The following is a 56,923-nucleotide window of genomic DNA, read 5'->3' as shown; positions in this document are numbered from 1 at the left end:
CCCCGGTCGGCACCGACGAATTCCCGGACGAATGGGGTGGCCGGTGCGCCAAGCACGGCGGCCGGGGTGTCGAACTGCTCCAGGCGGCCGCCCTCGGAGAGCACCGCGATCCGGTCGCCCAGCCGAACCGCCTCGTCGAGGTCGTGCGTCACCAGCACGATGGTCTTGCGAACCTCGGCCTGCAACCGCAGGAACTCCTCCTGGAGCCGGGTCCGGACGATCGGGTCGACCGCGGAGAAGGGCTCGTCCATCAGCAGGACCACCGGGTCCGCGGCGAGTGCCCTCGCCACGCCCACCCGCTGCCGCTGACCGCCGGAGAGCTCGTGCGGGTAGCGGGCGCCGAACTGGGTCGGGTCCAGGCCGACCAACTCCAACAGCTCGGTGACCCGTTGCCGGCGACGCTCCCGGGGCCAGCCGAGCAGCTGCGGCACGGTGGCGACGTTCGCGCTGATGGTCTGGTGCGGGAAGAGGCCGACGTTCTGGATCACGTAGCCGATGCGGCGGCGCAGCTGTACCGGGTCCACCCGGGTGACATCTGCCCCGTCGAGCAGGATCCGGCCGCCGGTCGGCTCGATCAGGCGGTTCACCATTCGGAGCACGGTCGATTTGCCGCAGCCGGAGGGGCCGATCAGCACCACCAGTTCGCCGGCGGCGATCTCCAGGGTCAGTTCGCGGACCGCCTCGGTGCCGTCCGGGTAGCGTTTGCCGATCTCGTCAAGGAAGATCGAGGCCGCACGCGCCCCGTTGGCAGCGGATCCCCGCGGGGTAACGTCCACACATGTCCTTCCGCTTGAGCTACCGGGCCGACCCGGGTAACCCGTGGTTCTCCTGGCAGTACGTGCGGGATAACTCTGACACGATCCTCGGCGCGCTGCGCGAGCACACCTCGCTCACCCTGCGGGCGGTGCTCATTGCGGTGCTGATCGCGGTGCCGCTTGCCGTGGCCGCGTACTGGTTCCGCGCGCTGGCCGGGCCCATCCTGGCGGTCACCGGTGTGCTCTACACCATCCCGTCGCTGGCGTTGTTCGCCTTCCTCGCGCCGTACCTGGGGATCGGGGTGGTGACCGTGCTCACCGTGGTGGTGCTCTACGCGCTGTTGGTGATTGTCCGCAACGCGCTGGCCGGTCTCACCCAGGTGCCGCCCGAGGTACGGGAGGCGGCGGAGGGCATGGGGTACGGCCGATGGGGGCGGTTGTTCCGGATCGATCTGCCGCTGGCCCTGCCGGGCATCCTCACCGGGCTGCGGTTGGCGACGGTCTCGACGGTGGCGCTGGTCACCGTGGGGGTGGTCGTGGGGCAGGGCGGACTCGGTCAGTTGATCTTTGCCGGCTTCCAGAACAACTTCTACAAAGCGCAGATCATGACCGGTACGCTGCTCTGCGTCCTGCTCGCCCTGGTGTTCGACCTCGCCCTGGCCGGTGCCGGGCGGCTGCTCACCCCGTGGCTGCGTCGCCGGAGCGCGGCATGACCGTGGCGGCGGGGCCGATCGTGGCGGCGGGGCCGATCGAGGCGGCGGTGGTCTGGCTCAACGACCCGCTGAACTGGACCAATCCGGGCGGCATCCTGGACCGGACCGGCGAACATCTCGCCATCTCCGCGGTGGCGGTGCTCCTGGGCTGCCTGGTCGCGTGGCCGATCGGGCTCTGGCTCGGGCACACCGGGCGCGGCGGCGGGTTGGTCGTGCTGGTGGCCAACCTGACGCTGGCCGTGCCGACGCTGGCCCTGCTCACCATCCTGCCGTTGACCTTCCTGGGTTTTGGTCGGCCCCCGGTGGTGGTGGCGCTGGCGGTCTTCGCGGTTCCGCCGTTGCTGGCCAACGCGTACACGGGGGTGCGTGCGGTGGATCCGGAGGCGCGGGACGCGGCCCGGGGGATGGGCTTCTCCAGTTGGCAGTTACTGCGTCGGGTCGAGCTGCCGCTCGCGGTGCCGTACCTGGCGGCGGGGTTTCGCACGGCGGCGGTGCAGGTCGTGGCCACCGCCGCGCTGGCCTCCTTCGTCAACGGCGGCGGCTTGGGGCAGATCATTCGGGCCGGGTTCGGCCTGGACATCGCCGCCGGCGGCGGGCAGATCCTCGCCGGCGGGCTGCTGGTGGCGGGGCTCGCGATGCTGGTGGAGCTGGTGTTGGCGCTGGTTGAGCGGCTGGTCACCCCGCGACCGCTGCGCAACCGCGGCCGGTGGGCGGGGCGGCGCGCGGCCGACGCGGTCAGCGGCGCCTAACCCTGGTGCCTACCCCCGCTGCCGGGCATCCGGCGCCCCGGGTCGAGCGTCGGGTGACGATCCGGTGACGAAGTTTGGCCGGAGTTTGTCGTATCCCGGCGCGAGGATGTTGGGTGGGAGCGCGGGCATCGATCGCCCGTCGGACACGCGGCCGGCGCAGGAGCCGTGCCGGGACACGGAAGGCGGGCAGAGATGCACGCACGCACACGTTTGGCGATCGGCGCTGTCGGCGTCCTGACCACGGCCGGGCTCTTGACCGGCTGCGGCGAGGCCGGTTCGTCGGGCACGGACGAGCCCGAGACGGCAGCGGCGGGGGAGGGATGCGCCCCGGTGGCCGGCGACGAGCTGGTCGTGCTGACCGACGACAAGTCGCTGCAGAACAGCGACAACATCATCCCCGTGGTCAACGCCGACGCCGCGACCCCGCCGCTCATCGCCGCCCTGGACCAGGTCTCCGCCGCGCTGGACACGCCGAAGCTGATCCAGCTCAACAAGGCCGTGAACGAGGACCGCAAGACGCCCGCGGTCGCGGCGGCCGAGTTTGCCACCGCCCACGACCTCACTACCGGCATCGCACCGGGCCCCGGCGGCACGATCAGGGTCGGAGCCGCCAACTTCAGCGAGAGCGAGACTCTCGCCGAGCTGTACAAGATCGTGCTGGTCGCCGCCGGCTACCAGGTCGAGGTGCAGCAGATCGGCAGCCGGGAACTCTACGAGCCCGCCCTGGAGAAGGGCGAGATCCAGGTCTTCCCCGAGTACGCGGCCACCCTGGCGGAGTTCCTCAACACCAAGGCTAACGGCGAGGGCGCCGAGCCGGTCTCCTCGCCGAACCTGGACGAGACGGTCTCCGCGCTGAAGGCGCTCGGCGCGGAGGCCAACCTGGCCCTCGGTGCGCCGGCCGCGGCCCAGACCCAGAACGCCTTCGCCGTCACGCGTGCCTTCGCCGACCAGCACGGTGTGCGGACGCTCTCCGAGCTGGCCGAGAAGTGCTCTGGCCAGGAGACCGTCCTGGCCGGTCCGCCGGAGTGCCCGCAGCGGCCGAAGTGCCAGGTCGGGCTGGTCGAGGTCTACGACTTCCGGGCCGGGTCGTTCAGCTCGCTCGATGCCGGCGGACCGCAGACGAAGAACGCGCTGCGGACCGGCGAGGTCAGCGTGGGTCTGGTGTTCTCCTCCGACGGAGCCCTCACCGCCGGCTGAGCCCCGAAGTAGGCAGAGCGAGCTGCGCTGCCGTTCCCACGCGGGACAACTCTCGGTAGGCTGCACAGCCATGCCAGTCCCGGCCGTGACCGATGACCCGCGTAACCCTCGGTTGTCAACGGCACTGTTCCGGGCCGGTGTGGCGTGCGCTCCGGTGGCGGCGCTGCTGGTGCTGGTCGCCGACAGCAACGGCCTGCTACGGATCGCCGCCGTACTGGCCCTCCTGGCGGTGGTGCTGATCGGCCTCTCGATCGCGCTGCGCCCCGACGGCGGTGCCCGGGTCGGGGAGCTGCGGGGCGAGATCGAACGGCTTCGCCATGAGCTGCACGGTGAGATCGTGGCTGCGGCTCAACGGGGCAATCAGGCACTCGACCAGACCCAGCGCACCCAGGAGGCGGTTGTGGCGCTGGGCCGCCGGCTTGACGCTGGTGCCGCCGCGCCGGCCGGGCCCGGCGGTGCGCAGCGGGTACGGGTCCCGGTTGACGCGCCGGCCGGGCGGGCAGCCGTTCCGGACGCCGATCGCTGGGATGAGCACGAGCGCGACCGGAACCGCGCCGGTGTCCCCCAGCCTCCGGGTCACTTTCCGGGCGGCCACTCCGCGGCCGGGGCGGCCGGGGCCTACGCTGCCTTCCGGCCGTTGACCGGAGAGCACGGGGCCGACGCCCGCTTCGCTGGTCAGCCCGGCACCGAGCGGGCTGCCGGTACCTATGGCGGCACCGACGGTGGCGCCGGGTCACCGGAGCCGGAGGGCCGGCACGCCGCCCCTCTGCGCGGCGTGGTGCGACATACCGAGACGGTGCACGTCACCCGGCACACCGTGGTTGATGGCGCCCGGAATCCCGCCGGCGACTACGACCGAGGATGGCCGTCCGGCCCGGACGCACCGTCGGGTGCCGAAGGCCGGGAGCGCCGCTCCTGGCCGGGGGGCGAGGCCGGGACCCCGGACCGGGAGCGCCGCTCTTGGCCGGCCGCCCGGGATGAGGTCCGGATGGCTGGCGTCGACGGCTCCGCTGACCGGTCGTGGTCGGAGCGGGGCGGGCGGGCGCGTGACACTCGGGGGCAGGGCGAGCCACCGGAGGCTGCCCGGGCTGGAGTGCAGTGGGATGACCAAGGCTGGGCCAACCAGCCCGACGGCCGGGGCTGGGACGGTGAGCGGTCTGACCACGGCGGCGTTGACCAGCATGGCGGGGAGCTTGTGGCGGGCGGCGACGTGGAGGGCGACTACTGGTCGCAGCTGCGGGCCGGAAACCGCTGGGCGGCCGTCCGCGAGGACGAGCGGGGGCGCGAGCTGCGGCTGGGCGAGCAGCGGGCGCAGGTGCGCATGGATCGGGGCGGTGCCGAATACCGGGTGGACCAGCGGTGGGCCGCGGTCCGCCGGGGCGAGCCCGGCCGCGACCGTGCCGATGCCGGGCGGGGCGGGTGGTCCGAACCGGCGGAACGATCCGCGTCGCCCCCGCCGTCCGCCGAGTGGGGGCCGCCCCGGCAACGTCAGCCGGAGCCCCGGTGGCAGCCGGAGCCGCAGCGTCAGCCGGAGCCCCGGTGGCAGCCCGGACCGCAGCGCCAGCCCGAGCCTGGCCAGTATGGCCACAGGGACAACCGGTGGCGTTGACAGCTGCGGCAACGCCGAACGAGCGCAGCCGGCCCACTCACTTGTCGATGTCGCCGACCACGAAGAACATCGAGCCGAGGATGGCGACCAGGTCCGGCACCAGGCAACCGGGCAGGAGGGTGGCCAGCGCCTGCACGTTGGCGTACGACGCGGTGCGCAGCTTGAGCCGCCACGGCGTCTTCTCACCCCGGGACACCAGGTAGTACCCGTTGATGCCGAGCGGGTTCTCGGTCCAGGCGTAGGTGTGCCCCTCGGGCGCCTTGAGCACCTTCGGTAGCCGGGTGTTGATCGGGCCGGTGAGCCGGTCCACCCGGTCCAGGCACTGCTCGGCGAGGTCGAGCGAGACGTACACCTGGTCGAGCAGCACCTCGAAGCGGGAGTGGCAGTCCCCGGCGGTGCGGGTCACCACCGGTACGTCGAGCTGGTCGTACGCCAGGTAGGGCTCGTCCCGGCGTAGGTCGAGGTCGAGGCCGGAGGCGCGGGCGACCGGTCCGGAGGCGCCGAACGCGGCGGCCTGGGCCGCCGAGAGCACCCCCACGCCGACGGTACGGGCCAGGAAGATCTCGTTGCGCCGGATCAGGTTGTCCAGGTCGGGCAGGCTCCGCCGGACCGCGTCGATGGCCGCCCGGGCCCGCCCGGTCCAGCCGGCCGGCACCTCCTCCTTGAGTCCACCGACCCGGTTGAACATGTAGTGGATCCGCCCGCCGGAGACCTCCTCGAGCACCGCCTGGAGCTTCTCCCGTTCCCGAAAGGCGTAGAACATCGGGGTGATGGCCCCGATCTCCAGCGGGTATGAGCCGAGGAACATCAGGTGGTTGAGGATCCGGTTCAGCTCGGCGAGTGCCATCCGGAGCCAGGTGGCCCGCTCCGGAACCTCCATCCCCAGCAACCGCTCCACGGCGAGCACCACGCCGAGTTCGTTGGCGAACGCGGAGAGCCAGTCGTGCCGGTTCGCCAACACGATGATCTGCCGGTAGTCGCGGACCTCGAACAGCTTCTCCGCGCCCCGGTGCATGTACCCGACGATCGGTTCGGCGCGCACCACCCGTTCGCCGTCGAGCACCAGCCGCAGCCGGAGTACGCCATGCGTCGAGGGGTGCTGTGGACCGATGTTGAGCACCATGTCGGTGCCGAGTTGTTCCCCACCGGCGCCGGTGCCGACGGTCAGTTCGCGGAGATCGGCGTCCGTGGTCATGCCTGTCATGGTGCCACGAGTGGGTCGAGGGCGACGCCGGCCGGCTGGAGGAGCCACCAGTGCCCGCCGAGGCCCGCCGGGTCGATCAGCTCGGCTACCGCCGACGCCGCGGAGAGGGCCCGGAGGTATCCCGCGGGGTCGGTGCCGGCCCGCGCCAGCGGTGGACGGCGGCCGTCGGCACCGAGCGCCCGCAGGGCCGTCCGCTGTGCCACCAGGGTGTACGGGAGCTGGGCCACCCGCGTGCCGGCGGCGGCGACCGAGTCCACGGCGAGGTGCGCGGTGACGTCGCACGATCCGTCGGGTGCCGGTGGGACCTGCCGCCCGTTCCGGTAGCCGGTCAGCGTCCCGGCGGCCGGTCGGGTTTGCCGTAGGTGCCCGTAGTCCACAGTAACCGCCAGCCCTCGGTCGAGCCGCCCGACGGCGTCCGCCCAGGCGTCGTCGCGGGTCCGGCCGATCTCGGCGCGGATGCCCGGCTCGTCGTCGGCGGGCGGCGACCACCACCGGGCCAACCAGTCGGCGTCTGCCGGGCTGACCGGGCTGCCGACCGTCTCCTCGCCGGTGGCGGGCTCCACCAGGAGGTACCGCCAGCCGGCCGGGGTGGCGACGGCCAGGTCCAGCGGGACGTTGTCGAGCCACTCGGTGGCCAGGAGGAGGCCGGTGATGCCGGCGGGGATCTCGTGGGTCCAGGTGATTTCCGTGGGTAGGTCCGTGGGGCGTGGGGCGCGTTCGACGGCGGTCAGGCGTAGCCGGTGCGCGAGGGGCGTGTCGGTGGCCCCGGCGATGCTGGTGTGGTGGAGAGTGCGCAGTAGCTCGCCCCGCCCCGCTCCGACATCGACTACCGCGAGTGGGTCTGGGTGGTCCAGGGCGGCGTCAACGGTGGTGATCAGCCGGTGCAGGGCCGCCGCGAACGCCGGGGAGGCGTGCACGCTGGTACGGAAGTGGTCGGCCGGGCCGGCACCGGAGACGAAGAAGCCGTCCGGCCCGTACAGCGCCTGCTCCATCGCGTCCCGCCAGCGGATCGACATCAGCTCCTCCTTCGGTCCGGCCGCCCCGGTTGTGGAGCGGCCCCGCTCGTCGCCTTCGGTGGTGAGCGGGTCTCCCCGGACCACCGATGGTGAACGTTTTCACACCTCCCTGTCTCGATTGCGGCGCCGCGGCGCATACTTGCCAGCGACCGGTACCCCTCCGAGGACTGGATCAGTGTTATGAGCGCTTCGCTGTCTCCGCGTCCCGTCGATCGGTCGGTTGACGCTCCCACCCCCCGTTCCCTGGCCGTCGGTGTGATCGGTGTTGGCCGGGTCGGTGCCGTCCTGGCCGCCGCTCTCGCCGCTGCCGGCCACCGAGTGGTGGCCGCGACCGGCGGCTCCGCCGCCTCGCGCGCCCGGACGGCGCTGCTCCTGTCCGACGTGCCGCAGCGGTCGGCCAGCTCGGTAGCCCGCGCCGCCACCGATCTCCTGCTGGTGGCGGTGCCGGATGACGCGCTCGCGGAGGTCGTCGCCGGTCTCGCCGAGGCCGGGGCGTTGCGTCCGGGGCAGGTGGTCGCGCACACCTCCGGCGCGCACGGCCTGGCGGTACTGGCGCCGGTCGTCGGGGCCGGGGCCAGCCCGCTGGCCTTGCACCCCGCGATGACCTTCACCGGTACGCCGGACGATCTCACCCGACTGCCCGGCATCTCGTACGGGTTGACCGCCCCGGCGCAGCTGCGTCCGTTCGCCACCCGGCTCGTCGCCGACCTCGACGGCGTACCGGAGTGGGTCGCCGAGTCGGACCGAGCGCTCTACCACGCTGCCCTCGTGCACGGCGCAAATCACCTGATCACCCTCGTCAACGAGGCGGCCGACCGGCTGCGGGACGGCGGGGTGACCGAGCCGGAGCGGGTGCTCGCCCCGCTGTTGCGGGCCGCCTTGGACAACGCGTTGCGGCTCGGGGACGATGCGCTGACCGGACCCGTCGCCCGGGGCGACGCCGGCACCGTCGAGCGGCACCTGACCCAGCTCGCGGCGACCGCGCCGGAATCGGTGGGCCCCTACCTGGCGTTGGCTCGACGGACGGCGGACCGCGTGATCGCGGCCGGCCGGCTGCAGCCGGTGGCGGCGCAGCCGGTGCTGGCGGTGTTGAGTGGGCGGGATCGGGAGGTGGTTGCGTGACCAAGCTGGTACACACTCGGGTCGACTTGGCGGCGGCGCGGGAGGCGCTGACCGGCACCGTGGGCGTCGTCATGACCATGGGCGCCTTGCACTCCGGGCACGAGACCCTGTTGCGGGCGGCCCGGGAGCAGGCCGACAACGTTGTGGTCACGATCTTTGTGAATCCGCTCCAGTTCGGGCCGGACGAGGACTTCGACCGGTATCCCCGCACGCTCGACGCGGATCTGGAGATCTGCGGCCGGGCCGGCGCCGCGGTGGTCTTCGCGCCGGCCGTGCCGGAGCTGTACCCGCAGGGCCAGCCCCGGGTCTGGGTCAACCCGGGCCAGCTCGGCGAGGAGTTGGAGGGGCAGAGCCGGCCGGGCTTCTTCCACGGGGTGTTGACCGTGGTGCTGAAGCTGCTTCAGCTCACCCGGCCGGACCGGGCGTTCTTCGGTGAGAAGGACTACCAACAGCTGACCCTGATCCGCCGGATGGTGCGCGACCTGGAGGTGCCGGTGGAGATCGTTGGCGTGCCGACGGTCCGGGAGCCGGACGGGTTGGCCCTGTCCAGCCGGAACCGCTATCTGTCGCCCGAGGGGCGGGCGGCTGCGCTGAGCCTGCCGGGGGCGTTGCGGGCGGGGGCGGCAGCCGCCGCCGGGGGCGCGGCCGCGGGCGGGGTGCTGGCCGCCGCGCACGCCGCGTTCGACTCCGGCCCGCCCGGTGTCGAACTGGATTACCTGGTGCTCACCGACCCGGAGCTGGAGCCGGGGCCGGTTGCGGGTCCGGCGCGGCTGCTCGTCGCCGCCTGGGTCGGCGCCACCCGCCTGATCGACAACGTGTCGGTCCAGCTCGACCCGCGTTTCTGACCCAACTCACGAGAGGCGCCCGATGTTGCGCACCATGCTCAAGTCGAAGATTCACCGGGCTACGGTCACCCAGGCCGATCTGCACTACGTCGGCTCGGTCACGGTGGACCAGGATCTGCTGGACGCCGCCGATCTGCTTCCGGGCGAGCAGGTGGCGATCGTGGACGTCACCAACGGCGCCCGGTTGGAGACCTATGTGATTCCGGGGCAGCGAGGCAGCGGTGTGATCGGCATCAACGGCGCCGCCGCCCACCTGGTCCACCCGGGTGACCTGGTGATCCTCATCGCCTACGGACAGCTGGAGGACGCGCAGGCGCGTACCTACCAGCCGCAGATCGTGCACGTCGATTCGGGCAACCGGATTGTGGACCTGACCGCGGACGCGGCCACGGCGGCGCCCGGGACGGCGGGGGCGCCGGTCCCCAACCCGTTGGCGGACTCGCTGGCCTGACCGGTCCCGCCGGCCCTCCGGCCGGACCGGGGTCGCCGGCCCTCCGGCCGGACCGGTCCCGCCCGCTCGCTGGTCGCCGCCGGTGGGTGGGCCCGGCACCGGTGTGGTGCCCGGCCCGCACTGCGCCGGCCCACCGGAGCCACGCCACGCGGCTCTGTTACTCGCCGGGTACTTTTGGTTACCCTGGGTGGACTCGTTGGCAGGTGGGGCGTCGACTCTGGGAGGCGGCGTGGGACATCGGGTCAGGAAGGGTGCGCGGGCGGTCGGCAGCATGCGGGCGTGGTGCGCAGCGACGGTGGTGGCGCTGCTGGCGGGTTGTGCCGGGCCGACCGACGGCGACCTGACCGACGACTGGGGGGCGCTGCCCACGGCCGGTCCGTTCACTCCCGAAGCGGGGGTGTGTCAGGTGGCCGACGCCACCACCCAGGTGACCCTGGCGGCGTACCAACCGGTGGAGTGCTCGGCCCCGCACCGGGTAGAGACCGTGCACGTGGGCACCTTCCCGACGGGGCAGTCCGGCCCGCCGGCCGCCGGCTCGGCTGACCTGCGGGTCGCGTTCGTCGACTGTGACACCCGCACCAGCACGTACGTGGGGGCCGATTGGCGGACCGGGCGGCTGCGGATCTGGGTGGCTGTCCCGTCCCCTTCGGGCTGGGCCGCTGGTTCCCGTTGGTACCGCTGCGACCTCACCGAGGTGACCACCGCTGAGGCGGACGCCGAGGTGGTGCTCCGCACCGGCAGCCTGCGCGGCGGACTCGCCGCCGGGTCACCGTTGCGGCTCGGCTGCCAGCAGAGCGGTGCGGATCGGGGTGGTGGGGTGGTGGCGCTGCGCCCCGTGGACTGCCGCACCCGACACGACGCGGAGTTCGTCGGGGTGTGGCGGGCACCGAAGCGCCCGTACCCCACCGCGGACGCGGACTGGGCGCCGCTCTACACCGGCTGCCGCACCGAGATCGCGCGTTTCACGGAGGTGCCCGACGACCCGACGCTACGGCTGCGGGTCGATGTGGTGGTCCGTCCACCCAGCGCCGGCCGGTGGGAGGCCGGCGATCGAGGAGTCCGCTGCTACCTGTGGCTCAGCGACCGCCAGGTGACCGGGTCGCTGCAGAACGCCGGTCCGGCCCGGTTGCCGGTCCGGAACCGGTGACGAGGAGCTTGCGGCGCTCTCCTTCGGCCTCGTCGGCGTGCGGATCGGCCCGGTCGGGTACGGCGTTGCCCAAACCACTCGTCTCGCCCCCGCCGCCTCCCACGTGCGTTGTTCGGGTTGACTGTGGGGATGGACCTACCGACCGGTGACTGGCCGGCCCTGCCCCGTTTACTGGCGGCGCCCGCGCCCGGCTGGGTGGAGACGACTGACGTGATCGTCGTCGGCTCTGGGGTCGCCGGGCTGACCGCCGCGCTCCACCTGCGGGAGGCGGGCCTGCACGTCACGGTGGTCTCCAAGGTTGACATCGAGGAGGGCTCGACGCGCTGGGCGCAGGGCGGCATCGCCGCGGTGCTCGATCCGCACGACACCCCCGCGGCCCACGCCTCGGACACCGAGATCGCCGGGGTTGGCCTCAGTGATCCGGCGGCGGTCCGGGTCCTCGTCGAGGAGGGGCCCGTCCGGCTGCGGGAGTTGATGCGGATCGGTGCGGAGTTCGATCGCCACCCGGATGGCTCGCTCATGCTCACCCGGGAGGGCGGGCACCGAGCGGACCGGGTCGTGCACGCGGGTGGCGACGCCACCGGTGCGGAGGTGCAGCGGGCACTACACGCCGCCGTTCGCCGGGATCCATGGATCCGGCTCGTCGAGCACGCCCTGGTGCTGGACCTGCTCCGGGCCGCCGGTGACGGTCCGGACGGGCTCGGCCCCGCCTGTGGGGTAACCCTGCATGTGTTGGGTGAGGGCAGTGAGGACGGCGTCGGGGCGATCCTGGGGCGCGCGGTGGTGCTCGCGACCGGGGGGATGGGGCAGGTCTTCGGGGCTACCACCAATCCCGCGGTCTCCACCGGCGACGGGGTGGCCCTCGCGCTGCGGGCCGGGGCCGCGGTGACCGATGTGGAGTTCGTCCAGTTCCATCCGACCGCGCTGACCGTCCCGCCGTCCGCCCGAGTGGGCGGGGCCCGGCACGCCCAGCAGCCGTTGGTCTCCGAGGCGCTGCGGGGCGAGGGCGCCCAACTGGTGGACTCCGATGGCAAGCGGTTCATGGTCGGGCAGCACGAGTTGGCGGAGCTGGCCCCCCGAGACGTGGTCGCGAAGGGCATCCACCGGGTGCTGCTGGCGACCGGCTCGGACCATGTCTTTCTCGACGCCCGGCACCTCGGCGGCGACTTCCTTGCCCGCCGTTTTCCCACCATTGTGGCGTCCTGCCTGGCCATCGGCGTCGATCCGGCGACCGACCTGATTCCGGTGACCCCGGCGGCACACTACGCCTCTGGCGGCGTCCGTACCGACCTGCATGGCCGTACCTCCATCCCCGGCCTGTACGCCTGCGGTGAGGTCGCCTGCACCGGTGTGCACGGCGCGAACCGGCTGGCCAGCAACTCGTTGCTGGAGGGGTTGGTCTTCTCCCGTCGGATCGCCGAGGAACTGGCGACCGGCCTGCCGGAGCAGTTGCGCCCGGCCTCGACCGGTGCCTGGGCGGGGGGTGCGGGTCGGGTGCTTCCCGTCGCCGGCGTTCCCGACCTGCAACGGGCGATGACGCGGGGCGCTGGCGTGCTGCGGTCGGCGGCGACCCTGGCCGACACGGCGGCTGCCCTGGTCACGCTCGGCGACGCCGCGGGAGTTCCCCGCACCGCGGACTGGGAGGCGACGAATCTGCTGACGGTGGCGACCGTGCTGGTGGCGGCCGCCACCGCGCGGCAGGAGACCCGGGGTTGCCACTGGCGGGAGGACTTTCCGATGGCCGACGAGCGGTGGCGGGGCCACCTGGTCGGCGCCATTGATCCACAGGGCCGGCTGCTGCGAAGGTGGCAGGGATTCGGGGTTGCTGAGCGGGGGGAGGACAGGTGACGGGAGAGACCGAGGGCTTGTTGCGGGCGGCGGGGCTGGACCCGGAGCGGGTACGACGGGTGATCACCGACGCGCTCCTGGAGGACCTGGGGTCGGAGTTTCTCGACGTGACCAGTGTCGCCACGATCCCGGACAGCCAGCTTGACACGGCGGACCTGGTCGCGCGTGCCGACGGGGTGGTCGCCGGGTTGCCGGTGGCCGCAGCGGTGTTCGAGCTGGTGGGCGAGGTGACCGGAGCTGGCCGTACGGTGGCGGTGTCGCTCGTCGCCCAGGACGGGCAGCGGGTGGTCCGCGGCGACGTGCTGGCCACGGTGACCGGACCGACCCGGCTGCTGCTCACCGCGGAGCGCACCGCGCTGAACCTGCTTTCCCGCATGTCCGGCGTCGCCACCCACACTCGGGCCTGGGCCGACGCGCTGGCCGGCACGAAGGCGATGGTGTTGGACACCCGGAAGACGACCCCGGGCCTGCGGGCACTGGAGAAGTACGCGGTCCGCGCCGGCGGCGGCACCAACAAGCGGATGGGCCTGCACGACGTGGCCATGGTCAAGGACAACCACAAGCTGGCGGCCGGCGGGGTGGCCGCGGCGTACCGGCGGGTCCGGGCGGCCTTCCCGGACGTGGGGGTGCAGGTGGAGGTGGACACCTTGGCCGAGGCGGTGGAGGCGGTGGAGGCGGGCGCCGATTTCCTGCTGGTCGACAACATGGGGGTGGAGTTGCTGCGCGAGGTGGTGCGGGCGGTCGGGGCGCGGGCCGAGTTGGAGGCGACCGGGGGGCTGACGCTGGCGGTGGCGGCCGAGGTGGCGGCGACCGGGGTGGATTTCCTGTCGGTCGGCGCGCTCACCCACTCGTCGTCGATTCTGGACGTCGCGCTGGACCTACGGACGGGGTGAGGCGGCCCGCGTTGGCTGTTGTCTAGGCTGTCGGTGTGCTGCTCTGCATCGACATCGGAAACACCAATACCGTGCTGGCGACCTTCGATGGCGACAAACTGGTGCACTCGTGGCGGATCAACACGGATCCGCGGTCTACCGCGGACGAGTTGGGGTTGATGTTCCGGGGGCTGCTCTCCGGCGCCGATGTGGAGATCAGCGGGGTGGCCGCCTGCTCGACGGTGCCCGCTGCGCTCCGGTCGGTGCGTACGATGCTGGACCGCTACTACGCCCACGTGCCGCACATGATCGTCGAGCCCGGGGTGCGGACCGGGGTGCAGCTCGCCATCGACAACCCCAAGGAGGTCGGTGCCGACCGGGTGGTTAACACGCTCGCGACGTACAACCTCTACGGCGGCCCGTCGATCGTCGTTGACTTCGGCACCACCACCAATTTCGACGTGATCAGCGGGCGGGGCGAGTTCCTGGGCGGGGCGTTCGCCCCCGGCATCGAGATATCCTTCGATGCGCTCGCGGCCCGCGCCGCCCAGCTGCGCAAGGTCGAGGCCGCCCGGCCGCGTTCGGTGATCGGCAAGAACACGGTCGAATGTCTGCAGGCCGGCCTCTACTTCGGCTTCGCCGGGCAGGTGGATCGGATCGTTGAGCGGATGGTGGAGGAGTTGGGTGCGGTCAAGGCGGTGATCGCCACCGGAGGGCTGGCCCCGTTGGTGATGCAGGAGTGTCGGACAATCACCCACCACGAGCCGATGATCACTCTGATCGGGCTCCGGATGGTCTACGACCGCAACGTTTGAGCCCCGGACGCCCGAGTGCGGCACGGCCGGTCGTCATCCCGGGTGATTCCGGGCACTGCGGTCATAATCGGTCGTCATCGCCCCCCTAGCGCGGGAGTGGGCGTGGGTTCGGTCATGGCGGCCGGCTATCCGATGTCCCGCACGAGAGCCCTTGAGTACGCTCGGGGGCTGACCCCGCCCGAATTCCCTGCCTGAGGAAGCGCGCCGTGATCGAGCAGAACGCCGTACCAGTTGACCCCGCCGACGATCTTCCGGAGCAGATGAAGGTCCGCCGGGAGAAGCGGGACCGGATGCTCGCCGAGGGAGTCGAACCGTATCCGCTCGGCTATCCGCGGACCAGCACGCTGGCCGAGATCCGCCAGGGCTACGCCGACCTGCCCACCGACACGGCCACCGGGGACCAGGTGTCGGTCACCGGCCGGGTGATCTTTGTGCGGAACACCGGCAAGCTCTGTTTCGCCACGCTTCGCGACGGCGACGGGACCGAGCTGCAGGCCATGCTCTCCCTGGACCGGGTCGGCGCGCAGCGGCTTGCGGACTGGAAGCAGCTGGTGGATCTCGGTGATCTCGTCGGGGTGACCGGTGAGGTGATCACCAGCCGGCGCGGTGAGTTGTCGGTGCTGGCGCAGGGGTGGGCGGTCACCGCGAAGGCCCTTCGCCCGCTACCGGTGGCGCACAAGCCGCTGAGTGAGGAGGCCCGGGTCCGGCAGCGCTACGTCGACCTCATCGTTCGCCCGCAGGCCCGGCAGATGGTTCGTACCCGGGCGACCGCGGTGCGAAGCCTGCGGGAGTCCCTGCACGAGCGGGGTTTCCTCGAGGTGGAGACCCCGATGCTCCAGCTGCTGCACGGCGGTGCGGCCGCTCGCCCATTCGTGACCCACAGCAATGCCCTCAACACTGACCTCTATCTGCGAATCGCTCCGGAACTATTTCTCAAGCGTGCGCTCGTTGGTGGCGTAGATCACGTCTTTGAGATCAATCGCAACTTCCGCAATGAGGGCGTCGACTCGTCGCACTCGCCGGAGTTCGCGATGCTCGAGGCTTACCAGGCGTATGGCGACTACGACACGATCGGCGAGTTGACCCGTCATCTGATCCAGCGGGCGGCGCTCGCGGTCGGCGGGTCGACGGTGGTGACCCACGCGGACGGTCGCGAGTTCGACCTCGGCGGTGAGTGGCGTTCCGTGACGTTGTTCGCTTCCCTTTCCGAAGCGCTCGGAGAGGAGGTCACGGTACGCACGGAGCGGGCCCGCCTGGTCGAGTACGCCGACAAGGTGGACTTGGCGGTCGACCCGAAGTGGGGTCCGGGCAAGCTGGCCGAGGAACTGTTCGAGGAGTTGGTGGTCCCGGGTCTGCTGGCGCCCACCTTCGTGCGGGACTATCCCGAGGAGACCAGCCCGTTGGTGCGGGCGCACCGGAGCGAGCCGGGCCTGACCGAGAAGTGGGACCTCTACGTGCTCGGCTTCGAACTGGGTACGGGCTACTCGGAGTTGGTGGATCCGGTGGTTCAGCGGGAACGTCTGGTGGCCCAGGCGCGGCTCGCGGCGCGGGGCGACGACGAGGCGATGCAGCTCGACGAGGACTTTCTCCGGGCCCTGGAGTACGGAATGCCACCGTCTGGTGGTATGGGAATGGGAATCGACCGGCTCCTCATGGCGCTGACCGGCCTGGGAATTCGGGAAACCATCCTCTTCCCGCTGGTCCGACCGGAGTGACGGTCGGGTCACCCGACTCGTAACCGGATCCTATTGACGCGCGGAGCGTCATCCGGGTTATTGTGCTCTTGCGGGATTCGCAGAACCGCTGCACCCTGCTGGAAAGGAATGTGGGACGTGGCCAAGCAGATCATTCATAAGCTGGTCGATGACCTGGATGGCGGGGACGCTGACGAGACCGTCAAGTTCGCCCTCGACGGCGTTCAGTACGAGATCGACCTGTCGAGCGTCAACGCCGAGAAATTGCGGGAGGTATTCGCCGCGTACGTCGCCAACGGCACGAAGGTGGGCCGGGGTGGCGTGGTCGTGGGTGGCCGGGCTGCCCGGGGCCGGGGCGGTGCCACCGCCGATCGTGAGCAGAACAAGGCGATTCGGGCCTGGGCCAAGAAGGCCGGCAAGGAGATTTCCGACCGGGGTCGCATCCCGCAGGAGATCGTGGACGAGTACCACGCTCGCGCCGGCCACTGACCGGTATCTGGCGGACGCCGGCCCGGAGCGCAGGCTCCGGGCCGGCGTTGCTGTGTCTCGGCCCGGTGGCGGCCGGGGTGGGGTGACGCTACCGCTGGTGGGGGCCGGCGGTGTCGTCGTGGTGGTTGAGCCGGGTGGGCTGTTATTGGGCTGGTGGCGGTTTCCGGGGTGTCGTGGGGTCGATCCGGCGGCGGTCGAATTTCGCTCTGCGCGTAGCAGCGCTGCTACCGGAACACCTGCTGAGCGCGGACGGTTGGGCAAAACAGCGCGTATCCGGCACCACCGGGGGAGACAGGACCCCAGCGGAGTCGGCGCGCGGCGATAGAGTTAAAAGGCACGGACGCCCGTCCCGGGCGTTCACGCAGCGGCCCCGCCACGATCTAGATCATCGAGGCGCACGGTATGTGAGGAGCACGAGGGCATGTTCGAGCGGTTCACCGACCGAGCGCGTCGGGTTGTTGTCCTGGCCCAGGAAGAGGCCCGGATGCTCAACCACAATTACATCGGTACTGAGCACATTCTGCTGGGCCTGATCCACGAGGGTGAGGGCGTGGCCGCCAAGGCGCTGGAGAGTCTGGGGATTTCTCTGGAGGGCGTGCGTCAGCAGGTTGAGGAGATCATCGGGCAGGGCCAGCAGGCGCCGAGTGGCCATATTCCGTTCACCCCGCGGGCCAAGAAGGTGCTGGAGCTCTCGCTGCGGGAGGCGCTGCAGCTCGGGCACAACTACATCGGCACCGAGCACATTCTGCTGGGCCTGATCCGTGAGGGTGAGGGTGTGGCGGCGCAGGTGCTGGTGAAGTTGGGGGCGGATCTGAATCGGGTCCGGCAGCAGGTGATCCAGCTGCTGTCGGGCTATCAGGGTAAGGAGCCGGCAGCGGCGGGGACGGCGCCGGGTGAGGCCGCTCCCTCGACGAGCTTGGTGTTGGACCAGTTTGGTCGCAATCTGACGCAGGCGGCCCGGGAGGGCAAGCTCGACCCGGTTATCGGTCGGGAAAAAGAGATCGAGCGGGTCATGCAGGTGCTGTCCCGGCGGACGAAGAACAATCCGGTGCTGATCGGTGAGCCGGGTGTGGGTAAGACCGCCGTGGTGGAGGGCCTGTCGCAGCGGATCGTCAAGGGCGAGGTGCCCGAGACGCTGAAGGACAAGCAGCTGTACACCCTTGACCTGGGTGCTCTGGTGGCGGGTTCACGGTACCGGGGTGACTTCGAGGAGCGGTTGAAGAAGGTCCTCAAGGAGATCCGCACCCGTGGTGACATCATCCTGTTCATCGACGAGATCCACACGTTGGTGGGTGCGGGTGCCGCCGAGGGCGCGATCGACGCGGCGAGCATTCTGAAGCCGATGCTGGCGCGGGGTGAGTTGCAGACCATCGGCGCGACGACGCTGGATGAGTACCGCAAACACCTGGAGAAGGACGCCGCGTTGGAGCGTCGGTTCCAGCCCATCCAGGTGGGTGAACCGTCGTTGCCGCACACCATTGAGATCCTGAAGGGGCTGCGGGACCGCTACGAGGCGCACCACCGGGTGTCGATCACGGATGCGGCCCTGGTGGCGGCGGCCACCCTCGCCGACCGGTACATCTCGGATCGATTCCTGCCGGACAAGGCGATCGATCTGATTGATGAGGCGGGCGCGCGGATGCGGATCCGGCGGATGACCGCGCCGCCAGACCTGCGGGACTTCGATGAGCGGATCGCGCAGGTGCGTCGGGACAAGGAGTCCGCGATCGACGCGCAGGACTTCGAACGGGCCGCGCAGCTGCGGGACACCGAGAAGCAGCTGCTGGGTCAGAAGGCACAGCGGGAGAAGGAGTGGAAGGCCGGCGACCTGGATGTCGTCACCGAGGTCGACGACGAGCAGATCGCCGAGGTGCTCGGTAACTGGACGGGTATCCCGGTCTACAAGCTGACCGAGGAGGAAACCTCCCGGCTGCTGCGGATGGAAGACGAGCTGCACAAGCGGGTCATCGGCCAGGAGGACGCGGTCAAGGCGGTGTCGAAGGCGATCCGCCGCACCCGGGCCGGTCTGAAGGACCCGAAGCGTCCGTCCGGCTCGTTCATCTTCGCCGGCCCGTCCGGTGTCGGTAAGACCGAGTTGTCCAAGGCCCTCGCGGAGTTCCTCTTCGGCAGCGAGGACGCGTTGATCCAGCTGGACATGTCCGAGTTCCACGACCGGTACACGGTGTCCCGGCTCGTCGGTGCGCCCCCCGGCTACGTCGGCTACGACGAGGGCGGGCAGCTGACCGAGAAGGTCCGTCGGCGGCCGTTCAGTGTGGTCCTCTTCGACGAGATCGAGAAGGCTCACCCGGATGTGTTCAACACGCTGCTGCAGATCCTCGAGGACGGGCGGCTCACCGACGGCCAGGGCCGGATCGTGGACTTCAAGAACACGGTCATCATCCTGACGACCAACCTCGGTACCCGCGATGTCGCCAAGGCGGTCTCGCTGGGCTTCCAGGCCTCTGATGACTCCGACTCGAACTACGACCGGATGAAGCAGAAGGTCAACGACGAGCTCAAGCAGCACTTCCGGCCGGAGTTCCTCAACCGGATCGACGACACCATCGTCTTCCACCAGCTACGCCATCGGGAGATCCTCTCGATCGTCGATATCATGATCGGTCGGATCGAGACCCAGTTGCGCAACAAGGACATGGGGCTGGAGCTCACCGACAACGCCAAGCAGTACCTCGCGACGAAGGGCTTCGACCCCGTTCTCGGTGCCCGGCCGCTACGCCGTACGATCCAGCGCGACATCGAGGACAACCTCTCCGAGCGGATCCTGTTCAACGAGCTCAACCCCGGCCAGATCGTCATCGTTGACTGCGACGGTGATCCGGCCGATATCGATTCCTCCACCCTCACCTTCCGCGGCACCGACAAACCGGCCGAACTGCCGGACGCGGTCCCCGCCGACCTCGGTGGTGCCGCCACGGGGGCGGACGACGCGGCGTAGGCCGGCAGGTCCAACCGACGAGCAACGGCCCGATGGCGATCGCCACCGGGCCGTTTCTCGTGCTCAGTGGACGAGGACCGGCGGTCCGTCCCCGGCCAGCCGGAAGGACGCCTCGCTGGCCTGCTCTACGAGGCCGTCGTTGACCAGGCCGGCCAACGCCCGAAAACGCTGGGCCTCGTCGGCCCACACCTGGTCCAGGCGTTGCCGGGGCACCGGAGCGGTTGCCTCCCGGAGCACGCCGAGCAGTAGCCCGCGGACCTGACGGTCGGTGCCCGCGTACCGTTGCGGACGTCGGGTGGGGCCGGTCGGCGCCGGCTCCCCGGAGGCCCGCCAGGCACAGGTCGAGGCGACCGGGCAACTCCCGCACCGCGGCGACCGGGCCGTGCAGACCACCGCCCCCAACTCCATGAAGGCCGCACTGGCCAGCGCGGCGGCGGCCGGTTCCGCCGGCAGCAGTTCCTCGGCGGCGACCAGGTCGGCCGGGCGGGTGGCGGGGCCGGCGTCCGGTTCACCCGCGACCGCCCGAGAGATCACCCGCCGGACGTTGGTGTCCACGACCGGGTGCCGTTGCCCGTACGCGAACGCGGCCACGGCCCGCGCCGTGTACGTGCCAACTCCCGGTAGGGCCAGCAGCTGTTCCAGCCGGTTCGGCACCTGTCCGTCGTGCCGCGCCACGATCGCCACCGCGGCCTCACGCAGCCGGACCGCCCGCCGTGGGTAGCCGAGCCGCCCCCACATCCGGATCGCCTCGGCGGGCGGCTCCGCCGCCAGGTCGGCCGGGGCAGGCCAGCGGGTCATCCAGTCCGTCCAGGCGGGCAGCACTCGGGCGACCGGGGTCTGCTGGAGCATCACCTCACTGACGAGGATGGCCCAGGCGCCAACCCCGGGGCGCCGCCACGGTAGGTCCCGGGCATGCTGCGTGTACCACCGGCTGACCCGGGCGGTGAAGGTCGGTTCAGTCATCGTCGGTCGATCATGTCACGCCGTGGGCCGCGCGCCCCCACGACGGCCAACCCGCTGACCAGTCCCGACGAGTGGTCGGGCGGGCCGTAATTGGCTGGGCGTTGTGGGCCTGATCGGGGAGAATCCGGGGATGAGTGAGCTCGCCATCACCGTCATCGGCCGGGACCGGCCCGGCATCGTGGCCGATGTCGCCGAGGCGCTCGCCCGCCTCGGCGCGAACCTTACCGACAGCACCATGACCCGGCTCCGGGGGCATTTCGCGATGACGTTGATCTGCGTAGGCCCGGCTGCCGCCGAGGCCGAGGCCGCGCTGGCGCCGCTCGCCGCCGACGGTCAGCTCCTGGCGACGGTACGCGCGGTAGTGCCCGACGCGGAGCAGACGTCGAGCGGCACACCGTACGTGTTGGCGGTGCATGGTGCTGATCGGATGGGCATCGTCGCCGCCATGACCCGGGTGCTCGCGGAGGCGGGCGGCAACGTCACGGACCTGAGGACCCGCCTCGCTGGCGCGCTCTACGTCGTCCTTGCTGAGGTCGAGCTGCCGCCGGACGGGGCCGAGCAGGTGACGGCCCGGTTGGCGGCGACCGCCGCCGACCTCGGGGTGGAGGTAACCCTCCGGCCGGCCGACCCGGACCTGTTGTGAACCGTGCGGAGTGCCCCGGCCTCGGCGACTGGACGCTGGACGTGCTGGGCCCGCCGGGTCAGGTGCGGCCGGTGGTGTCCGCCCCGGCCGCGGTGCTCACCCGGGCCGGCGGCGAGGTGGATCCGACGGCGGAGCAGACGGTACGCCTCGCCGCCGATCTGGTCGCCACGATGCGGGTCGCTCCGGGCTGCGTCGGTCTGGCCGCCCCGCAGGTCGGGGTCGGTGCCCGGGTCTTCGCGGTGGATGTCACCGGCCATCCGAAGGCCGGCATCGGGCACGGTGCGTTCGTGCTGTGCAACGCGGTCGTGGTGGAGGCCAGTCGGTGGAAGGCCGGCCGGGAGGGGTGCATGTCCGTGCCGGATCTGACCGGTGACGTCAAGCGCGCCGGTCGCCTGGTGGTGGAGGGGGCCCTGCCGGGGACCGGAGCGACGGTTCGGCTGGTCACCGACGCGTTCGAGGCGCGGGCCCTGCAACACGAGATCGACCACTGTGCGGGTCTGTTGTTCCTGGACCGGGTCGCCGGTGCCCATGCCGTGTACCAGCGCAAGGTGTACCTGTGATCACCTTCCGTTTTCCCACCCGTACCCTTGGTGGTTTGGACTGTGGTAAGTGGAGAAAAGCTTTCATTGCTGGACTGGCTCGGCGCGTCGCTGTCGATTGCCGCACGTGGCACCGCTACGGTAGAGCATCATGCGTCTGACGGTCGGCCCCTTGCCCCCCGCCGTTTACTGGCGGCGTCGCGCCGTTGTGCTCGGAGCGGTGTTTCTCTTTCTGGTTGTGGTTTTCTACTCCTCGTGGGGTAATTCGGACGAGCCCGCCAGCAAGAACGCCAGCGGGCAGGAGCAGCCCTCCGGCGACTCCCCAGCCGACTCCGAGCCCCCGGCCGGGCCGGCGGAGCCCCCAGCTGACTCGGGCGACGTCGGTGGGGAGGAGCCGCCCTCCGAGCCGTCCGAGGCGGATGACCCGCCCCCGGCGCCCCCGAGCACCGATGACGGTGCCTGCGCCGATGCCGATATCAGCGTGACCGCTGTCGCCCAGCCGGTGTCGGTGGGCCGGGGCGATGCCGTTGAACTGCAATTGAAGATAAAAAATATCTCGGATCGGACTTGTAGCCGGGATGTCGGCGCGGACCTACAGGAGCTGTTCCTCAAGTCGGGGGCGGCGATGATCTGGTCCTCCGACAGCTGTGGTACCGGCGAGGGCTCGGCGGTCAAGTCGTTCACGCCGAACTCTGAGCGGTCCTATGGGATCACCTGGAACGGCAACGACGACACCCGCTGTCAGGGTGGGGTCGCCATCGGCCCCGAAGCGCCGCCCGGCACCTACCAGGTGTTCGCCCGGGTCGGCACGAAGCACAGCGAGCCCGTGGAGCTCGAGGTCACCGGCTGACGGAGCCGTACCGCTGGCGCGGTCAGACGTAGCGTTCCAGGATCGAGGCCTCGGCGAGCCGGGAAAGTCCTTCTCGGACGCCCCTGGCCCGGGCGTCGCCGACGCCCTCGACGGCCTGCAGGTCCTCCACGGTCGCGCCGAGCAGCCGCTGAAGGCTGCCGAAGTGCCCCACCAGGCGGTCGACGATCGCCACCGGCAGCCGTGGCACCTTGGCCAGTAGCCGGAACCCGCGAGGGCTGAGCGCGGCGTCGAGTGCGTCGGCGGCGGCCGGGTAGCCGATCGCTCGGCTGACCGCGACCAGGTCGATCAGTTCGGTCGCGGTCAGCAGGTCCAGCTCGACCAGGGCCTCGTCGAGGGTGCGGGACTTGCGGCCGGTGGGGAGGTAGTCCCGGATGACCAGGGTGCGATCGGCGTCCACACCGGCCATCAGTTCGTCGAGTTGCAGCGCGAGGAGCCGGCCGTCGGTGCCCAGCTCCACCACGTATCCGGCGATCTCGTCGGCGATCCGACGGACCATCTCGAGTCGTTGGACGACGGCGACCGCGTCCCGGACGGTGACCAGGTCCTCTATCTCCAGGGCGGAGAGAGTGCCGGAGACCTCGTCCAGGCGTAGCTTGTACCGTTCGAGCGTGGCGAGTGCCTGGTTGGCCCGGGAGAGGATGGCGGCCGAGTCGTCCAGCACGTGCCGCTGGCCGTTGACGTAGAGGCTGATGATCCGCATGGACTGGCTCACCGAGATGACCGGGTAGCCGGTCTGACGGGCAACCCGCTCGGCGGTGCGGTGCCGGGTGCCGGACTCCTCGGTCGGGATCGTGGGATCGGGCATCAGATGCACTGCCGCCCGGACGATCCGGCTGCCGTCGCTGGAGAGCACCACGGCGCCATCCATTTTGCACAGCTCGCGGACGCGGGTGGCGGAGAACTCCACGTCGAGCGGGAAGCCGCCGGTGCAGAGGCTCTCGACGACCCGGTCACAGCCCAGGACGATCAGGGCGCCGGTGCGTCCGCGGAGGATTCGCTCCAGCCCGTCCCGGAGGGCGGTGCCGGGTGCCATCAGGGCCAGGTTGGCGCGCAGTGGGTCACTGGCCGTGTCTCCGGTCATGTGCACACTGATCGGACGCGCGGTCGAACCCACGGCACCGGTGCGGGCGTGCGGTGTCGCGCCGGCAGGCTTGGTGGTGTCGCGGTCGGTCGGCACGGGGACAGTCTACGGACTACTCTGCGGTGGGTGCTGTCGCGGTTACTGTGATGTGTCGTGCTGCCAAAATTAACCGATCCAACCGCTTAATAGCTGTTTATTGGGAAGCTTTCTGTATTAAATAGGCTGAGGGTTATTCGGCGGATGCCCGCGCGACGGCTTGGAGTGCGGCCCGGACATCGCTGACCTCGACCACTTTTAGCTGTTCGGCGCGGACGCCGCTGCTCTCCGGACCGCAGCCCGGTGGTACGAGCGCGAGCCGGAAGCCAAGCCGGGCCGCCTCGGCCAGCCGGCGCGGCACCGCCCCCACCCGGCGTACCTCACCGGTGAGCCCGACCTCCCCGATCGCCACCAGGTGCGGGGTGATCGCGAGGTTGAGCCCGCCGGAGGCGACCGCGAGGGCGACCGCCAGGTCGGCGGCGGGCTCGACGACCCGGATGCCGCCAACAGTGGCCGCGAAGACCTCCCGATCGTGCAGGGTCAGCCGCTCGGTGCGCCGTTGGAGCACCGCCAGGACCATCGCGAGTCGGGCTGAGTCGAGCCCGGAGACCGTTCGTCGGGGCGACCCGGCCACCGTCGCCCCGATCAGCGCCTGCACCTCGGTGACCAGAGCACGTCGCCCCTCCATCGCCACCGTGACACAGGTGCCGGGAACGGGCTCCGAGTAGCGGGTGAGAAAGAGCCCGGACGGGTCGGCCAAGCTGCTGATTCCGCCCTCGTGCATCTCGAAGCAGCCGACCTCGTCGGCCGCGCCGAACCGGTTTTTCACCCCCCGCACCAACCGCAGGGACGAGTGTTTGTCCCCCTCGAAGTGCAGCACCACGTCAACCAGGTGCTCCAGCACCCGTGGACCGGCCACCTGGCCGTCCTTGGTGACGTGCCCCACCAGCAGAGTCGCGATGCCCCGCTCCTTGGCGACCGCCACCAGGGCCGCGGTGACCGCGCGGACCTGGGTCACCCCGCCGGGCACCCCTTCGGTGCCGGTTGTCGAGATCGTCTGCACCGAATCCAGCACCAGCAGCCCCGGCTTGACCGCGTCCAGGTGCCCGAGCACCGCGGCGAGGTCGCTCTCGGCCGCCAGATAGAGCTGCTCGTGCAGGGTGCCCATCCGTTCGGCGCGCAACCGGACCTGGCTGACCGACTCCTCGCCACTGACCACGAGCGATGGGTTGGCGCCGCCGGCGGCCCAGTGCTGCGCCACGTCGAGGAGCAGGGTCGACTTGCCGACCCCCGGCTCGCCGGCGAGCAACACCACCGCGCCCGGAACCAGGCCGCCGCCGAGCACCCGGTCGAGTTCGCTGACCCCGGTCGGGCGGGCGCGCGCGGGCGCGGCGCTGATGGTGGCGATCGGCCGCGCCGGCTCGGCCGGCAGCCGGGAACTGACCACCCGGCCGGAGACGGTGGGCCCGGTCAGCGTGCACTCGACGACCGAGCCCCACTCGCCGCACTCCGGGCAGCGGCCGACCCACTTCGGTGGTTGGTGGCCGCAGGCGTCGCACTCGTAGGCGGGGCGGGGGGCGCGGCCGGATCGGGAGGTGGTCACCCCAGGACGTTAACCGTCGCGTCGACGATCAGTGCCCGGCGCCACCCGGACCGCCGTGCCCGTCCTCCAGCTCCTCGAAGCCGGTGTGGCGCTCGATGATCGGCTCCGGGGGCGCGGCCGGGGTGAGCGGCACGGCGACCGGCGCCGCAGCCCGGATCGTGGTGCCACCGAAGTCGAAGGTCACGAAGACGCTCTCGCCGACCCGCAGCGGTTGGTCCAGCTCGATCAGCCGCAGCACGGTTGCCGCCTCCGAGTTGAGCTGTGCAAAGCTCAGCGGCGGCACCACGATCTGGGCCGGCATGCCAGCGGAGGGCGCGGCCGTCGTTGCCGGGCTTTCGCCGAGCGGGGCGTTGGGGTCGCTGCGGACGACCTCCTGGGCGCCCTCGGTGGTGACGGTCACCGTGACCTGGTCCGGCGAGTCGTTGTAGAGGACCACGTCCAGGTTCGCGTTGTCACCGGCCTGGTAGCCGTCCACCCCCGGGTAGGCGATCAGCAGGCTACGAACAGCGAAGTCGCCGCTCTTGCTCGCGACGTTGACACCCTGAATCGACGGTACGGTTCCGGCGGTCTCGGCAACCTGACCGGCGCTGCATCCAGAGAGCAGTAGTCCGCTCGTCGCCAACCCGGCCAGTAGCAGGGCCGACCGGCGGGAACCCCTGATCGAGCGCGTCACGTCGGTCCTCCTCGTCATGATCGGGCCCGGTCGTACGCCGGACACGGTGGCCATGCCCGTGCAGACCGCGCTCCAGGGTAGTTGGGACTGATCCAGTTCCGCACGCCGACCCGGGTATGCCACCGCTGTGAGGGTGTTCAAACCAATGGCCCGCTGGTCAAAAGCAGAATCACATCGATGAGGGCGATTACCAAAACCGCCCGGAAGACGGCCGCCGACCGGGTCGTGACGCGGTTGGTGACGCGCTCGCCGTACCAGAGTAGCGGTGGTGTCAGGACGGCGGCGGCCACCGTGGCGAGCCCGACCGGCGACGGTGGTCCGGGCGGCCCGAAGACCAGGGTGGCGGTCGCGGCGAGCAGGAGCCCGATGGCGGCGGTCCGGCTGCCGCCCGCGCCGAGCCGGTGGGGCAGCCCGCGGACGCCGGTGCGGGCGTCGTCGTCGAGGTCGGGCAGTACGTTCGCGAAGTGCGCGCCGGCGCCGAGCAGGGCCGCGGCGCTGACCAGCCAGGCCGGTGGCGTTCCCGCGCCCGGCAGAGCCAGCACGACGAAGGCCGGCAACGACCCGAAGGAGACCGGGTAGGGCAGGACCGACAGCGGCGAGGACTTCAGCGGCCAGTTGTAGAGCAGCGCGGAGATCAGCCCGGCGGTGGCTACCGCCGCGGCGGCCCGGTTCGTCGTCAGCGCGAGCAGCGGGGTGGCGAGGCTGGCCGCGGCGGCGGCCAGCGCGGTCGTGCGACGGCTGACCAGACCGGCGGCGACCGGCTTGTCGGGCCGCCCGACCACCGTGTCCCGTTTCGCGTCGAGCGCGTCGTTGGTCCACCCGACGGCGAGTTGGCTGGCGGCCACGGTGAGCACCACGACGACCACCCCCGCCAACCGGTGCCCGACACCCCAGGCGAGCAGGCCGGCCACCGTGGTGACCGCGGCTGCTGGCTCGGGATGGCTCGCCCGGAGCAGGGCCACCACCGGCCGGGTGCGGGCCGCTCCCGAGCCGCCGGCGGCGGGCCCGGCTCGGTCCGGTCGGGTCAGCACCCGCGCGACCCGCCGTAGCACTGAGGAGGTCATGAGGGAAGTCTGGTCGTTACCGGGCAGTCGTGCCACGCTCGGTCCATGCCAGAGGCTGGCCGCACCCTGCCGCGCAATGATCCGCGCCAGTACGACGATCTGGCCGGGGAGTGGTGGCGGCCGGACGGCGCCTTCGCCATGTTGCACTGGCTGGCCGAGTCCCGGGCAGCGTTGGTGCCGGCGGCGTCGCGTCCCGGCGCCGTCCTGGTTGACCTCGGCTGTGGTGCCGGGCTCCTCGCCCCGCACCTCGCCGGCAAGGGCTATCGACACGTTGGGGTCGACCTCACCGCTTCGGCGCTGCGCCAGGCCGCCGGGCACGACGTGGTGGTGCTCAACGCCGATGCGACCGCCGTGCCGCTCGCCTCCGGCTGCGCCGACGTGGTGGCCGCGGGCGAGCTGCTGGAGCACGTTCCCGACTGGCGAACGGTGGTGGCCGAGGCCTGCCGGCTACTCCGCCCGGGCGGGCTGCTCGTCCTCGACACGCTCAACGACACCGCACTGAGCCGCCTGCTCGCCGTCCACATCGGCGAGCGGCTGCCCACGGTCCCGCGGGGGATCCACGACCCACGGTTGTTCGTGGACGCCTGCGCGCTGGTCGCCGAATGTGCCCGGTACGGGGTCAACCTGCGGCTGCGCGGGATTCGACCGCAGCTGATCCGGGTGCTCGGCTGGCTGGCCCGGCGGATAGGGGGCGCGGGCGGGGTGCCCCCACGCATCGTGCCGACCTGGTCAACGGCGGTGCTCTACCAGGGCTGGGGCCGGCGCGAGCGCGATCAGACGCGGACGAATGGATCTGAGGAGGGAACGGTCGCATGACGCAGGCTGTGCAGGTGGCCCGCCGGTTGGCGCCGCGATTCGCCGCCCGGGCGGCCGACCACGACCGGGACGGCACCTTCCCGGCCGACGATTTCCGGGACCTCCGGGAGGCGGGCCTGTTCGGCCTGATGGTGCCGCGGGAGCTCGGCGGCCTCGGTGCCACCTTCGGGGAGTACGCGGCGGTCGCGACCGAGTTGGCGCGGGGAAACGGCGCGACCGCGCTGGTGTTCAACATGCACGCCTCGGTCACGGGCGCGCTGTGCGCGGTGACCGAGGAGCTGGCCGAGACGCTCGGCCTGCCAGACGGGGCGTTGGCGGCGCGGGACCGGCTGCTGCGGGCGGCGGCGGATGGCTCCTGGTACGCGGTGGCGATGAGCGAACGCGGGGCGGGGGCCCGACTCTCGCAGCTCAGTACGGTGTACGAGCCGGTTGCCGGTGGCTGGCGGATCAAGGGGAGCAAGACCTTCTGCTCTGGTGCCGGCCACGCCGACGGCTATCTGGTGGCCGCCCGGAGCGCGGCTGATCCCTCGGTGGTCTCCCAGTTTCTCGTGCCGGCCGGGGACGGGCTGGCCGTCGAGGAGACCTGGGACTCGCTGGGCATGCGGTCCACCTCCTCGCACGACCTGCACCTGGAGGTGACGGTGCCGGCAGACCGGCTGCTCGGCGGGGTCGAGGGGCTGGCTCTGGTCGTGGCGCAGTTGATGCCGCACTGGCTGGTCGCGAGCTACGCCGCGGTGTACGTCGGGGTCGCGCGGGCCGCGATCGACGCCGCGGCCGAGCACCTGAACGCCCGTGAGCTCGGCGGTCTGCCGGCGGTCCGGGCCCGGCTCGGTCGCGCCGACGCGGCGGTGGCCGCGGCGGACCTGGTGGTGGTGGAGGCGGCCCGGCGGGTGGACGAGGCGCCGGGCGATGCCGAGACGAACCGTTGGGTCTGGCGAGCGAAGTTGCTGGCGGGCACCACCGCGGCCGACGTGGCGGCCTCGGTGCTGGAGGCGGCCGGCACCGGGGCCACTCGGCGGGGGCATCCGTTGGAGCGGCTCTACCGGGATGCGCGTTGCGGTTCGCTGCACCCGGCCACCTCCGACGTCTGCGCGGACTGGCTCGGCGTCGCCGTGCTCGGTGGCGACCCGGACCGTGACGGGTCGGCCCCTCGTTGGTGAACGTGCTGGGAGATCAGAACGAAGGGTGGGCGTCATGGCCGTGCCGGTGATCGCGGGGATCGGTACGGCGCATCCGCCGTCGGCCGACCAGGGCGAGTTGTGGGAGGGCTTCTTCGCCCGGCACTACTCCGGAACCACCCGGGCGCTGGCCCAACGGATCTTCGCCAACTCGGGGGTGCAGCGCCGGCAGGCCGCGGTCAATCCGGTGCTGGAGGATGTCTCTGACTGGTCGACCGAGCGGCGGATGCGGCGCTATCAGGTGGAGGCGCTGCCGCTGGGCAAGGAGGCGGTGGGGCGGGCGCTCACCGCCGCCGGTCTGGCCGCCGGTGACGTCGGGCTCTTCGTGGTCTGTTCCTGCACCGGATACGCGACCCCGGGGTTGGACATTCTCCTCGCCCGCGATCTCGGCCTGGCGCCGGGCGCGCAGCGGGTCTTCGTCGGCCACATGGGCTGCTATGCCGCGTTGCCGGGGCTGGGCGTGGCGAGCGACTTCGTGACCGCCCGAGGTCAACCCGCCCTGCTGCTCTGCGCCGAGCTGACCAGCCTGCACATTCAGCCCGCCACCGCCCGGGTGGACACCCAGCAGATCGTCTCGCACGCGCTCTTCTCCGACGCCGCGGTGGCCGCCGTGGTCGTGCCCGGTGGCCCCGGGTACGCGGTGCGGGCGGTCGCCTCGGTGACCGACACCTCCACCGCCGATCACATGACCTGGGATGTCACCGATACCGGGTTCCGGATGGGGTTGTCGCCGAAGGTGCCGCAGGTGCTCTCGACGCAGGTACGGGCGCTGGTGGACGGCCTACTCACCCAGCATGGCCTGCGGCGGCCGGAGGTGGACGGCTGGGCGGTGCACCCGGGCGGTCCCCGCATCCTCAACGTGGTGGAGCGGGAACTCGCCCTGCCGGCGGCCGCCCTGGCGGCGTCCCGGGAGACGCTGGCCGAGCGGGGCAACTGTTCGTCGCCGACGGTGCTGTTGGTGTTGGACCGACTGCACCGAGCGGTCGTGCCGGCACGACGGGTGGTGATGCTGGCCTTCGGCCCGGGCTTGACCCTCTATGCGGGCCTCCTCGAACGGTCAGCTGGCGAGGCGAGCTAGCTCGGGTTCGTAGTCGGCGGTGGAGCGGAGCTCGGGGAGCACCTTCCGTACGACCCCGGAGCGGTCGACGAGCAGCGCGCTGGCCACGCCGGCGCGGGGTGGCAGGCGGAGGAAGGCGCGTAGCCCGTCAGCCGGGTCGTCGAGCGCGTGCAGGGTCGTCTCCGGAGCGGGGGGCGACGCGCGTACGGCGGGGGCGGGGGCGGGGTTGACGATGACCACGGTGACCCGGGGTGGCGCGACGGCGACGGTGTTGGCCACCTCGGTCGGGCAGGCGCACGCGTCGGTGAGGAGGATCACGGCGGGCAGCAGGCCCCGCAGCGGCACCGGCTTACCGTTGTCCACCAGGTCGAACGCGGGCAGGGTCCGCCCGCTCAGGTCGGCGGGTGTGGCCGGGGTTGACGCCGGTGGGGTGGGGGGTGGTTGGGCCCAGATGGTCGCGTTCAGCCCGGCCAACACGGTGACCATGGCGATCAGGAGGGTCAGCAGCGCCGGCACGGTCGAAGCGGGCCGGGTCGGCCGGTTCAGTTCCCGGCGGAGCTGTTTGGCCTCGGCCGAGAGCTCTGCGGCGTTGTCCGGTACGACCACCCGGCCCCATTCGGGTGGCAGCTCCGGCAGTCCGGAGTCGTCGTCCGCGGCGGGCCTGCCCATTGAACCCCCTGGATTCCTGGCGAGCCTGAGGCGGGCTCTTGTCCAGCCTGCCGCACCGGGACCGCTCCCGCCAGGCGTGGGCGAGTGTCGGGGGCGCGGGCTACCATGAGTCGAGCGCATCGCCTTGGATCCCGGGTTTCGCCACTCAGCCGCGACGGCATACTGCCGTTACGGAGCGTGTTCAATACTTCGGTCTGGCTTCCTGTCAAGCTGAAGAAATCCCTCTCACAGGGCCCCTGAGCTGCGCCAACGGTCAGGGCAGCGGTGAGACACCGGTGTCTGAGCGTGTTACCCTAGACACAGCGAAAGGGGTTTCGAACCTATGGTTTTCAGTGTCGGCGAGACCGTTGTTTACCCCCACCACGGGGCCGCACTCATCGAGGCAATCGAGACTCGGGTCATTAAGGGCGAGGAGAAGCAGTACCTCGTTCTCAGGGTCGCGCAGGGTGACCTCACGGTCCGGGTTCCCGCGGAGAATGCCGAGATCGTGGGTGTGCGCGAGGTGGTCGGCGAAGAGGGCCTCGGCAAGGTCTTTGACGTGCTCCGGGCTCCGCACACCGAGGAGCCGACCAACTGGTCACGGCGTTACAAGGCGAATCTTGAGAAGTTGGCCTCCGGTAATCCGCTGAAGGTGGCCGAGGTCGTCCGCGACCTGTGGCGTCGGGAGCGGGAGCGGGGGCTGTCCGCAGGCGAGAAGCGCATGCTCGCCAAGGCCCGCGACATTCTCGTCGGTGAGGTCGCACTGGCCGAAAAGAGCACCAAGGACGAGGCGGAGACGCTGCTCGACAAGGTGCTGACCGAAGCCTGATCCGCACCTGATCGTCGTACCCGATCTGCCATGAGTAAATCACCGAGGACCGCGACGTGACCGCGCAGCTTGATCCGCGCGGTGACGTCGCGGTCCTCGTGCCTGCGGCCGGTGCCGGCGTACGGCTGGGCCCCGGCCGGCCGAAGGCCCTCCGGCTGCTGGACGGGGAGCCGCTCCTGGTGCATGCGGTCCGCCGGCTCGCCGCCGCCGCCTCGGTGCACACCGTGGTGGTGGCCGCTCCGGCGCCGGATCTCGTCGCGGTCCGCGAACTGTTGGCCCCGGTGGCGCCGGTCACCGTGGTGCCGGGCGGAGCGCAACGGCAGGCCTCGGTCGCCGCCGCGCTCGCCGCGGTCCCCGCCGGCCCGGAGATCGTGCTGGTGCACGACGCGGCCCGAGCGCTCACCCCGCCCGGGCTGGTCGAGTCGGTCGCCGCGGCGGTCCGCTCCGGTCACGACGCGGTGATCCCGGTGCTCCCGGTGGTCGACACCATCAAGGAGGTCGGCGTCAGTGAAGAGGTCCTCGGCACGGTCGATCGCTCCGCGCTGCGGGCGGTGCAGACGCCGCAGGGGTTCCGGCGGGCAGTACTGACCACCGCGCACGCCGCCGCCACCGACCCGCTCACCGACGATGCCGGCCTGGTCGAGAAGCTCGGGGTGCCGGTGGTCTGTGTACCCGGCTCCGAGTACGCCCTGAAGGTCACCCGCCCGTTCGACCTGGCGTTGGCCGAGCACCTGCTGGCGATCGACCGCTGACCCGTACCCTCGGATGGTGATCGTTCCGCGGGTTGCCATCGGCGTTGACATGCACGCTTTCGAGTCCGGCCGGCCATGTTGGGTCGCTGGCCTGCACTGGCCCGGGCAGGACGGCCTGGCCGGGCATTCGGATGCGGATGTTGCCGCCCACGCCGCGTGTAACGCGTTGCTCTCCGCCGCCGACCTGGGCGATCTCGGCGCCAACTTCGGGGTGGGGCAGCCGGAGTGGTCTGGTGCCTCCGGGGTGGCCCTGCTCGGCGAGAGCGCCCGCCGGGTGCGGGCGGCCGGCTACACGATCGGCAACGTGTCGGTGCAGGTGATCGGGAACCGCCCCAAGATCGGACCGCGTCGGGCCGAGGCGCAGCAGGTGCTCTCGGCGGCGGTGGGCGCCCCGGTGAGTGTCTCCGCCGCCACCACCGACGGGCTCGGCTTCCCCGGCCGTGGCGAGGGCCTGACCGGCATCGCGGTGGCCCTGGTTTACGCAGCCCCGGCCGCCTAGGCTCGCAGCGATGTCCAGCGAACCCACCTCTGACCGCTCCGCCGCCGACGGGTACCTGCAGCGCGCCCGGCTCCTCGCCGAGCTCGGCCGCTACGACGAGGCCAGCACCGAGTTGGGGTTCGCCCTCGCCCTTGATCCCGCCCACGCGGCGGTGTCGACCGAGCTCTCCCGGGTGCAGCTCGCGGCGGGGCGGCCCGCGGACGCGCTCACCGCCGCCGACGGCGCGTTGGCGGTCGCGCCGGACTCGGTCCCCGCCCTGGTCGCTCGGGGGATGGCCCTGGCCGACCTGGCCGAGCACGGGGAGGCGGCCCGGACCGCGGACCGGATTCTCGCGTTGGGGCCGGCGGACGCGTACGCCCAGCGCAGCGGCGCGGCGATCCTGGCTGGTTCGCGTAATGGTCAGCCCGCGCTGAACGCGGCGTGGCGGGGGGTGGAGCTAGCGCCACAGGAGCCGGCGGGGCATCTGGTGCTCGGGTTGGTCGCGGCCAACCTGCAGCTGTACGACCTGGCCGAGCGGGCGTACACCGAAGCGCTGCGGCTCGATCCGCAGCTCGCCGAGGCGCGGCACGACATCGGGGTGCTGCGGCTGGAGCAGCGCCGGTGGAGTGAGGCGCTGGAGCACCTCGCCGCCGCGGCGGCGATCAGCCCTGGCCGGATCAACTCGGTGCGGACGATCTCGGCTGGTCTTCGCCAGCTGGTCGTGGTTGGTGCCGGTTGGTCCATGGTCGCCGCGGTGCTGATCGCCTGCTTCGCGGTGGGCAGCCCGGGGCTGTCCCGGGCCGTCGCCGCGGCGGCCGCCCTCGGTGGCGGGCTGCTGGTGTGGCGGTACGCGGCGAAGCTGCCCGGGGTGGCCCGCACGATCCTGCCGGAGTTGCTGCGCTCCGACCGGCCGCTGGCGCTGGCCGGGTACGCGACTGCCGCGGCCCCGGTGCTGCTACTGCTCTACACCCTTGTCGGTACGGTCTGGCCGCTGGTCCTGGCGATCGCGGTGGCGGCCTTCGCCGTCGTCACCGCGCTGGCCCGTTCGGTGCGCTGAGGGCTACCCGCGCCGCGCCCAGGTCCAGGCGTACGCGTCGTCTTCGCAGGCCGCGGCGGCGTCGCAGAGCTCCAGTGGGCGGAAGGTGTCGACCATGACGGCGAGCTCGTCGAAGTAGTCAACGCCGATCGACCGTTCGGCGGCGCCGGGCTGCGGCCCGTGGGTGAAGCCCGACGGGTGAAGTGAGATCGACCCCTGGCCGATGCCGGAGCCGCGCCGCGCCTCGTAGTTGCCCCCGGTGTAGAAGAGCATCTCGTCGGAGTCGACGTTGTGGTGGTGGTATGGCACCGGGATCGCGTCGGGGTGGTAGTCCACCTTGCGGGGGACGAACGAGCAGATGACGAAGTTCGGGCCCTGGAATGTCTGGTGCACCGGCGGGGGCTGGTGGACCCGGCCGGTGATCGGCTCAAAGTCGTGGATGGAGAACGCCCACGGGTAGAGGTGCCCGTCCCAGCCGACCACGTCGAACGGGTGGTTGGCGTAGACGTGCCGGGTCCAGCCGCGTCGGTGCCGGACCAGAACCTCGACGTTCTCGCCGGCAACGAACAGCGGGGTGTCCGGTCCCCGGACGTCCCGCTCGCAGTACGGCGAGTGTTCCAGGAACTGGCCGCGCACCGACAGGTAGCGCTTGGGCGGGCCGATGTGGCCGGCCGCCTCGACCGCCAGCAGCCGGACGGGCTCGGTGCCGGTGGGTACGAGCCGGTGAATGGTCGAGGTCGGGATGATCACGTAGTCGCCGGCGACGGCATCGAGGGAGCCGAAGGGGGACTCGACCCGCAGGGTGCCGGATTCGAGGTAGAGGCAGTGGTCGCCGGTGGCGTCGCGGAACAGCGGGGAGGGCTGGTCGGCCAGCACGTACGCGATCCGGACGTCGTCGTTGCCGAGCAGGTAGCGCCGGCCGAGCACCGGGTCGGCGGCGGCCCCGTCGAGTTGGTGGGTGCGCAGGTGGCGGGGCTTGAGTGGGAGGTTCGGTGTGCAGGTGACCGCCGGTGGGGTGAACTCCTCGGCGGCCACGATGGCGGCCGGTGCGTGCCGGTGGTAGAGCAGCGAGGAGTCGTCGGAGAAGCCTTCCTGGCCCACCAGCTCCTCGGCGTAGAGGCGGCCGTCGGGTTGACGGAACTGGGTGTGGCGCTTGCGTGGCACCTCGCCGACGCGGCGGTAGTACGGCATCTCGCCCTCCCCGAGCAGATCATCCACGGTGTCCGAAAATCGGACGCTATTGTCCGCTCTTTTAGCGTCCCGTAGATTGTTGTCTCGTGTCAACGAAGCTGCCCCGACTCCTCGCCGGCCTCGTCGACGACGCCGCCGTCTTCCCGCCCGGCAGTGCGTCGCTGCCCGACGCCGTTCCGGCGCACCGGCAGCACCGCTCGTCCTGGTACGCCGAGCTCGTCGGCCCGCTCCTGGTCCCCGCCTCCACAGTGCTTAATCGGGAGCTGCACGCCCTGGTCGATCCGGCCGAGGAACTCGTGGTCGGGCTGATCGGAGACACCGGACCAGCCGGCCTCCCGGACGCCCTCGCCGCAGTGCCCCCCGGCGTCACGATCCAGCAGGTCGAGGTCGCCGTCGCCGCCCGCGGCGTGGACCCGCAGCCGGGCCTGGCCAAGCTTCTCCCGATGGCGGAGCAGCTCGCCGGGCGCACCGTCTACGCCGAGATTCCGCTGACCTTCGGCTTGATGGGGGCGCTGGACCGGCTTGTTGAGGCCCGCGCCGCCGGGCTGTCCGTCGCCGCGAAGTTCCGGACCGGCGGCCTCGCCGCCGAGCTCTTCCCCACCTCCGCCGAGCTGGCCGCGGTGATCCACGGGTGTCAGCAGCGGGGGCTGCCGTTCAAACTGACCGCCGGGCTGCACCACGCGGTGCGACACCTGGACCGGGAGACCGGCTTCACCCACCACGGCTTCGCGAACGTGCTCGCCGCCGCGCTCGTCGCGGCCGGGGGCGCCGAGGTGGAGCGGGTCACCGAGCTGCTCCGCGCCACCGACCCGCGGCCGTTGCTCGCGCCGATCGCGCAGCGGCTGGACGCGGCGCGTCCGCTCTGGGTCGGCTACGGCTCGTGCAGCATCCTGGAACCACTGACCGATCTGATCCAGCTGGGGCTGGTGAACGGGGGTATCGAAGCATGACCTGGGTGACCGGCCTGGAGGGCTCGCCGTACGGGCTGCACAACCTGCCGTACGGGGTGTTCCGTACCGCCGACCGGGAGCCGCGGGTGGGTGTACGCGTCGGCGCCCACGTGCTGGACCTCGGCGGCGCCGAGCAGGCCGGCCTGGTACTGGCCGCCGGTACGCTGAGCCGCCCACGGCTGAACGACTTCATGGCGCTTGGGCGTCCGCAGTGGACGGCTGTGCGGGAGCGGATCGTCGAGCTGCTCACCGACAGCTCCCACCGGGCGGCGGTCCAGCCGCTGCTCCGGCCACTGTCGAGCGTGGAGCTCCTGCTCCCCTTCGACGTGGCGGACTACGTCGACTTCTACTCCTCCGAGCAGCACGCCAGCAACGTCGGTCGAATCTTCCGGCCGGGCCAGCCGCCGCTGCTGCCCAACTGGAAGCACCTGCCGATCGGCTACCACGGTCGGGCCGGCACCGTCGTGGTCTCCGGCACCCCGATCGTCCGGCCGTGTGGCCAGCGGGCCACTCCGCAGGGTCCGGTCACCGGTCCCTCGGTTCGCCTCGACATCGAGGCGGAGGTGGGCTTTGTGGTGGGTGTGCCCAGTCCGCTGGGCAGCCGCGTCCCGGTCGGTGACTTCGCCGACCACGTGTTCGGCGTGGTCCTGGTCAACGACTGGTCCGCCCGGGACATCCAGGCCTGGGAATACCAACCCCTCGGACCGTTCCTCGGCAAGTCCTTCGCCACCTCGGTCGCGGCGTGGGTGACGCCGCTGGCGGCGCTCGGTGCGGCGTTCGTGCCGGCGCCGGAGCAGGATCCACCGGTCGCTGACTACCTGTGCGACGAGCCCCACCTCGGGCTCGATCTGCGCCTGTCGGTGGAGTGGAACGGTGAGCGGGTGAGCGAGCCGCCGTTCGCCACCATGTACTGGACCCCGGCGCAGCAGTTGGCCCATCTGACCGTCAACGGAGCCGCGCTGCGCACCGGCGACCTCTACGCCTCCGGCACCGTCTCCGGCGCCGAGCGCGGTCAGGTCGGTTCGTTCCTGGAGCTGACCTGGGGCGGGACGGAGCCGGTCCGGGTCGGTGGCAGCGAACGTACTTTTCTGGCCGACGGCGACAGCATCACCATCACCGGCACCGCGCCCGGCCCGGACGGCACGACCGTCGGCCTCGGCGAGGTCACCGGCACCATCGTCGCCCCCCGCTGACCAGCGAATACCCCTTCCGTCCCGGTCTGCGCCGCCCCGGTGGCGCCGCGGGGCCGCAGCGACAGCACCGGTGCGCCCACGTCCGCCCGTACCGGGCGAGAAACCTCCACCGGTACGGGCGGATCGCACAGGTCGTCCGATCGGGCTCCCTTCCTGTCACGTTGATCGATCGGATCCGTCGCCACGCGGTACGGGCCTGCTCCCCGGGGTCGGGCTCGCAGCCGGTTGGCGGCACGGCGACAGGAGGGTGAAGGATGAACGACTTCCCAGGTGCGGTCTGGCGATCCAGCAGCCGCTCCAACGACCAGGGGCTCTGTGTGGAGGTGGCCGACAACCTGGTCGAGGCGCTCGGCGTGGTGGCCGTACGTGACTCGAAGGACAGATCTGGTCCGGCCCTCGCGGTGGGGGGTCCGGGATGGGCGAGGTTCATCCGAGCGGTCCGGGCCGGAGAGCTCGGTAGCTGAGTGGCGAGGGGGCCGTGCGGGGCGGCCGTCCAGCGATAGCCGGCGGCGGGACCCGCGCGGCGGTCACAGCGCGTACCGTCGACGCCACGGGAGGTGGTATGTCGCGGGTGACGGTCATGCGGTCCATCCAGGCGCAGCCGAACGACGTGTGGCGCCTGCTCACCGACCTGGCCGTGCGCACCCACGCCGCCCCGGGTCGGGTGGTCCTGACTCGCGGCGAGTTCGGCCCGGGCACCGCCTGGTGGGAGGTCCGCTCCCAGCCGGACGGGGCGGCGCTGATCGAGGAGTTTGTCGTGGTCGAGGCCGTGCCGCCGCACCGGCTGGTGCTCGCGTCGTCCGGCCGGGAGGTGGACTACCGGACCACCTGGGCGCTGCGCCCGGCCCGGTGTCGAGGTGAACGCAACACGGTGGTCACGGTCACCCAGGAGGCGGTCCCCGCCGGTGCCCGCGGCCGGATCGTCGCGTTCTTCCTCGGCGAGCTGGCCGCGCGGGCGGTCGCCGGCGCGCTGCGCCGCGACCTCGCCGAGCTCGCCGCCGCCGGTCGGGCCGCGCCGGTCCGGTAACCGCGCCGCAGTCGGGCGCCGCCTGCTGGGTAGGGTTCCGGGCGGAGGTGCGCATGGTTTTCCCGACAGGCCGCCGGCTGTTCGTAGTGGCGGCGGTGGTCGTGGTGGTGCTGATGGCGGTGGCGGCCACGGTCTATCGGGTGCTGGCCCCGGCCGAGGTCAGCACCGCAGCGGCCGGCGCATACCCCACGGCGGCGACTCCGTCCCCCGGCCTCGTCGCGCGGCTGCCGGTGGCGCCGCTGGTGGTGGACGGCCGAATCCGGGTGTACGCGGCCGAGCGCCAGGTTTACGCCGACGAGCCGGTCGAGTTCAAGCATCGAAGTACCCCGTACTGGTCCTTCCGTCGCTGGCCCGCCGAACTGGAGGGCGTGGTGGCGAGCGGCCACACCGTGGTGACCCAGTGGTCGGACGGCCAGGTGGTGGCGCTGGACGGGCGTACCGGCCAGATCGCCTGGCGGGCGGAGGGGCCGGTGCCGGAGCGGGACACCGAGTCCCGGCGAACCGGTGCGGATCTCGTGTGGAACCCGGCGGGGCTCTTCGTCGCTTCGGCTGCCGACACCTCGGTGGTGCTCGCTGCCGGCGGGGATGCGATGGCCGGCTGGAATCTGGCCGATGGGCAGCGACTCTGGCAGTCCGACCTCCGGCCGGGGTGCCAGCAGGCGATCGGCACCACCACGGCGGGCGGTCTGGTGAGCGTCGACTCCTGCGGCCCGGCGGTGACCATCGACTTCCGGGACGCGGCCACCGGCGCCGTTACCCGCTGGAGCCCGCCGGGCGGTGGGGAGACACTGGTCGTCACCCCGCTCGGCTGCCACTCGGGTCGATCCGGTTGCGCCGGCCTCCGTACGGCTGTCGGGCCGGGTGACGACGCGGCTCGGGGCTGGCTGTTCGGCCCGGGCGAGCCGGTGGCGGCGCCGGTGCTGGACGCGCCGGACACCCGGCTCGCCGGTGACGTCGCCGTCGGCGTACGGGATGGTGCCCTGGTGGCCCGGGAGGCGCGGACCGGGAACGAGCGGTGGCGGCACGAGGATGTGGGCGGGGCCCGGGTGCTCGCGGTGGAACCGGACCGGGTCCATCTGGTTACTGAAAGCAACAATCTGATCACGTTTGATTCGGTCAGTGGGGATCAGCGATCCCGGTTCCAGCTTTCACTCGGCACCGACAGCACATCGTGGGCCCCGGGCGCGGCGTACGCGGTCGACGGCTACCTGGCGGTGGAGTGCCTCCGTCTCCCGGTCGACGCGGAGGCGGACGATCAGCGTTACTTCCTCACCTCGCGACCGGTTCTGCTCGCCGCGACCTGAGCAGGTCGTCAGCTCGCGGCGAGAGAACCGCCGTGGCTCAGCCGAGCGCGGCCTCCGCCGCGGCCAGGAAGGCGTCGTTCTCGGCGGGGGTGCCGATGGTGACCCGGACTCCGTCGCCGGGGAAGGGTCGCACGATCACGCCGCGCGACTCGCAGGCCCGGCCGAACTCCACCGCCTGTTCGCCCAGGGGCAGCCAGACGAAGTTGGCCTGGCTGGCCGGTACGTCCGGGACCAGCTTGCGCACCGCCTCGGTGACCCGGCCCCGCTCGGCCACGACCAGGGCGCAGCGCCGCCGTACCTCGGCGGCCTGGGTGAGGGCCGCCAGCGCGCCGGCCTGGGCTGCCGCGCTGGCGGAGAAGGGCGTGACCACCTTTCGGATGGCCGCGGCCACCTCCGGCTGGGCGACCAGGAAGCCGATCCGCAGCCCGGCCAGGCCCCAGGCCTTCGACAGGGTCCGCAGCACCGCCACGTTCGGTCGGTCCAGATAGCTGAGGCCGTCCGGCACCTCCGGGTCGGTGACGAACTCCCGGTATGCCTCGTCGATGACCACCAGCACGTCGTCCGGGGCCTGGTCGAGGAAGCGCTCCAGCTCGGCCCGGCGTACTGCGGTGCCGGTGGGGTTGTTCGGGTTACAAACCAGGACCATTCGGGTGCGGTCGGTGATCGCGGCGGCCATCGCGGTCAGGTCGTGCCCGTGCCCGGCGTCGTTGCTGACCCGTACGCTGGTCGCCCCGTTGGTCGCCGCGATGATCGGGTACGCCTCGAACGAGCGCCAGGAGTAGAGCAACTCGTCACCGGGCATGCAGGTGGCCCGGACCAGGTGATCGGCGAGCGCCACCGAGCCACAGCCGGTGGCGATCCGCTCGGCGTCCACCCCGTACTGCTCGGCGAGGGCCGCGCGCAGCGCCAACACGCCCATGTCCGGGTACCGGTGGGCGCCGGCGGCGGCCTCGGTGACCGCCGCCACCACCCCGGGCAGCGGCCCGTACGGCACCTCGTTGCTGGCCAGTTTGATCGCCTCGGGCAGGCCCAGCTCGCGGGCCAGGTCGGCCGGGCTGCGTCCCGGCACGTAGCTGGGCAGGACGTCCAGGTCGGCGCGGGTGAGCCGGGGCGCTGGCCGGCGTCGTCCGGTATCGGTCATGGGGTGTCTCCCGGTGGTGCGGGGCGGTCGTTCGGGACGGGGGTGCGGGGTAGCTGGACCACCACGGTCTGCGCCCGCTTGTCGTGCAGGGCCTGCCGGAGCGGACGGTCGAACAGCGGGGAGAGGGAGTCGATGAGCTGCAGCAGGAAGCCGACGCAGCAGAACCAGAGCAGGGTGGGCAGGCCGAGCGTGTTCCAGCGGCGCAGCGCCCGCCCGAAGCCCAGCGGGGCGACGGCGCTCACCGGCAGCACCTGCAGGCCCATCACCCGCTTGCCGAAGGTCTGCCCGCGGTTGGCCATCGACGGCACCTCGTAGGCCATCCAGAGCGCCGTGGCGATCAACAGAACCGCGATCTGGAGGCCGCCGGCCTGCTCCCCCGCCGCCGGTAGCTGCTCGGTGGTGCTGTCCTGCTCAACGATCCGGCGCCAGGCCTCGGCGATGGGCGGGGACATCTGCTGGATGTACTGCCACACGAACCAGAAGTTCACCACCACGTTCAGTGCGAGGACGGCGGCGATGTCGATGAGGCGGGCTACCAGTCGGGCCCCCAACCCGGCCAGCGGCAGCCCGTGCGGACGCGGTTCGGGCTGCTGGCCGGGCCAGGCCGGGTACGGCGCGCCCGGTGGTGGCGCACCGGCTTTCCCCGGGTACGGCGCACCCGGTGGTGGCCCGTAGCCCGGTGGCGGGGTGCCGGAACCGGACGGGGCGGGCTGGCCCGCCACGGTGCCCGGATGGCCGGCGGGTGGGCCGGGCTCGTCGGGCCGGGTAGCCGGTTTCGACTCGGGCTCGGGCTCGGGCTCGGGCTCGGGCTCGGGCGGCGGCGGGCCCGCCGGGGGCGTGGCCTCGGCCGGGATGGGCGCACCGAGCCAACCCTCGCCGTCCCAGTACCGCCGGGTGCCCGGGTCCGCGGGGTCCAGATACCAACCGGGTGCGACGCTCACCGCGCCACCTCGTTCTGCTCGCTCACCTGGACACCTTAACGACGGGGGTTGGCGGCCCGGGGGTTGGCGGCCGCCGGGCCGCCAACCTCCCGGGGCCGTCACAGGTTGCCGCGCTTCTCCTGTTCCCGCTCGATGGCCTCGAAGAGCGCCTTGAAGTTGCCCTTGCCGAAGCCGAGCGAGCCGTGTCGCTCGATCAGCTCGAAGAAGACGGTCGGGCGGTCCTGCACCGGGTTGGTGAAGATCTGGAGCAGGTAGCCGTCCTCGTCCCGGTCGACCAGGATCCGGCGGGCCTTCAGCTCCTCGATCGGCACCCGTACCTCGCCGATCCGGGCCCGCAGCTCCGGGTCGTCGTAGTACGAGTCCGGGGTCTCCAGGAAGTCCACGCCCGCCGCACGCATCGCGTCCACGCTGGCCAGGATGTCGTTGGTGGCCACCGCGATGTGCTGGGCCCCGGGGCCCTGGTAGAAGTCCAGGTACTCGTCGATCTGCGACTTCTTCCGGGCGACCGCCGGCTCGTTGAGCGGGAACTTCACCTTCCGGGTGCCGTTGGCGACCACCTTGCTCATCAGCGCCGAGTAGTCGGTGGCGATGTCGTCGCCGACGAACTCCGCCATGTTGGTGAAGCCCATCACCCGCTGGTAGAACTCGACCCACTCGTCCATCCGGCCCAGCTCGACGTTGCCGACGACGTGGTCGATGGCCTGGAAGAAGCGCTTCGGCTGGACCCCGGCGTCGATCATCGGCTGGCGGTCGACGATCGGTCGGCGGGCGACGTAGCCGGGCAGGAACGGACCGTGGTAGCGGGAGCGGTCCAGCAGGGTGTGGCGGGTGTCGCCGTAGGTGGCGATGGCGGCGAGCCGGACCGTGCCGTGCTCGTCGCTGACCTCGTGTGGCTCGGCCAGGCTGGTCGCACCCTGGGCGACGGCGTGCGCGTACGCCGCGTCCACGTCGGGGACCTCCAGCGCGATGTCGCAGACCCCGTCGCTGTGCCGGGCGACCTGCTCCGCGCCGGACGCGTCCGGGCGGACCGCGCCGGTGAGGACGAACCGCGCCGAACCGCTGGTCAGTACGTACTGGGCGTGGTCCCGGTAGCCCTGCTCCGGCCCCCGGTAGGCCACGCAGGTCATGCCGAACGCGGTGGAGTAGTAGTGCGCGGCCTGTTTGGCGTTGCCGACCAGGAAATGCACGTGGTCCAGGCCCCGGACCGGGAACGGGTCGCGGCTGATGTCGTGGTCAACGGCGCCGACCAGCAGGTCGGCCTCGACCTCGTCGTGCGACTGGGGTCGGTCGATCGCCTGGGTCATGGTGGCCCTCCCTCGCGTACCGGCCGGCCTGGTGGGCCGCAGCCGTGTTCCGTCAGTGCCGTGTTCCTCCCGTGAATATCGCTGTGTTCCCGGTCACTGGGCAACTGTCGTTGATCTGGCTGGTCAGGTTGTGCAAGCAGTAGGGTCCTGACCTATGAACCCTGGTCATACTGTCCAGCTGGACAGCCTCGATGTTGGCCTGATCGAGCTCTTCGCCGAGGAGCCGCGGATCGGAGTGCTGGAGTGCTCCCGTCGCCTCGGGGTGGCCCGGGGCACCGTGCAGGCGCGGCTGGACAAGTTGATCGCCCGCGGGGTGATCGACGGTTTCGGCCCCGTGGTGTCCCCGGCCGCCGTCGGGTTCGGGGTGACCAGCTTCGTCACCCTGGAGATCAGCCAACGACACGGGCGCGATCCGGTCGTCGCCCACCTGGCGGCGATCCCGGAGGTGCTCGAGGCGCACACCATCACCGGCTCCGGTGACCTGCTCTGCCGAATCGTGGCCCGTTCCAACGCCGACCTGCAACGGGTGATCGACCAGATCGTGTCGCACGAGAGCATCCGACGCACCTCGACGATCATCGCCCTGGCCGAGCAGATCCCGCACCGGGTCCTGCCCCTGCTCCGCTCCGCGCTGCGGGCAACGTCACCGCCGGCCGCGGAGGGCGCCGGGGCCGGTCAGCCGTTCTCGGCGAGCGCGTCCCCCAGCGAGGTGCGGCGGTAGCGGACCGTCCGGCCGGCGCGGGCGCGGGTCACCAGGCCCGCCTCGCGTAGCACCGCCAGATGGTCGCCGACGCCGCCCAGGCTCAGACCGAGTTGGGCGACGAGCTGGCTGGTCGTCGCGGGGGCCGTCAGGGCACGCAGCACCGTGGCGCGGCCCCGACCGACCAGCCGGTCCAGCGCCTCCACCGGCCGCGCCGGGTCCGGGGGGCCGAGTAGTTCGGCGACCCCGGCGGCCCGGTAGACGATCGCGTACGGCCCGGGCTGCTCGACGTAGCACATCAGGGTGCCGAAGACGGTGGGGACGAAGAGCATCCCGCGCCCGGTCAGCGGGTACGTCCGCGGGTCCCGGTCGGCGATGTCGAGATAGCCGACGGCCGGGCCGGGGACCCAGCGCAGCCGGGGGTCGAGGTCCGCGACCGCCGCACCCCAGCCGTACGCGAGCAGCCGCCCGGCCCGGTGCAGCAGGTCCCGCTCCAGGACTGCCCGTAGCCGCGGCCACTCCGGCTCGACCAGCGTGACCCAGGCCGCTTCGATCCCGTCGGCGAGCCGGTCCACCACCACCGGTGACTCGTAGATGCGGCGGGCGTTCGCCGGTGGGGTGCGGTGGCCGGCGAGGTTGCGGGCCAACTCGGCGCGGGCCCGCGCCAGCGGGGTCGCCCGGACCAGGGCGAGTTCGTCGGTGAACTCCCGTGCCGTGCCGTCCGGTGGCGGTTGGATGAAGTCCGCGTTGTACGCGTCCCGGCGCTGTAACGCCAGCAGCGCGTCGACCGCCGGCACGCGTCGCCGCAGCTGTTCGAACGCGGGGCGGTTCCGCGTCACCCACGGGGTCAGCCCGGTGACCGTGTACTGCCCGGCGCAGAGCCGCAGCGCCGACATCGCCTCCCCGAGCGGCGAGATGGCGTATCGGCTCACCGCCACGTCCGCCGAGGTCACCTCGATCCGCATGCTGCCCCTTTCGCTGGTGAACGAAAGGATAGGTCGCCGCCGGGTCGCTCCCCACACTTGCTCGAATGATCGTCACCGACTCCCGTCCCGGCACCTTCCGGGACGTCTTCGCCGTCGCCGAGTTCCGGGTGCTCTTCGGCGGCTACAGCGTGTTCATGATCGGCGAGACGGTGAAGATGCTCGCGCTGTCCGTACTGATCTACGAGCGCACCGGCTCCGGGCTGCTCGCCGCGTTGGCGTACGTGACCGGGTTCCTGCCGCACGCGGTCGGCGGGGTGTTCCTGCTCGCCCTCGCCGACCGGTGGCCGCCGCGGCGGCTCATCGTCGGCTACGACCTCTTCCGGCTCGCCATGGCCGTGGTGCTCGCGCTCGGCGTGCTCGCCCCGGCGGCGATGCTCGGCCTGGTCGCGGTCGTCGGCCTCCTCGCCCCGGTCAGCAGCGCCGCCCGCAGCGCGTTGCTGCCGGAGATGCTGCACGGCGACGCGTACGTGCTGGGGCGGTCGGTGCTCACCGTGGCGGCCGGGGGCACCCAGGTGGCCGGGTTCGCCCTCGGTGGCCTGCTGCTCGGGCTGGTCGGCCCGTACGGGGCGCTCTGGCTCACGGCGGCCACCTGCCTCCTCGCCGCGCTGCTGGCCCGGGTCGGGCTGACGTCCCGGGCGCCCCGGGTGGCGACCGGGACCGGAAGCGCCGTCGGGGAGACCTGGCGGGTCAACCGGATGCTCCTCGCCGACCGGCGGGTACGCGACCTGCTCCTGGCACAGTGGATTCCCGGCTCGCTGCTGGTCGGGGCCGAGGGCGTGCTCGTGCCGTACGCGGCCGAGCTCGACCCGGCGGCCAGCGCCGGCGTGCTGCTGATGGCCGCAGCCTTCGGGATGCTCCTCGGTGACCTGCTGGTCGGACGGTTCGTCGGGCCCGCCCGCCGGGAGGCGTTGACTCCGTGGCTGGCGCTGCTGCTCGGCGTGCCGATGCTCGCCTTCGTGGCCGAGCCGAGCCAGTGGCCGGCGGCGGTGCTGCTCACGGTCGCGACCGCCGGTTTCGCCTACCAGCTCGGGCTGGCCCGACGGTTTCTCGACGCGGTGCCGGAAGCCCGCCGGGGGCAGGCGTTCGGGCTACTGGGCACCGGCCTGATGGCGGTGCAGGGGTTGGCCGCCGCGGCCGGCGGGGCGTTGAGCGAAGTGGTCCCCCCCGGCACCGTGATGGCGCTGGCCGGGGTGGCGTCGCTCGCCGCGACGGCGGCGCTCTGGCGGACGCTGACCCCGCCGGGTGCGGGCGCGGCGGAATGCGGCGGGCCGGGCGGGCGGCTACCGTGTCCCGGTGGTGAAGGGGCGCGGCCTGGGTAAGCCTGGTTGGTTGCTGCTCGGGCTCGTGACGGTCGTCGTGCTCTCGGTGAGCGGTGTCTGGAACCCGTTCCCCGGCGTGTGGGACTGGGTGAACCGCAGTGCCCCGATCGGCGGGCCGGGCGTGGTCTGGCAGCAACGCGTCGGTGGCACTCCGCGCAGCGTCACCATCGCCGGGGAAGCCGTCGTGGTCGAGCAGCGCACCCGGGTGGAGGCGGTACGGCTCGGCGACGGCACCCCGCTCTGGAAGCGCAAGGCCGACTGGTCGGCGGTCGCCGGTGCGGGGCGGGACGCCGTCGTCGTGGTGGGCAAGCTCCTCACCCGGGGCTACGAGGTGCTCGACCCGGTCACCGGTGCCACCCGGCGGCGGGACAACGACGCGGTCGCGGTCTGGACCTGGCAGAACCTGCTCATTGACGCGCGCTGCCCGGCCCCCACCGACTGCACGTTGCACGCCTGGGACCCGCGCGGGGACACGCCGCTGTGGACGGCCCACCTGCCCGGTGTCCAAAGTGGCCTACTTGGGGACAACCCGAGGCTGCTCGACACCCGTCGAATCGAGGCCGTCCGGATCGACAACGGCGTCTCCGGCCCGGAGCCGGTGCCCGGGCTGCTCGGGTTTCCGGTCGACGGTCGCGTGCACGTGCTGGACACCGCGACCGGACGGGTGCTGGTCGACATCGAGCCCGGCCGGGACGAGCGGCTGTCCGTGGTCGGCGGTCGGATGCTGCGGCTCACCGCCACCTCCGAGGAGGGCAACTGCCGCTACGCCGTCTCGGGATGGGACCCGCTGTTGGGGAAGGAGACCTGGCAGCGGGCGGGCGTCAACTTCGGCACCGCCGACGCCATCGGCTGTGCCCAGCGCCGGGATCCGCTGGGTGCCCGCAGCGTGCTGATCGGGGTGTCGCCGGACGGCAAGCAGGCGGTCCTCGACGCCTACGACGGCCGGCTGCTGCTGGTCACCGACCCGGGCACGAAGATCGTCGCCGTTGACGATCGGTACGCCCTGATCCGCGCGGCCGACCAACGCTCGGTCGCCGTCCGCGAACTGGGCGGTGGCGAAACCCGGTGGACCCGCCCCGCCGAAAAGGAGCCGCGGGCGACGCTCACCCCGTCCGCGGCGATCTTCGCCGAACGGGATCCGTCCCGGCTCGTCGCGCTCGACCCGGGTACCGGCGCTGAGCTGGCCAACCTCCGGACGGCGGCGAACGCGCTCGCGGTCGGAGCGAACGGCATGATCATCGGTGAGGGCCGGCAGATCGGGTACGTCTCCTTCCAATCAACCGGCCCGGCGGGGTGAGAGCGCTGTCCCAGGACCTACCCGGCGGGTGGGACCGGACGGCTCTCCTGCCCTAGGCTTTCCGTTCATGAGCAGTGCCGCCTCCTTCTCGTACGCACCCCTGCTGCCGACCGGTTCGGACCAGACGGAGTACCGCCTGATCACCGACGAGGGCGTTGACGTCATCAACGGCCCGGGCGGTCGCAGATTCCTGACTGTGGAGCCGGCCGCGCTCACCGCGCTGACCGCCGAGGCGATGCATGACATCGCGCACTTTCTGCGCCCCGCGCACCTGGCGCAGCTCCGGTCGATCATCGATGACCCGGCGGCCTCGCCGAACGACCGTTTCGTCGCGCTGGACCTGCTCCGCAACGCCAACATCGCCGCCGGCGGGGTGCTTCCGATGTGCCAGGACACCGGCACGGCGATCGTGTTGGGCAAGCGGGGCCGGCACGTGCTCACCGACGGGGCGGACGCCGAGTCGATCTCTCGGGGCGTCTGGCAGGCGTACACCCGGCTGAACCTGCGCTACTCACAGCTCGCCCCACTGACCATGTGGGAGGAGCGCAACACCGGCAGCAACCTGCCGGCGCAGGTGGAGCTCTACGCCGAGGACCCGGACGGGCAGCCGGACGCGTACAAGTTTCTCTTCATGGCCAAGGGCGGCGGCTCGGCCAACAAGTCGTACCTGTACCAGGAGACCAAGGCACTGTTGAATCCGACCCGGATGATGCAGTTCCTGGAGGAGAAGCTGCGGTTGATCGGCACGGCGGCCTGCCCGCCGTACCATCTGGCCGTCGTCATCGGCGGCACCAGCGCCGAGTACGCGCTGAAGACCGCCAAGCTGGCCTCCGCGAAATACCTCGACGGGCTGCCGACCGTGGGCTCGATGACCGCGCACGGCTTCCGGGACCTGGAGTTGGAGGCCGAGGTGCTGGAGCTGACCCGGGGCTTCGGCATCGGCGCACAGTTCGGTGGCCGGTACTTCTGCCACGACGTGCGGGTGGTCCGGCTGCCCCGGCACGGCGCGTCGTGCCCGGTGGCGATCGCCGTTTCCTGCTCGGCGGACCGGCAGGCGGTCGCGAAGATCACCCCGTCGGGGGTGTGGCTGGAGCGACTGGAGACGGACCCGGCCCGCTACCTGCCCGACGTGACGGAGTCCCAGCTGGAGTCGTCCGAGGCGGTCCGGGTCGACCTCAACCGGCCGATGGCCGAGATCCGCGCCGAGTTGAGTAAGTACCCGGTCAAGACCCGGCTGTCGCTGAGCGGTCCGCTGGTCGTCGCCCGGGACATCGCCCACGCCAAGATCGCCGAGCGGTTGGACGCCGGGGAGCCGATGCCGGCCTACCTGCGGGACCACGCGGTCTACTACGCCGGCCCGGCGAAGACCCCCGAGGGCTACGCCTCCGGCTCGTTCGGCCCGACCACGGCGGGCCGGATGGACGCGTACGTGGAGAAGTTCCAGGCCGCCGGCGGCTCCATGGTGATGCTGGCCAAGGGGAACCGCTCCGCCCAGGTCACCCGCTCCTGCCAGGAGCACGGCGGCTTCTATCTCGGCTCGATCGGCGGCCCGGCGGCCCGGCTGGCCCAGGACTGCATCAAGCACGTCGAGGTGCTGGAGTACGCCGAGCTCGGGATGGAGGCGGTCTGGCGGATCGAGGTGGAGGACTTCCCGGCCTTCATCGTGGTCGACGACAAGGGCAACGACTTCTTCGCCGAGGTGACCAAACCGGTCCTCACCGTGGGCCGCCGCTGACCACCGTCGGCCGCCCGTGACATCGGTGCGCCCGTTCGGCTACGGCCGAACGGGCGCACCGCCCCCGTCACATGTTTCCTCAATTGCGCGTCCTGGATTGTCGGACGCCTTTCTCTTGATCCACTCTCACCGCGCTATCGCCGTACCCAAAACGGTTTTAGGCCGACAGCTACCCTGCGGGAAGTTGCAAGTACGGCAGGGGTGGACGTATGCGGTTTGGGATCCTGGGCCCACTGCGGGTCGGTGGCGAGGCCACCGTTACCGCGGGTCGGGATCGGACCATCCTCGCGATGCTGCTACTGCAGGCTGGTCGGATCGTGCCGGCGGAGGAGTTGGTCGACGCGGTCTGGGAGGAGCAGCCACCGGCTACTGCTCGGGCCCAGCTGCAGACCTGTGTGTCCCGGCTACGGCGCCGCTTTGTCGCCCTCGGGTTGCCCCCGGAACTTATCGTCACCGACCCGGTTGGCTACGGCGTCCGTACCGCGCCCGCCGACCTCGACGCCGAGGTGTTCGGCGACGAGGTGGCTGCCGCTCGGGCGGCGGTCGCCGCTGGTCACCTGGTTGACGGCCGCCGGCACTTCCGCGCCGCGCTCGCGCTCTGGCGGGGGCCGGCGCTGGGCGGCATCGCCGGTCGGAGCGTACGCGGACGGGCCCAGACGCTCGACGAGCAGCGGTGCACAGTGCTGGAGGAGTGTGTTGACATCGAGCTGCGGCTCGGCAACGCCGTCGACCTGATCGACGAACTGACCGAGGCGGTCGTGCGGCACCCGTTGCGGGATCGCCTGCGGGGTCAACTGATGCTGGCCCTCTCCGCCATTGGTCGCCAGGCCGATGCCCTCGTCGTCTACCGGGACGGGCGTCGTCGCTACGCCGACGAGCTGGGCATCGAGCCCGGCGTGGAGCTGCAGAAGCTGCACCAGCGGGTGCTGGCCGGGGACCTGGTCACCATTGGACCGCGACCCAGCACGACCCCGGTTCGGGGCCTGCCGAGGGCGATCAGCGACTTCACCGGCCGGCAGGAGATCGTCGCGAACCTGTTCCAGCGGCTCCAGGAGGGAGACACCCAGGTTCAACTGATCGACGGAATGGCGGGCAGCGGCAAGACCACCCTCGCGGTGCACCTCGCCACCCGCCTCGCCGACCGCTACCCGGACGCGCAGCTCTACCTCGACCTGCACGGCCACAGCGAACGCACCCCGTTGACCCCGGCGGCGGCGGTGGCGACCTTGCTGCGGCAGCTCGGTATTCCGGCGGAGCAGATTCCGGTGGACCTGGAGGATCGTCTCGCCCGATGGCGCACCGAACTCGCCGACCGGCGGGTGTTGGTGTTACTGGACAATGCGGCGAGCGTCGATCAGGTCGCACCCCTGCTGCCCACCGGGCGTTCCTGCCTCACGCTGGTGACCAGTCGATGGCGGTTGGTCGGGTTGGACGCGGGCCACCCGGTGTCGCTGCCCGTTCTCGATCTGGACGAGGCGGTCACGCTGCTGGGGCGGGTGGCCGGTCCGGAGCGGGTCGCCGTCGAACCGAAGGCGGCGGCGGAGGTGACTCGTCGCTGTGGCTTCCTGCCGTTGGCGATCCGGCTGGCGGGTGCCCGGCTGGCGCACCGGCCGAGCTGGCGGATTGTCGACCTTGTCGAGCGGCTGGCCGGAGCCCGCGACCCGTTGGCTGAGTTCGCGGCCGGGCCGCGTTCGGTCGGCGGGGCCTTCGCCCTGTCGTACGCGCAGGTCTCACCGCCCGCGCGGAGGCTCTTTCGACTGCTCGGCGTGCATCCGGACAGCAACTTCGACAACGCGGTCGCCGCCGCGTTGGCTGAGCTGGCCCTACCCGACACCCGGGACCTGCTCGACGAGCTGATCGACGCCAATCTGGTCGAGGAGCCGCGGCCGGGCCGGTTCCGCCTTCACGACCTGGTCCAGGAGTACGCTCGCCGCCTGTTGGCCGAGCCTGGCCGAAGGGCTGAGCGCTTCGCCGCCCTGGAACGGCTCCTCGATCATCACCTGCATGTGGCGGCGGCGATCGCCGACCGGTTTGAGACGGCTGCAAGCCGGGCCCAGTTCATGTCGCCGAAGGCGCCGCGGGCGGACCTGGTGGACAGTTGCGTCGAGCAGGGCCGCGCCTGGTGCGACGAGAACCGTACGGTGCTGACTGCATTGCCCCGCATCGCCGAGGCAGAGGGGTTTCTGCAGCACTGCTGGCAGCTGACCCGCGCCTGCTGGGGTTTCCACTATGAGCGGGGCCAGCTGGACGACCTGATCGACACACATACCGTCGCTCTCCGCGCTGCGCGACGGCTGGGAAACGACGTGGCGGTGGCAACGACGCTCAACTATCTCGCGTCTGCGTACTATCGGCTGGGCCGCTTCGCGGCGGCCATCCGGCTTACCGAAGAGGCGCTGAGCCTGCGACGGCAGCTCGGGTTCACCTCGGCAGTCGTGACCACACTGTACAACCTGGGCAGCCTGAAGGCGGCCAACGGTGAATACGGTCCCAGCATGCGGCTCTTCCAGGAGGCACTTGAGCTGTCACCGTCCGACCGAGACCTGGCCAGCCTGGCGAATCTTCTGAACAACATCACGCAAGCCCTGCTGAACTGGGGACGTTATGGTGACGCGTTGCGTTTCAGTCGCCACCAGCTGTTGATGAGCCGGCAAATCGGTGACCTGCGGCAGCTGTCGCACGCCGTCGGGCACGTCGGAGCGACCCGTCATCGGCTGGGGGACATTGAACCGGCCCGGCGGCTGCTGCGGACGGCGCTGCGCCTCAAGCGCCGGGTTGGCAACCGGTACGGCGAAGGCGAGATGCTCAACGAACTCGGTCTGATGGAGCGGGCGGACAGCCCGGAGAAGGCGGCGGCGCTGCACCGGGAAGCGCTGGTTACCATGATCGACGCGGGTGACCGTGCTGGGCAGTGCGGTACGCGGAACATGCTGGCTCAGGCGATCGCCGAGCAGGGGGACCGGCCGAGCGCGTTGGATCTCTTCCGCCGGGTGCTGCAGGATGCCCAGAAGATCAACCATCGGTACGAGCAGGCGCGGGCCCTGGACGGCATGGCCCGCTGCCTGCGGTCGACCGACGTGAGTGCGGCGCGAGCGTACTGGACCCAGGCGCTCGCCTTGTTCGACCAGGTAGACGTGCCGGAGCGGCATGAGGTGCGGCGGCTGTTGACCGAGCTGGACTGACCAGCCCGATAGTCACGCCGAGTCCGACGACGATCGCACCGACGATGTCCGCGGTTGCGGGGTGGCCGGTGCCCAGCAGTGCCGCGGCCGCGACCGCGCTGGCCGGCGCGATGCCAGCGGCGAGCCCAGCCCGGTCGGCGCCGAGCCGGGCAATCGCTCCGTACCAGAGTACGAAAGCGAGCGCGGTGACGACGACAGCGAGATAGGCCAGCCCCAGCGCCTGCCCGATGGTCGGGAGGGGAACCGCGCCCTGCCCGTCGGCGACGACGGCCGCGACGAGTAGTACGGGCACCGCCAGCGCCGACGCGTACGTCGAGACCCGCAATGGGCCCAGCCTCGGTAACAACGGGACGGCGAGCAGCGAGAACGCCACCTCGGCGGCCAGCGCCCCCAGCGCCCACGCCAGCCCGGTGGCACTGCCGCCACCGTAGCCCTGGGTCAGCACCACGCCGGCGGTCACCACGATCGCGGCGGCTACCACCCGCCCGCTGGGGGCCGACGCCGTAGCAGCGGAGCCAGGAACGCGAGCATGATCGGAACGCCACCGATGACGGCGCCGACGCTGGACGGGTCGGCATGCCGTACGGCCTGCACGTAGCAGACGTTGAATCCGGCCAGGCCCGTGCCGGCGAGTAGCGTCAGGCGTACCACCTCGCGCGGCGACAGGCGCAGATGTGGCACCCGCTGCAGGCGCATGAACAGCAGCAAGACCAGGGCCGCGCCGGCGTAGCGCAGCAGCTGGCCGCCGAACGTCGGATAGTCGGTGAGCCCGGCGAGGACAGCCGCCGAGCTGCCGACCAAGGTCATCGCCGCGACGCCGTACAGAATCCCCCAGTATCGGCTCAAAATGCTCTCTCCTTGACGCGGCGGCATGGTCTATCGGTCCGTCGCTCTAGCGTGGCGATTGCCGGGATGTCACGTCGTTCCTGCGTGATCGCTTTTAGTGAAGCCGGCCTGCCGGGTCGGGCACCAGACCAGATGGGCAAGGTGAGACCAGACCAGATGGCACGGCAGCTCCAACTCAATCTGGACCGACAGTCCACAACGCCCTTTATCGAACAGCTGCGTAGCGGCATCAAGAGCATGATCGAGGCCGGTGCCCTGCGGCCCGGGGCGCCGTTGCCGTCCAGCCGACTACTCGCGGCCGACCTACGGATCGCACGCAGCGTGGTGGTCGAGGCGTACCAGCAACTGACCGCCGAGGGTTACCTCATCTCGGTGGACCGCTCCGGCACGCGGGTCGCGAATCTGGCTCCCGCCCAGGACCGCGCCGTCACCGGGGCATCCGGGGTGTCCGCCGTCGGCACCGTTTCCGCGCGGTGGGACCTGCGCACCGGACTTGCCGATGTCAGTGGCTTTCCCCGCGCCGAGTGGCTCACCTGCCTGCGGCGGGTGCTGCAGACCGCGACGCCGGAGCATCTGGAGTATCCCGCTCTGGCCGGGGTGGCGGAGCTGCGGAGCGAACTCACCTCCTACCTCGGACGGGTTCGGGCTGTCCGCACCACCGCCGACACCTTGATGGCCACCGCGGGCTTCGCGCAGGGTCTCGCGCTGCTGTCGAACATGCTGTTGGATCTTGGACACGTGACCGTCGCCGTTGAGGACCCCGGACATCCGGGGCAGCGAAGGTTCCTCGAAGACATCGGGCTGCGTCCGGTGCCGGTGCCGGTTGACGACGAGGGGATCGACGTGCGGGCCCTGGCCGCCAGCGAGGCGCGGGCGGTGCTGGTGACACCGGTGCACCAGTTCCCGACCGGTGTCGTGCTGTCCGAGTCGCGGCGTACGGCGCTGGTGGCCTGGGCGCGGCAGGTCGACGGGCTCATCGTTGAGGACGACTACGACGCGGAGTTCTGGTTTGACGATGCCGAACGTCCTCCCGCTGTCCAGGGCCTCGCTCCCGACCGGGTGGTCTACGGCGGCTCCGCCAGCAAGACGCTCGCCCCGGGGCTTCGGATGGGGTGGCTTGCCGTGCCCGCGCACCTCACGCCGGCGCTGGAGCGGGCCCGCGCCCGCCAGGACCTGGGCAGCTCCACCATCGATCAGCTCGGGTACGCCCACTTCATCGCGACCGGACGCCTCGAGCGGCACCTGCGCCGGATGCGCCGGCGCTACCGGGAGCGGCTGGCAGCCCTTACTGCCGCGGTCGCCAACCTGCTGCCCGACTTCAGGTTGATCGGCTCACCCGCCGGTCTGCATACGTTCCTGGCGATTCCGCCGTACCTTGACGAACGGGCGTTGGTGGATGCCGCCGCGCGACTCGGCGTGGTTGTGCGGGGGGCGGACCACTTCGCCTTCCACCATCGTCCGCCGACACCGGGGCTCGTCGTCGGGTATGCCGTCCACTCCCGCGACTCGCTGGTCGGAGCCGCCTCCGCGTTGGCCGCCGCGGTCCGGATGATCGGGACCGATTGAGCGGCTCGGGGTGAATATCCGCGCGGGGCGGTCGTGCGCGGCAGGATGGTGGGGTGACGAATCCTGAGGCGACGGGCTACCGGATCGAACGCGACTCGATGGGCGAGGTGGAGGTGCCGGCCGAGGCACTGTGGCGGGCGCAGACCCAGCGCGCGGTGCAGAACTTCCCGATCTCCGGGCGGGGGGTCGAGCCGGCCCAGATCCGGGCGTTGGCCCAGATCAAGGGTGCCGCGGCCGAGGTCAACGGTGAGCTGGGGGTGCTCGACCCGAAGGTGGCCGCCGCGATCGCCGCCGCCGCGGCGCACGTGGCCGACGGTGGGTACGACGACCAGTTCCCCGTTGACGTGTTCCAGACCGGCTCCGGCACGTCGTCGAACATGAACGCCAACGAGGTGATCGCCACCCTGGCCAGTCGGAAGCTGGGTGCCGACGTGCACCCGAACGACGACGTGAACGCGTCGCAGTCGAGCAACGACGTCTTTCCGTCCTCGATCCACCTGGCCGCCACCGAGTTCGTCACCCGGGACCTGCTGCCCGCCCTGGCGCATCTGGCGGAGGCGTTGGAGGGCAAGGCCGCCGAGTTCGAGACGGTGGTCAAGGCGGGGCGTACCCACCTGATGGACGCGACCCCGGTCACCCTCGGCCAGGAGTTCGGCGGGTACGCCGCCCAGGTCCGCTACGGCATCGAGCGGCTGGAGTCGGCCCTGCCCCGGCTGGCCGAGCTGCCGTTGGGCGGCACCGCCGTGGGCACCGGCATCAACACCCCGCTGGGCTTCGCGGCGCGGGTCATCGCGCGGCTGCGCGACTCGACGGGGCTGCCGCTGACCGAGGCGCGGAACCACTTCGAGGCGCAGGGGGCACGGGACGCGCTGGTCGAGACCTCCGGGCAGCTACGGACGATCGCGGTCGGCTTCTACAAGATGGCCAACGACATCCGCTGGATGGGCTCCGGCCCCCGCGCCGGCCTGCGGGAGCTGCGGATCCCGGATCTCCAGCCCGGTTCGTCGATCATGCCCGGGAAGGTCAACCCGGTGGTCTGTGAGGCGGTGCGCCAGGTCTGTGCGCAGGTGATCGGCAACGACGCGACGGTCGCCTTCGCCGGCTCCCAGGGCGATTTCGAGTTGAACGTCATGCTTCCGGTGATGGCCCGCAACCTGCTGGAATCGATCAAGTTGCTGGCCGCGTCGGGGCGGCTGTTCGCGGACCGGTGCGTGGTCGGCCTGGTCGCGGATGTCGAGGTCTGCCTGGCGTACGCGGAGGGCTCGCCGTCCATCGTCACCCCGCTGAACCGGCATCTCGGGTACGACGAGGCCGCCTCGATCGCGAAGGAGGCCCTCGCGAAGCAGGCTTCGATCCGGGAGGTGGTGGTCTCCCGGGGGCACCTGGAGTCCGGCAAGCTCACCGGGGAGCAGCTTGACGAGGCGCTCGACCTGCTCCGGATGACGCACCCCTGATGGGTCGTGCCCGGGTCAGGCGTCGGCCAGGTCCGGTTGCCAGCCTTGCTTGACTGACTGTCGGCATCGCTCGGGGGCGTCTCCGGTGGCGGTGAAGAGTGCGGTCAGCAGGAGGGGGCCGTGGGCGAGGGCTGGCCGGGGTAGGGGGCCGGTGGCGACCAGGGAGACCAGGCCGTGGGCGACGGCCCAGCTTTGGGTGGCCAGTTCGAGTGGGTTGGTGTCGGCGCGGTAGCGGCCGGCTCGTCGGCCTCGTTCGGCGGCTTGGACCAGGTATTCCAGGGTGTCGTCCGCAGCCTGGGCGTCTTCCAGGTCGAAGTTGGCGTCGAACATGACCCGGTACAGGTCGGGGTGGTCCAGGGCGTTGCCCAGGTAGGCGGTGACCAGGGCGGTCAGGTCCCGGACCGGGTCCGTCGAGGGGGTGACGTGGGCGAGGCGGGCGCCCAGGCGGGTGAAGCCCTCCTGCCGGAGTGCCTTCCACATGCCGTCCATCCCGCCGAAGTGGGTGTAGATGGCCATGGTCGACACGCTTGTGCCGGCCACCAGCGAGCGGAGGGTGATGGGCTCGCGGGTGCGGAGCATGTGCGCGGCCCGTTCGATGAGTTGGGTACGGACCGCTGGGTCTTTCCTCCTGGCCACAACCCCAGGATACATAACATAGCCGTGCTATGTTTTGATGGTCCGACCGACAGCTCCACGAAAGGGAGTCAGCATGACCATCACCCTGGTTAACCCCGAAGGACTACCGAAGGTTGACCTTTACTCGCAGGTGGCGGTCGCCACCGGGTCGCGGCTGGTCTTCCTCGCCGGCCAGGTCGCCGTAGACCCTGACGGGAACACGGTCGGCGTGGGTGACCTCGCCACCCAGGTGGAGCAGTGCTACCTCAACGTCGCCACCGCCCTGGCCGAGGTCGGTGGCTCCTTCGACGACGTGGCGAAGGTGACCGTGTACGTCGTCGACTGGACGCCCGACAAGATGGCGCTCCTGGGGGAAGGGATCGCGCGGGCGGCGGCGAAGCTGGGCGTCACCCTGGCCGCCCC

The 56,923-nt window shown here is 71.5% G+C and carries 53 protein-coding genes and 1 pseudogene (1 of these 54 cut by a window edge); 37 read left to right on the top strand and 17 right to left on the bottom strand.

What is annotated here, in order from left to right; all coding sequences use genetic code 11:
- Positions 1-776: the 5' portion of an ABC transporter ATP-binding protein gene (locus T398_RS12175; protein WP_496446720.1), read on the bottom strand. The gene continues 280 nt to the left of window position 1, outside the view; the window shows 776 of its 1,056 coding nt (coding positions 1-776); it begins with the start codon at positions 774-776; its stop codon lies beyond the left edge, outside the window.
- 2 nt (positions 777-778) lie between these two features.
- On the opposite strand from T398_RS12175, the gene T398_RS12170 reads away from it, so the two are divergent.
- The 4 genes from T398_RS12170 (at position 779) to T398_RS12155 (ending at position 5,023) form a co-directional block, all read left to right on the top strand.
- On the top strand, positions 779-1,468 hold the full coding sequence (locus tag T398_RS12170) for an ABC transporter permease (protein ID WP_496446718.1): 690 nt from the start codon (positions 779-781) through the stop codon (positions 1,466-1,468).
- Positions 1,441-2,217, top strand: a complete 777-nt coding sequence (locus T398_RS12165) for an ABC transporter permease (protein WP_496446717.1) — start codon at positions 1,441-1,443, stop codon at positions 2,215-2,217. The genes T398_RS12170 and T398_RS12165 overlap by 28 nt, the downstream gene beginning before the upstream one ends.
- A 192-nt stretch (positions 2,218-2,409) precedes the next feature.
- On the top strand, positions 2,410-3,414 hold the full coding sequence (locus T398_RS12160; RefSeq protein ID WP_496446715.1) for a glycine betaine ABC transporter substrate-binding protein: 1,005 nt from the start codon (positions 2,410-2,412) through the stop codon (positions 3,412-3,414).
- Between the two features lie 70 nt (positions 3,415-3,484).
- A complete protein-coding gene (locus T398_RS12155; RefSeq protein WP_496446714.1) occupies positions 3,485-5,023 on the top strand; it encodes a hypothetical protein in 1,539 nt (512 codons plus the stop codon).
- A 37-nt stretch (positions 5,024-5,060) separates the two neighbouring features.
- On the opposite strand, the gene T398_RS12150 is transcribed toward T398_RS12155, so the two are convergent.
- Both T398_RS12150 and T398_RS12145 read right to left on the bottom strand, forming a co-directional pair.
- On the bottom strand, positions 5,061-6,227 hold the full coding sequence (locus tag T398_RS12150) for an NADH-quinone oxidoreductase subunit D (RefSeq protein ID WP_496446712.1): 1,167 nt from the start codon (positions 6,225-6,227) through the stop codon (positions 5,061-5,063).
- A complete protein-coding gene (locus tag T398_RS12145; RefSeq protein WP_496446711.1) occupies positions 6,224-7,243 on the bottom strand; it encodes an SAM-dependent methyltransferase in 1,020 nt (339 codons plus the stop codon). Before T398_RS12145 ends, T398_RS12150 begins: the two co-directional genes overlap by 4 nt.
- A gap of 180 nt (positions 7,244-7,423) precedes the next feature.
- On the opposite strand from T398_RS12145, the gene T398_RS12140 reads away from it, so the two are divergent.
- From T398_RS12140 to T398_RS12095, 10 genes are all read left to right on the top strand, one after another.
- On the top strand, positions 7,424-8,365 hold the full coding sequence (locus T398_RS12140) for a Rossmann-like and DUF2520 domain-containing protein (protein WP_496446709.1): 942 nt from the start codon (positions 7,424-7,426) through the stop codon (positions 8,363-8,365).
- The gene (gene panC, locus T398_RS12135) at positions 8,362-9,210 is read left to right on the top strand and encodes a pantoate--beta-alanine ligase (RefSeq protein ID WP_496446708.1); all 849 of its coding nucleotides are present in this window, start codon (positions 8,362-8,364) and stop codon (positions 9,208-9,210) included. The genes T398_RS12140 and panC overlap by 4 nt, the downstream gene beginning before the upstream one ends.
- Positions 9,211-9,232: 22 nt before the next feature.
- Positions 9,233-9,661 (top strand): aspartate 1-decarboxylase, encoded by a 429-nt coding sequence (panD, locus tag T398_RS12130; protein WP_496446707.1) that lies wholly within the window; start codon positions 9,233-9,235, stop codon positions 9,659-9,661.
- A 229-nt stretch (positions 9,662-9,890) separates the two neighbouring features.
- Positions 9,891-10,808, top strand: coding sequence for a septum formation family protein (locus T398_RS12125; RefSeq protein ID WP_496446706.1), 918 nt, complete (start codon positions 9,891-9,893; stop codon positions 10,806-10,808).
- A 129-nt stretch (positions 10,809-10,937) separates the two neighbouring features.
- Positions 10,938-12,656: an L-aspartate oxidase gene (locus T398_RS12120; protein ID WP_496446704.1), complete on the top strand. Its 1,719-nt coding sequence runs from the start codon at positions 10,938-10,940 to the stop codon at positions 12,654-12,656.
- Entirely contained in the window at positions 12,653-13,549 is an 897-nt protein-coding gene (nadC, locus tag T398_RS12115) for a carboxylating nicotinate-nucleotide diphosphorylase (protein WP_496446702.1), read from the top strand. The genes T398_RS12120 and nadC overlap by 4 nt, the downstream gene beginning before the upstream one ends.
- A gap of 35 nt (positions 13,550-13,584) precedes the next feature.
- Positions 13,585-14,343: a type III pantothenate kinase gene (locus tag T398_RS12110; RefSeq protein WP_018745218.1), complete on the top strand. Its 759-nt coding sequence runs from the start codon at positions 13,585-13,587 to the stop codon at positions 14,341-14,343.
- A 206-nt stretch (positions 14,344-14,549) separates the two neighbouring features.
- On the top strand, positions 14,550-16,058 hold the full coding sequence (lysS, locus tag T398_RS12105; RefSeq protein ID WP_496446700.1) for a lysine--tRNA ligase: 1,509 nt from the start codon (positions 14,550-14,552) through the stop codon (positions 16,056-16,058).
- Between the two features lie 117 nt (positions 16,059-16,175).
- A complete protein-coding gene (locus T398_RS12100) occupies positions 16,176-16,526 on the top strand; it encodes a histone-like nucleoid-structuring protein Lsr2 (protein WP_033660423.1) in 351 nt (116 codons plus the stop codon).
- A 421-nt stretch (positions 16,527-16,947) separates the two neighbouring features.
- A complete protein-coding gene (locus T398_RS12095) occupies positions 16,948-19,482 on the top strand; it encodes an ATP-dependent Clp protease ATP-binding subunit (protein ID WP_018826972.1) in 2,535 nt (844 codons plus the stop codon).
- Positions 19,483-19,545: 63 nt separating this feature from the next.
- Here the strand turns inward: T398_RS12095 and T398_RS12090 are convergent, their stop codons facing one another.
- Positions 19,546-20,445, bottom strand: coding sequence for an HhH-GPD family protein (locus tag T398_RS12090; RefSeq protein ID WP_496446699.1), 900 nt, complete (start codon positions 20,443-20,445; stop codon positions 19,546-19,548).
- A 130-nt stretch (positions 20,446-20,575) separates the two neighbouring features.
- On the opposite strand from T398_RS12090, the gene T398_RS12085 reads away from it, so the two are divergent.
- The 3 genes from T398_RS12085 to T398_RS12075 all read left to right on the top strand — a co-directional run bounded on the left by T398_RS12085 (position 20,576) and on the right by T398_RS12075 (position 22,477).
- Entirely contained in the window at positions 20,576-21,088 is a 513-nt protein-coding gene (locus tag T398_RS12085) for a glycine cleavage system transcriptional repressor (RefSeq protein WP_496446697.1), read from the top strand.
- Complete coding sequence (locus T398_RS12080) at positions 21,085-21,648, top strand: peptide deformylase (protein ID WP_496446695.1); 564 nt, start codon at positions 21,085-21,087, stop codon at positions 21,646-21,648. Before T398_RS12085 ends, T398_RS12080 begins: the two co-directional genes overlap by 4 nt.
- Before the next feature lie 130 nt (positions 21,649-21,778).
- Positions 21,779-22,477, top strand: coding sequence for a hypothetical protein (locus tag T398_RS12075; RefSeq protein ID WP_496446694.1), 699 nt, complete (start codon positions 21,779-21,781; stop codon positions 22,475-22,477).
- Between the two features lie 22 nt (positions 22,478-22,499).
- Here the strand turns inward: T398_RS12075 and disA are convergent, their stop codons facing one another.
- The 4 genes from disA to T398_RS12055 all read right to left on the bottom strand — a co-directional run bounded on the left by disA (position 22,500) and on the right by T398_RS12055 (position 26,955).
- Complete coding sequence (gene disA / locus T398_RS12070) at positions 22,500-23,675, bottom strand: DNA integrity scanning diadenylate cyclase DisA (RefSeq protein ID WP_496446692.1); 1,176 nt, start codon at positions 23,673-23,675, stop codon at positions 22,500-22,502.
- Between the two features lie 133 nt (positions 23,676-23,808).
- Positions 23,809-25,218: a DNA repair protein RadA gene (gene radA, locus T398_RS12065; RefSeq protein WP_496446691.1), complete on the bottom strand. Its 1,410-nt coding sequence runs from the start codon at positions 25,216-25,218 to the stop codon at positions 23,809-23,811.
- A 28-nt stretch (positions 25,219-25,246) separates the two neighbouring features.
- On the bottom strand, positions 25,247-25,891 hold the full coding sequence (locus tag T398_RS12060) for a hypothetical protein (protein ID WP_496446689.1): 645 nt from the start codon (positions 25,889-25,891) through the stop codon (positions 25,247-25,249).
- Positions 25,892-26,028: 137 nt separating this feature from the next.
- Positions 26,029-26,955 (bottom strand): UbiA family prenyltransferase, encoded by a 927-nt coding sequence (locus tag T398_RS12055; protein ID WP_496446687.1) that lies wholly within the window; start codon positions 26,953-26,955, stop codon positions 26,029-26,031.
- 45 nt (positions 26,956-27,000) lie between these two features.
- Here T398_RS12055 and T398_RS12050 point away from each other — a divergent pair, with 45 nt between their 5' ends.
- The 3 genes from T398_RS12050 to T398_RS12040 are packed head-to-tail and all read left to right on the top strand — an operon-like array spanning position 27,001 to position 30,027.
- Positions 27,001-27,771 carry a methyltransferase domain-containing protein gene (locus T398_RS12050; protein ID WP_496446685.1) on the top strand — a complete coding sequence of 257 codons (771 nt, stop codon included), beginning with the start codon at positions 27,001-27,003 and terminating at the stop codon, positions 27,769-27,771.
- The gene (locus T398_RS12045; protein WP_496446683.1) at positions 27,768-28,931 is read left to right on the top strand and encodes an acyl-CoA dehydrogenase family protein; all 1,164 of its coding nucleotides are present in this window, start codon (positions 27,768-27,770) and stop codon (positions 28,929-28,931) included. Before T398_RS12050 ends, T398_RS12045 begins: the two co-directional genes overlap by 4 nt.
- A gap of 34 nt (positions 28,932-28,965) precedes the next feature.
- Positions 28,966-30,027: a type III polyketide synthase gene (locus tag T398_RS12040; protein ID WP_496446681.1), complete on the top strand. Its 1,062-nt coding sequence runs from the start codon at positions 28,966-28,968 to the stop codon at positions 30,025-30,027.
- Here the strand turns inward: T398_RS12040 and T398_RS12035 are convergent.
- Positions 30,007-30,675 carry a hypothetical protein gene (locus T398_RS12035; protein ID WP_496446680.1) on the bottom strand — a complete coding sequence of 223 codons (669 nt, stop codon included), beginning with the start codon at positions 30,673-30,675 and terminating at the stop codon, positions 30,007-30,009. The two genes, T398_RS12040 and T398_RS12035, sit on opposite strands and share 21 nt — an antisense overlap.
- A gap of 322 nt (positions 30,676-30,997) precedes the next feature.
- On the opposite strand from T398_RS12035, the gene T398_RS12030 reads away from it, so the two are divergent.
- From T398_RS12030 to T398_RS12015, 4 genes are read left to right on the top strand one after another with little or no spacing between them, the layout of a single operon-like run.
- Positions 30,998-31,483: a CarD family transcriptional regulator gene (locus tag T398_RS12030; protein WP_012015454.1), complete on the top strand. Its 486-nt coding sequence runs from the start codon at positions 30,998-31,000 to the stop codon at positions 31,481-31,483.
- A gap of 56 nt (positions 31,484-31,539) precedes the next feature.
- Entirely contained in the window at positions 31,540-32,235 is a 696-nt protein-coding gene (gene ispD, locus T398_RS12025) for a 2-C-methyl-D-erythritol 4-phosphate cytidylyltransferase (protein ID WP_018217441.1), read from the top strand.
- A gap of 13 nt (positions 32,236-32,248) precedes the next feature.
- On the top strand, positions 32,249-32,734 hold the full coding sequence (ispF, locus tag T398_RS12020; protein ID WP_496446678.1) for a 2-C-methyl-D-erythritol 2,4-cyclodiphosphate synthase: 486 nt from the start codon (positions 32,249-32,251) through the stop codon (positions 32,732-32,734).
- Positions 32,735-32,744: 10 nt separating this feature from the next.
- Positions 32,745-33,770 (top strand): tetratricopeptide repeat protein, encoded by a 1,026-nt coding sequence (locus tag T398_RS12015; RefSeq protein WP_496446677.1) that lies wholly within the window; start codon positions 32,745-32,747, stop codon positions 33,768-33,770.
- A 3-nt stretch (positions 33,771-33,773) separates the two neighbouring features.
- On the opposite strand, the gene T398_RS12010 is transcribed toward T398_RS12015, so the two are convergent.
- Positions 33,774-34,940 (bottom strand): homogentisate 1,2-dioxygenase, encoded by a 1,167-nt coding sequence (locus tag T398_RS12010; RefSeq protein WP_496446824.1) that lies wholly within the window; start codon positions 34,938-34,940, stop codon positions 33,774-33,776.
- 86 nt (positions 34,941-35,026) lie between these two features.
- Between T398_RS12010 and T398_RS12005 the strand changes: the two genes are divergently transcribed.
- From T398_RS12005 to T398_RS11985, 5 genes are all read left to right on the top strand, one after another.
- A complete protein-coding gene (locus T398_RS12005; RefSeq protein ID WP_496446675.1) occupies positions 35,027-35,890 on the top strand; it encodes a hypothetical protein in 864 nt (287 codons plus the stop codon).
- Positions 35,887-37,083, top strand: coding sequence for a fumarylacetoacetase (fahA, locus tag T398_RS12000; RefSeq protein WP_496446673.1), 1,197 nt, complete (start codon positions 35,887-35,889; stop codon positions 37,081-37,083). The genes T398_RS12005 and fahA overlap by 4 nt, the downstream gene beginning before the upstream one ends.
- 254 nt (positions 37,084-37,337) lie before the next feature.
- Positions 37,338-37,547 carry a DUF397 domain-containing protein gene (locus T398_RS11995; RefSeq protein ID WP_496446671.1) on the top strand — a complete coding sequence of 70 codons (210 nt, stop codon included), beginning with the start codon at positions 37,338-37,340 and terminating at the stop codon, positions 37,545-37,547.
- 98 nt (positions 37,548-37,645) lie between these two features.
- Positions 37,646-38,110: an SRPBCC family protein gene (locus T398_RS11990; RefSeq protein WP_496446669.1), complete on the top strand. Its 465-nt coding sequence runs from the start codon at positions 37,646-37,648 to the stop codon at positions 38,108-38,110.
- A gap of 53 nt (positions 38,111-38,163) precedes the next feature.
- Complete coding sequence (locus T398_RS11985) at positions 38,164-39,414, top strand: outer membrane protein assembly factor BamB family protein (protein WP_496446667.1); 1,251 nt, start codon at positions 38,164-38,166, stop codon at positions 39,412-39,414.
- Positions 39,415-39,451: 37 nt separating this feature from the next.
- On the opposite strand, the gene hisC is transcribed toward T398_RS11985, so the two are convergent.
- The 3 genes from hisC to hppD form a co-directional block, all read right to left on the bottom strand.
- On the bottom strand, positions 39,452-40,555 hold the full coding sequence (gene hisC / locus T398_RS11980) for a histidinol-phosphate transaminase (RefSeq protein WP_496446666.1): 1,104 nt from the start codon (positions 40,553-40,555) through the stop codon (positions 39,452-39,454).
- Positions 40,552-41,496 carry an RDD family protein gene (locus tag T398_RS11975; protein ID WP_496446664.1) on the bottom strand — a complete coding sequence of 315 codons (945 nt, stop codon included), beginning with the start codon at positions 41,494-41,496 and terminating at the stop codon, positions 40,552-40,554. The genes hisC and T398_RS11975 overlap by 4 nt, the downstream gene beginning before the upstream one ends.
- Before the next feature lie 98 nt (positions 41,497-41,594).
- Positions 41,595-42,800: a 4-hydroxyphenylpyruvate dioxygenase gene (hppD, locus tag T398_RS11970; protein WP_496446662.1), complete on the bottom strand. Its 1,206-nt coding sequence runs from the start codon at positions 42,798-42,800 to the stop codon at positions 41,595-41,597.
- Between the two features lie 154 nt (positions 42,801-42,954).
- Between hppD and T398_RS11965 the strand changes: the two genes are divergently transcribed.
- Positions 42,955-43,521, top strand: a complete 567-nt coding sequence (locus T398_RS11965; RefSeq protein ID WP_496446661.1) for an Lrp/AsnC family transcriptional regulator — start codon at positions 42,955-42,957, stop codon at positions 43,519-43,521.
- Here the strand turns inward: T398_RS11965 and T398_RS11960 are convergent.
- Positions 43,476-44,465: an ArsR/SmtB family transcription factor gene (locus T398_RS11960; RefSeq protein WP_496446659.1), complete on the bottom strand. Its 990-nt coding sequence runs from the start codon at positions 44,463-44,465 to the stop codon at positions 43,476-43,478. The genes T398_RS11965 and T398_RS11960 overlap by 46 nt on opposite strands.
- Positions 44,466-44,530: 65 nt before the next feature.
- Here T398_RS11960 and T398_RS11955 point away from each other — a divergent pair, with 65 nt between their 5' ends.
- From T398_RS11955 to T398_RS11940, 4 genes are all read left to right on the top strand, one after another.
- Positions 44,531-45,805: an MFS transporter gene (locus T398_RS11955; RefSeq protein WP_496446657.1), complete on the top strand. Its 1,275-nt coding sequence runs from the start codon at positions 44,531-44,533 to the stop codon at positions 45,803-45,805.
- Positions 45,729-47,102, top strand: a complete 1,374-nt coding sequence (locus tag T398_RS11950; protein ID WP_496446655.1) for an outer membrane protein assembly factor BamB family protein — start codon at positions 45,729-45,731, stop codon at positions 47,100-47,102. The genes T398_RS11955 and T398_RS11950 overlap by 77 nt, the downstream gene beginning before the upstream one ends.
- A 67-nt stretch (positions 47,103-47,169) precedes the next feature.
- Positions 47,170-48,837 carry a fumarate hydratase gene (locus T398_RS11945; protein WP_496446653.1) on the top strand — a complete coding sequence of 556 codons (1,668 nt, stop codon included), beginning with the start codon at positions 47,170-47,172 and terminating at the stop codon, positions 48,835-48,837.
- Positions 48,838-49,046: 209 nt separating this feature from the next.
- A complete protein-coding gene (locus tag T398_RS11940) occupies positions 49,047-52,019 on the top strand; it encodes an AfsR/SARP family transcriptional regulator (protein WP_496446651.1) in 2,973 nt (990 codons plus the stop codon).
- Positions 52,020-52,086: 67 nt separating this feature from the next.
- Here the strand turns inward: T398_RS11940 and T398_RS11935 are convergent.
- Together T398_RS11935 and T398_RS11930 are read right to left on the bottom strand one after the other, a co-directional pair.
- Positions 52,087-52,392: pseudogene (locus T398_RS11935) on the bottom strand (EamA family transporter); the annotation flags it as partial.
- A 101-nt stretch (positions 52,393-52,493) separates the two neighbouring features.
- Positions 52,494-52,865, bottom strand: coding sequence for an EamA family transporter (locus T398_RS11930; protein WP_496446650.1), 372 nt, complete (start codon positions 52,863-52,865; stop codon positions 52,494-52,496).
- A 156-nt stretch (positions 52,866-53,021) separates the two neighbouring features.
- On the opposite strand from T398_RS11930, the gene pdxR reads away from it, so the two are divergent.
- Complete coding sequence (gene pdxR, locus T398_RS11925; protein ID WP_496446648.1) at positions 53,022-54,431, top strand: MocR-like pyridoxine biosynthesis transcription factor PdxR; 1,410 nt, start codon at positions 53,022-53,024, stop codon at positions 54,429-54,431.
- 53 nt (positions 54,432-54,484) lie between these two features.
- The gene (locus T398_RS11920) at positions 54,485-55,885 is read left to right on the top strand and encodes a class II fumarate hydratase (protein ID WP_496446647.1); all 1,401 of its coding nucleotides are present in this window, start codon (positions 54,485-54,487) and stop codon (positions 55,883-55,885) included.
- A 15-nt stretch (positions 55,886-55,900) separates the two neighbouring features.
- On the opposite strand, the gene T398_RS11915 is transcribed toward T398_RS11920, so the two are convergent.
- Positions 55,901-56,521: a TetR/AcrR family transcriptional regulator gene (locus T398_RS11915; protein ID WP_496446645.1), complete on the bottom strand. Its 621-nt coding sequence runs from the start codon at positions 56,519-56,521 to the stop codon at positions 55,901-55,903.
- Between the two features lie 73 nt (positions 56,522-56,594).
- Here T398_RS11915 and T398_RS11910 point away from each other — a divergent pair.
- Positions 56,595-56,923, top strand: a 329-nt coding sequence (locus T398_RS11910; RefSeq protein WP_496446644.1) for a RidA family protein, incomplete at its 3' end; no start/stop codon positions are given.

The organism is Salinispora goodfellowii (genome assembly GCF_059570675.1).
The sequence above is the reverse complement of the archived record's forward strand: the minus strand, read 5'-3'. Positions and strand labels throughout refer to the sequence as shown.

Excerpts from the sequence above, each read along its gene's own strand:
- T398_RS12170 (WP_496446718.1), top strand. The coding sequence starts at position 779 with ATGTCCTTCCGCTTGAGCTACCGGGCCGACCCGGGTAACCCGTGGTTC.
- T398_RS12160 (WP_496446715.1), top strand. The coding sequence starts at position 2,410 with ATGCACGCACGCACACGTTTGGCGATCGGCGCTGTCGGCGTCCTGACC.
- T398_RS12155 (WP_496446714.1), top strand. The coding sequence starts at position 3,485 with ATGCCAGTCCCGGCCGTGACCGATGACCCGCGTAACCCTCGGTTGTCA.
- T398_RS12150 (WP_496446712.1), bottom strand. The coding sequence starts at position 6,227 with ATGACAGGCATGACCACGGACGCCGATCTCCGCGAACTGACCGTCGGC.
- T398_RS12145 (WP_496446711.1), bottom strand. The coding sequence starts at position 7,243 with ATGTCGATCCGCTGGCGGGACGCGATGGAGCAGGCGCTGTACGGGCCG.
- T398_RS12140 (WP_496446709.1), top strand. The coding sequence starts at position 7,424 with ATGAGCGCTTCGCTGTCTCCGCGTCCCGTCGATCGGTCGGTTGACGCT.
- panD (WP_496446707.1), top strand. The coding sequence starts at position 9,233 with ATGTTGCGCACCATGCTCAAGTCGAAGATTCACCGGGCTACGGTCACC.
- T398_RS12120 (WP_496446704.1), top strand. The coding sequence starts at position 10,938 with ATGGACCTACCGACCGGTGACTGGCCGGCCCTGCCCCGTTTACTGGCG.
- T398_RS12095 (WP_018826972.1), top strand. The coding sequence starts at position 16,948 with ATGTTCGAGCGGTTCACCGACCGAGCGCGTCGGGTTGTTGTCCTGGCC.
- T398_RS12090 (WP_496446699.1), bottom strand. The coding sequence starts at position 20,445 with ATGACTGAACCGACCTTCACCGCCCGGGTCAGCCGGTGGTACACGCAG.
- T398_RS12085 (WP_496446697.1), top strand. The coding sequence starts at position 20,576 with ATGAGTGAGCTCGCCATCACCGTCATCGGCCGGGACCGGCCCGGCATC.
- T398_RS12075 (WP_496446694.1), top strand. The coding sequence starts at position 21,779 with ATGCGTCTGACGGTCGGCCCCTTGCCCCCCGCCGTTTACTGGCGGCGT.
- T398_RS12055 (WP_496446687.1), bottom strand. The coding sequence starts at position 26,955 with ATGACCTCCTCAGTGCTACGGCGGGTCGCGCGGGTGCTGACCCGACCG.
- T398_RS12050 (WP_496446685.1), top strand. The coding sequence starts at position 27,001 with ATGCCAGAGGCTGGCCGCACCCTGCCGCGCAATGATCCGCGCCAGTAC.
- T398_RS12045 (WP_496446683.1), top strand. The coding sequence starts at position 27,768 with ATGACGCAGGCTGTGCAGGTGGCCCGCCGGTTGGCGCCGCGATTCGCC.
- T398_RS12040 (WP_496446681.1), top strand. The coding sequence starts at position 28,966 with ATGGCCGTGCCGGTGATCGCGGGGATCGGTACGGCGCATCCGCCGTCG.
- T398_RS12035 (WP_496446680.1), bottom strand. The coding sequence starts at position 30,675 with ATGGGCAGGCCCGCCGCGGACGACGACTCCGGACTGCCGGAGCTGCCA.
- T398_RS12030 (WP_012015454.1), top strand. The coding sequence starts at position 30,998 with ATGGTTTTCAGTGTCGGCGAGACCGTTGTTTACCCCCACCACGGGGCC.
- ispF (WP_496446678.1), top strand. The coding sequence starts at position 32,249 with ATGGTGATCGTTCCGCGGGTTGCCATCGGCGTTGACATGCACGCTTTC.
- T398_RS12015 (WP_496446677.1), top strand. The coding sequence starts at position 32,745 with ATGTCCAGCGAACCCACCTCTGACCGCTCCGCCGCCGACGGGTACCTG.
- T398_RS12010 (WP_496446824.1), bottom strand. The coding sequence starts at position 34,940 with ATGCCGTACTACCGCCGCGTCGGCGAGGTGCCACGCAAGCGCCACACC.
- fahA (WP_496446673.1), top strand. The coding sequence starts at position 35,887 with ATGACCTGGGTGACCGGCCTGGAGGGCTCGCCGTACGGGCTGCACAAC.
- T398_RS11995 (WP_496446671.1), top strand. The coding sequence starts at position 37,338 with ATGAACGACTTCCCAGGTGCGGTCTGGCGATCCAGCAGCCGCTCCAAC.
- T398_RS11990 (WP_496446669.1), top strand. The coding sequence starts at position 37,646 with ATGTCGCGGGTGACGGTCATGCGGTCCATCCAGGCGCAGCCGAACGAC.
- T398_RS11985 (WP_496446667.1), top strand. The coding sequence starts at position 38,164 with ATGGTTTTCCCGACAGGCCGCCGGCTGTTCGTAGTGGCGGCGGTGGTC.
- hisC (WP_496446666.1), bottom strand. The coding sequence starts at position 40,555 with ATGACCGATACCGGACGACGCCGGCCAGCGCCCCGGCTCACCCGCGCC.
- hppD (WP_496446662.1), bottom strand. The coding sequence starts at position 42,800 with ATGACCCAGGCGATCGACCGACCCCAGTCGCACGACGAGGTCGAGGCC.
- T398_RS11965 (WP_496446661.1), top strand. The coding sequence starts at position 42,955 with ATGAACCCTGGTCATACTGTCCAGCTGGACAGCCTCGATGTTGGCCTG.
- T398_RS11960 (WP_496446659.1), bottom strand. The coding sequence starts at position 44,465 with ATGCGGATCGAGGTGACCTCGGCGGACGTGGCGGTGAGCCGATACGCC.
- T398_RS11955 (WP_496446657.1), top strand. The coding sequence starts at position 44,531 with ATGATCGTCACCGACTCCCGTCCCGGCACCTTCCGGGACGTCTTCGCC.
- T398_RS11945 (WP_496446653.1), top strand. The coding sequence starts at position 47,170 with ATGAGCAGTGCCGCCTCCTTCTCGTACGCACCCCTGCTGCCGACCGGT.
- T398_RS11940 (WP_496446651.1), top strand. The coding sequence starts at position 49,047 with ATGCGGTTTGGGATCCTGGGCCCACTGCGGGTCGGTGGCGAGGCCACC.
- pdxR (WP_496446648.1), top strand. The coding sequence starts at position 53,022 with ATGGCACGGCAGCTCCAACTCAATCTGGACCGACAGTCCACAACGCCC.